The sequence below is a fragment of the Streptomyces sp. ME19-01-6 genome (assembly GCF_033793745.1).
In the GTDB taxonomy this organism is placed as follows: domain Bacteria; phylum Actinomycetota; class Actinomycetes; order Streptomycetales; family Streptomycetaceae; genus Streptomyces.
This window is the reverse complement of the sequence record NZ_JARAXF010000021.1, coordinates 114749-171796: the sequence shown is the minus strand read 5'-3', so window position 1 is coordinate 171796 and position 57048 is coordinate 114749. Positions and strand designations below refer to the sequence as shown.

Sequence of the window (57048 nt, the reverse complement as noted above, 5' to 3'; positions counted from 1 at the left end):
TCGCCGGGAAGAGCAGCGTCCCGTCCCGGTGCATCTCGTACAGGCGGTGGACGCCCGTGGTGGTCTCCTCGGTCACGCCGCGGATCTCCGAGGCGAGCTGCGTCCACTTCTGCGGGCTCTCCGCGAGGGTGCGGTTCAGCAGCTCCAGGATGACCCGGTGCTCCTCGTTCTCCGCGGTGGAGACGTCCGGGGCGGCGCCGGCCTTCTCGTACTCGACGCCCTTGTGGACCAGGAGGGTGGCGTCGCCGCCGTCGTCCAGGATCATGTTCGGGCCGCCGGTGGGGGTGCCCGGCCAGGTCAGCGCCTGCTCCGTGCACCACCAGTACTCCTCCAGGGTCTCGCCCTTCCAGGCGAAGACCGGGATGCCCTGCGGGTCCTCGGGGGTGCCGTTCGGGCCGACGGCGATTGCGGCCGCCGCGTGGTCCTGGGTGGAGAAGATGTTGCAGGACGCCCAGCGGACCTGCGCGCCGAGCGCGGCCAGGGTCTCGATCAGGACCGCGGTCTGCACCGTCATGTGCAGCGAGCCGGTGATCCGGGCGCCTGCGAGCGGCTGGCTCGCGGCGTACTCCTTGCGGATCGCCATCAGGCCGGGCATCTCGTGCTCGGCGAGGGTGATCTCCTTGCGGCCGAAGGCGGCCAGGGACAGGTCTGCGACCTTGAAGTCCTGACCGGAGACGGCGTTCGTCATGTGCTGCTCCTCATCGATCGGTGTCGAGCGAGAGTGGTTTCGGCTGGGCATGCGGCAGCGATCCCCCGGCACCGTGGAAACACGGGCGCGGGCCGGACACATGGGTCCCCTGCTCGCAGTGCGCAGTCCGTCGGAGGCCCTCTCTCCCTCGGCCGGTCCGCGGAACGGACCGCCCGACCGCCATCAGCAGCGACGTCTGGCTCGGTCACGAATCTACACCGATCGGCGCAGCGAGCCCCAGTCCATGGCAGCTTTCTTCAACCTGTGGACGCTTTCTTCGGCCGGTTCTCGGTCGCGATCACGGAGGCCGGGGTTCCGATGGATTGCCGATCCGGGTTTTGATCCGGTCGCGACCTCTTGCAGGATGCGTTCGGCGCGGGGACCCTTGCACCTTCCCGCGCTCGCTCAACGCGTTGTCAAAGGAGAACCACGTGACCAGTCCAGCCGATCCCCCCAACGGCGCGGGGGCCAGCGGACCAGGGCTCAACCTGCTCGCCGTGACCGCCTGCCCGACCGGTATCGCGCACACCTATATGGCCGCCGAAAAGCTGGCCCAGGCCGCGGAGTCGCTCGGGCACGCCATGAAGGTGGAGACACAAGGCTCGATCGGGGCCGAGAACATACTCTCTGACAACGATGTCAGAGACGCGGACGGCATCATCATCGCCGCGGACAAGGACGTCGACCGCAGCCGGTTCGTCGGCAAGAAAGTGCTCGTCGTCGGCGTCGCGGAGGGCATTCACCACCCCGAGAGGCTGATCGAGCAGGTCCGCAGCGCGCCGGTGTACGACGGGGATGGCCAGGGCGGCTCCGGGGCGGGCGCGGGCTCGGGCACGGGCAGCGGTGGCGCGGGGGGCTCCGCCGGCGGCAAGGGGCGCAGCGTCACGTACAAGGCCCTGATGAACGGCGTCTCGTACATGATCCCGTTCGTCGTGGTCGGCGGGCTGCTGATCGCCGTCTCGCTCGCGCTGGGCGGCGACACGACGTCCAAGGGGATCGTCATCCCCGACGACTCCTTCTGGAAGTCCGTCAACGACATCGGCGTGATCGGCTTCCAGCTGATGATCCCGGTGCTCTCCGGCTATATCGCCTATGCGATCGCCGACCGGCCGGCGCTGGTGCCCGGCATGGTCGGCGGCTGGATCGCGGCGCACGGCGAGCTGTACGACAGCGAGGCGGGCGCCGGGTTCATCGGCGCGATCGTCACCGGCTTCCTGGCCGGGTATCTGGTGCGCTGGATCAAGATGGTCAAGGTCCCCAAGTTCGTCCAGCCGATCATGCCGATCATCGTGATTCCGATCGTGGCGACCTCGGCGCTCGGCCTGTTCTTCATCTATGTGCTCGGCGAGCCGATCTCCTGGGTCTTCGAGCACCTCACCGACTGGCTCGGCGGGCTGACCGGAACCAGCGCGGCACTGCTGGGCATCATCCTCGGCCTGATGATCGCGTTCGACATGGGCGGTCCGGTCAATAAGACCGCCTTCCTCTTCGGCGCCGGGCTGGTCTCCAAGAACCCCGAGGTCATGGGGGCGTGCGCGGCGGCCATCCCGGTCCCGCCGCTGGGGCAGGGGCTGGCCACGCTGATCCGCCGGCGGATGTTCGACGACCAGGAGCGGGAGACCGGCCTGGCCGCGCTGTTCATGGGCTTCTTCGGGATCACCGAGGGCGCCATCCCGTTCGCCGCCGCGCGCCCGGCCCGGGTCATCCCCGCGAACATGCTCGGCGGCGCGGTCGCCGGTGCGGTGGCGGGGCTGGCGTCGGTCGAGGACCACGTGCCGCACGGCGGTCCGATCGTGGCGCTGCTCGGTGCGGTCGACGGGGTGCCGATGTTCTTCGTCGCCGTCGTGATCGGTACGGCGGCCACGGCGCTCACGACCCTCGCGCTGATGTCGCTCGGCAGGGGTGCGGCCCAGGGTGGCGACGACGTTTCCCGGCCGGGCGCGGCCGGCGGCGCCGGCGCTCCGGCGTCGGCGCCCGAGCCGGCCCTGGTGGGGGCCGCGGCGGAGGCGGCGGCTGCGGGGATGGCTGCGGCTGCTCCTGCGGCTGCGGCTGCGGCTGCGTCCGAGGCTGATCAGGTGCTGTCCGGGTATCTGACCGGGCAGACCGTACGGGAGCGGCTGGCAGCGGACGGCAAGGAGGCCGCCATACGCGAGATGGCCGAGCTGCTCGCCACCTCCGGCAAGGTCGCCGACGTGGCGGAGCTGGTCCGGGCGGCGCTGGCCCGCGAGGAGCAGGGCACGACCGGCCTCGGCGAGGAGATCGCGATCCCGCATGCCAAGACGGAGGCGGTGACCGAGCCCGTCGTCGGCTTCGCGCGGTCGCCGGAGGGCATCGAGTGGGGTGCGCTGGACGGTACGAAGGCCAAGCTGGTGTTCATGATCGCGGTGCCGGAGGCGGCGGCGGGGGATGAGCACTTGCGGATCTTGGCGCTGCTCTCGCGAAAGCTGATGAGTGCGGAGTTCCGGGAGCGGTTGCTGGGGGCGGCGGACGAGGCGGCGATCCTGCGGGTGCTCGGCGAGATCGGGTAGCGGGGTGGGGGTGGAGTCCCCCCGGCCCGCCCCCTTCCCGACGGTTTCGATCTGCGGCTCCGCCCCAGGCCCCGCGGGGGCCCAGCTGCGCCGGGAGCCGCCAGGGCGCACGCCGGGCCGGGGGCCCTGGCCGCTGTTAGGCCGTGGTGGTGCGCAGGATGTCCGGCTCCAGGTAGATCACGCGGGCGATGGGGACCGCCTCGCGGATGCGGGCCTCCGCCGCGTCGATCGCGCGGGCGACCTCTGCCGCCGTGTCGTCGTGCTGGACCGCGACCTTGGCGGCGACCAGGAGCTCCTCCGGGCCCAGGTGGAGCGTGCGCATGTGGATCAGGCTGGTGACGGTCTCGCCGTCCACGAGGGCCTCGCGGATCTTGGCGACCTGGTCCGCGTCGGCGGCCTCGCCGAGCAGCAGGGACTTCGTCTCGGCCGCGAGCACGAGGGCGATCAGGACCAGCAGGGCGCCGATGCAGACCGTGCCGATGCCGTCCCATACGCCGTTGTGGGTGATCAGCGACAGGCCGACGCCGCCGAGCGCGAGGACCAGGCCGACCAGGGCGCCGAGGTCCTCGAGCAGGACGACGGGCAGCTCGGGGGCCTTGGCCCGGCGTACGAACTGCGCCCAGGTCAGCTTGCCGCGGACCTCGTTCGACTCCTTTATGGCCGTACGGAACGAGAAGCCCTCCGCGATGATCGCGAAGACCAGCACACCGACCGGCCAGTACCAGTGCTCCAGGTCGTGCGGGTGCTTGATCTTCTCGTAGCCCTCGTAGAGGGCGAAGACGCCGCCGATGCTGAACAGGACGATGGAGACCAGGAAGCCGTAGATGTAGCGCTCCCGGCCGTAGCCGAAGGGGTGCTCCGGGGTCGCCTCGCGCTTGGCCTTCTTGCCGCCGAGCAGCAGCAGGCCCTGGTTGCCGGAGTCGGCGATCGAGTGCACGCCCTCGGCGAGCATCGACGACGAGCCGCTGAACGCGAACGCCACGAACTTGGCTACGGCGATGGCCAGGTTGGCGCCCAGCGCGGCAACAATCGCCTTGGTTCCGCCCGATGCACTCATTTTGTGCCGAATGTCCCTTCCGTAGCACGGCAGCTTTGCCGTTGCTTTACTGCGTCACGGCGGGCCATTGTTGCAGCCCCGCCAAACGGCGGCGCGTCAGGCGGCGACTGTGGCCCGGAACACAGTGCCGGGCCCGGACAGCGCCACGGCCTCGCCCGCCGGCACGAAGGCCGACTCTCCCTGCTCCAGCCGCAGTTCGGCTGCCTCGCCACCGTCTCCGCCCTCCCCACGCAGCACCGCCGTGCCCGAGGCGCACAGCAGGATCTGGGGGGGACGCGAGGGCAGCGGGCGCGGGCCGGTGCCCTCGGCCAGGACGTAGCGCGAGAGCCGGAACTCGTCGATCGGGGTGGTGTACACCTCCTCGCCCGAGGAGTCGCCCGCCGCGGCAGCGGCTGATGTCACAGTGGGGCGGAGCACACCGGGGGCCTCGCTCTCGAAGCGGACGACGCGCAGCAGTTCGGGGACGTCGATGTGCTTGGGGGTCAGGCCGCACCGCAGCACATTGTCGGAGTTGGCCATGATCTCCACGCCGAGGCCGTCGAGATAGGCGTGTGGCACGCCCGCGCCGAGGTACAGCGCCTCGCCCGGCTGCAGCCGCACGTAGTTGAGCAGCATCGCGGCGATCACGCCGGGGTCGCCCGGGTAGTGCCGGGCGATGGAGGCGTACACGCGGTACGCGGGGGCGTGCGGGCCGCCCTGCGCGCCGAGCCGTTCGGCGGCGGTAGCGGCCTGGTGGACGGTGTCCGCCATCGCCTCGCGGTCGGCGGTCAGTACGGCGGTGAGCACCTCCCGCAGCGCATGCGACTCCGGGTGGGCGTGCAGGATGTCCACGTACGGCTTGAGCGAGTCCACCTCAAGGGCGGCCAGCAGCCCGGCGGCCTCGTCGGCGTCGCGGAAGCCGCACAGCCCGTCGAAGGGCGTGAGCGCGCATATGAGTTCGGGCTTGTGGTTGGCGTCCTTGTAGTTGCGGTGGGCGGCGTCGACCGGGACGCCGCGCGCCTCCTCGTCCGCGAAGCCCACCTCGGCCTGGGCCAAATCGGGGTGCACCTGCAGCGAGAGCGGCGAGGCGGCGGCGAGCAGCTTGAGCAGGAACGGCAGCCGCGGCCCGAAGCGGCCCACGGCGTCCGGGCCGAGCTCGCCCTCCGGGTCGGCGGCGATCACGTCGGAGAGGGCCACCGGGCCCTCGCCGCGGTCGACACGGGACGGCGCCCCGGGGTGCGCCCCCATCCACAGCTCGGCCTGCGGCTCGCCCGTCGGCTCCGTGCCCAGCAACTCGGCGATGGCGGTGGCGGAGCCCCAGGCGTAGGGGCGGACGGTGTTGACGAGGCGGTCCATGCGGTGCGGTTCCTGACTGTACGTGCGGGGGACGGCGCGGGCTGGGAGGTCATGACCACGGAGGACACTGAGGACTTCCGAGGCGGGGCCCTACGGGGACGGCGGGGCCCTCCGGGGACTACGGGCGGGATTGCTCCGTCATGATCTCTCCGTCGAGGCGAGCGCCAGGTAAACGGCGGTGAAATCCGTGATGGCGAGGAGCTCCGCCGCGTTCTCCAGCACACCGCCCCCACCCGGTTCGAGCTCGCTGAGCGCCGTGTCGTGGGCGAGCGCGAGCTCCCTCGCGGTCGGCACGGCCGAGAGCGCGCCCCCCTGTTCGTCGTACAAGAGCACAACCCGGGCCCGCAGCGCCTCGGCCTCCTCCACCCGGTCGCGGAAGAAGTCGTCGGGGTCGGCGCCGCCCGCGAGCGACCCGGCCAGCAGCGTGCCGTGGGCGGCGAGCGCCCCGGGCAGCTCGGCGACGAGCGCGGGACGCCCGGCGAGCAGCGCGAGCAGGCTCGCGAAGCGCCGCCCGGCGGCCCCCGCGACCGGCCCCTCGGTCCACAGCAGCGGCAGCGAGCCGGCGAGCTCGGCGGCGAGGGCCTTGGCGGGGTTGGTGTACGTGGCGATGGCCGGGCCGCAGCGCTCGGCGACCTGGTCCAGCCGGTCGGCCACCTGCTGCAGCACGCTGGGCGGGGCGGCCACCAGGCCGATGCGGTCGACGAGGACCAGCAGCGGGGTGAGCAGCCCCCACAGGGTGCCCGGCAGGGCGGGCCCCGTCACCTCGTCCGGCGCCGTGCCCGTCGGTTCGGTGTGCTGCCCTTCGGCCGGCGGGGACCCGGCGGGAGCGGGCGGCGCCGTGTCGTACGGCGCCGTGTCGTTGTGCGGGGTGGTGGCCAGCGGGACCGTCAGCCCCCGCGCCTGCTCCACGGCGGCGGCCAGCGGGGAGTGCGCGGGCGCGACCGCCACGATCGAGCAGCCCCGCCGGTACGCCTGCTCGACCAGCGGCGGCAGCCCCGGCTCCGCGCCGTCCGGCGTGACGAGCAGCAGCAGGTCGAGCGGGCCCGCCCAGCCGGGCAGCATCCAGCGCAGCGCGCCCGGGGCGGGCGCCACGCCCGTCGGCGCGATCAGCCTGACCGGGCAGTTGTTCTCGCTGAGGGCGCCGAGGAGATCGGCGGTGCAGCTCCCCGCCGCGCCCGGGCCCGCGACCAGGACGGCGCGCGGCCGACCGTCCGGCTTGAGGTCGATGACCCCCGCCTCGGCGGCGTGCCGGGCCGCGGTGCGCACCCGGGCGCCGGATTCCGCGGCCCCACGCAGCAGCCCGCGGGTGTCCGCGCGGGCGAGGGCTTCGGGGGCGTCGAGGAGGGATTCGTCGAGCATGGTGCTTCGGTCTCCGATCGCCGTGGGCGGGGCGGTGCGGGAACTGCGCGGACGCCGTCAGACCGGGCGGCGCGCCTCGTCGACGAGTAGCACCGGGATGTCGTCCCGGACCGGGTAGGCGAGGCCACACCCCTCGCCCGTGCACACCAGCTCGGGCGTCTCCGGCCCCTGTTCCTCGCGCAGCGGTGCGTGGCACGCCGGGCAGGCGAGGATGTCCAGCAGACCGGCTTCGAGCGGCATGGGGCGTCGTCCCTTCGGTTTGAGTCAGCGCAGTCAGCGTACCGCCGGGGAGGGGGCAGGGCTCCCCCTCCCCTATTTCCAAGGGCTCGGCTCGCCCCCAGGCGAACGAGCCTCAAAAAGAACCCCTCAGGCGCGGACGATCGCCAGGACCTCGTCGCGGACGCGGGCGACGGTTTCCTGGTCGCGCGCCTCCACGTTGAGGCGCAGCAGCGGCTCGGTGTTGGAGGGGCGGAGGTTGAACCACCAGTCGGCGGCCGTCACCGTCAGCCCGTCCAGCTCGTCCAGCTCGACGTCGTCGCGCGGCTCGTAGGCGGCCTTGACCGCGGCCATGCGCCCGGCCTGGTCGTCCACGACGCTGTTGATCTCGCCGGAGGCGGCGTACCGGTCGTACGCGGCGACCAGCTGCGACAGCGGGCGGTCCTGCTCGCCGAGCGCGGCCAGGACGTGCAGGGCGGCCAGCATGCCGGTGTCGGCGTTCCAGAAGTCGCGGAAGTAGTAGTGCGCGGAGTGCTCGCCGCCGAAGATCGCGCCGGTGCGGGCCATCTCGGCCTTGATGAAGGAGTGCCCGACGCGGGTGCGGACCGGGGCGCCGCCGTGCTCCTTGACGACCTCGGGCACCGACCACGAGGTGATGAGGTTGTGGATGACCGTCCCGCCCGGGTGCTTGGCCAGCTCGCGGCCGGCGACCAGGGCGGTGATCGCGGACGGGGAGACCGGCTCGCCGCGCTCGTCGACGACGAAGCAGCGGTCGGCGTCGCCGTCGAAGGCCAGGCCGAGGTCGGCGCCGGTCTCGCGGACGCGCGCCTGCAGGTCGACGATGTTCTTGGGGTCGAGCGGGTTGGCCTCGTGGTTGGGGAAGGTGCCGTCCAGCTCGAAGTACATCGGGTCCAGCTCGACGGGGAGCCCGTCGAAGACGGTGGGGACGGTGTGGCCGCCCATGCCGTTGCCCGCGTCGACGACGACCTTGAGGGGGCGGATGCCGGTGAGGTCGACGAGCGTGCGCAGGTGGGCTGCGTAGTCGTCGAGTACGTCCCGCTGGGTGATCGTGCCGCGGGCGGCGACCGGGTCGGGCGCGCCGTGCGCGGACCACTCCTCGACCAGGGCGCGGATCTCGGCGAGCCCGCTGTCCTGGCCGATGGGGGCGGCGCCCGCGCGGCACATCTTGATGCCGTTGTACTGGGCGGGGTTGTGGCTGGCCGTGAACATCGCGCCGGGCAGGTCGAGGTGGCCGCTGGCGAAGTAGAGCTGATCGGTCGAACACAGTCCGATCTCGGTCACATCCGCGCCGAGCGCGGCGGCCCCGGTCGCGAACGCCCGCGACAGGCCGGGCGAGGAGGGGCGCATGTCATGGCCGACGACGATCGCACGCGCGCCGGTCACCCGGGCGAAGGCGGCGCCGAACAGCTCGGCGAGCGGCTCGTTCAACTGGTCCGGGACCACACCGCGCACGTCGTACGCCTTCACGATCTGCGACAAGTCGGTCACAGCAGTCCCTTCTGGAGGTGTCTACTTCTGGGTCTCTACGTTCTGGGGGCTCAGGGCCTCTTGGAGGCTTCTGGGGTTCAAAACCTACCCGTACGACCTGGAGGGCAACTGTGAAGCCCGTCGCGCGGCGCGCTCAGGGCTTCCGGCCGGCCGGAAGCGCACCGGACGTGCGGGGGAAAGACCTGTGCGGGGCAAAGACCTGCGGGGGAAAGCAGAAGCCGGACGGAGGCGGGAGGCTCAGGAGTCGGGCGAGCGCAGGACCCTCAGGTGGCCACGGCGGGAGACCTCTCTCGGGTCGCCTTCCCGGCCGCTCGACCCAGGGCCCGACGACCCGCCGGGCGCGCGCTCATGGGGGCGGGCCGCCTCGCGCACGGCGTTGGCGAGGGCCTCCAGGTCGTCGCCGCTGGGGCGGGGCGGGCCGGTGTCGACGGCGAGCCTGACGACCTCCCAGCCGCGCGGGGCGGTCAGCCGCTCGGAGTGTTCGGAGCACAGGTCGTAGCAGTGCGGCTCGGCATAGGTGGCGAGCGGTCCCAGGACCGCGGTCGAGTCCGCATAGACGTACGTCAGCGTCGCCACGGCTGGGCGGCCGCACGCGGTGCGCGAACAGCGACGTACAGGGCTCACGACGTTGGACGGTACCGCACTCTTGAGCGGGCCGCGACGACTCTCCACCAGCTCACTCCGCCGTGTCGTCACGGTTCGCCCCGTGCGTCCCGATCCGTGAACATCGGCGCTGACCAGCGTGGACTCCGACGGGGGAGGACGACCGGCAAAGACGAATCCGGTCACCGCTCGATCCGATATAGATCATCTTGCGTGAGAAAGCCGACCCAGGAGACGACTGTTTTTGGGCGGAAGCACGACCGGAATGTTCATTCGGCGACATGGGGGCGCCATGAGCGGCGGCATGAAAACGACCCCGGCGCGACGACGGCGCGATGGCGGCGTGGGCGACGGAGGCACTGTCCGGTAAGGGCGTACCCCAGGGCCGGTGAGGGCTACCCTCATGAGTGATGACCAGGTCCGTACCGCCTCACCAGTCCGAGCCGCGCCCGCGCCGCCGCGATCGGCACGGGCGTGGAATGCGCGGTCCGATCGCGCCGCCGCAGGTGCCGCTCTCGGTCAGCCGCGCGGACTCCTTCCTGGACCTCGTCCAGGAGTCCGCGGAGCGGCTGGAGAGACGCTGGCCGCAGCTCTCCGCCGTCGACTTCGCCGTGCTCGAGGTGCCGACCATGAGCGGGCACGGCGGCCCGGACGGCTGGGACGGCGAATCCGTGCCGCTCGGCCGGTTCATCGCCGCGCGCGGCGACAGCCCGGACCGCATCGTGATCTATCGCCGCCCCGTCGAGATCCGCGCCAAGACCCGGGACGAGCGCGCGCTGCTCGTCCACGAGGTCGTCGTCGAACAGGTCGCCGAGCTGCTCGGGCTCGCCCCGGAGCTGGTGGACCCGCGCTACGGGCAGGAGTAGCGGGGCCGGCGGGTCCGGCAGGGCTGGACGGCGCTCACTGCTTCCCGTCGTTGAGCAGGGACAGGTCCTGGCGCGCCGCCGGGACAGTGACCATGCCCCGGTCGTCGGGCAGCGACTGGATCGTGAACATCGGAATGCCGCCCTGGGGCAACGCCAGCATCCGGGACGCGTACACCGGCCCGCCCGAGATCCGCTCGACCGTCAGGGCGTACCCGCCCTTGCCCGAGGCCGGGTGCGGCGGCTCCACGGCCTGGGTCGTGCCGCCCTTGACGTCGTAGGTCTTGGTGACGGGGCTGCCGCCCCCGCTCCCGGCCGACGCGGTGACCCGCACCTTCGCCGACCCGCTCGGCGCCACCAGGGACAGCGTCGAGCCCTTGGCGCGGTTGTCGGCGGCGGTGGCGCTCCGCTCGATGCTCGTGGTGGCGGGGATGAAGGCCGTCTCCTGGCTGCTCCCCTTGCCGCGGGTCACCCGCAGCGCGGCCACGACCGGGGCGGCCCGGCCCTCCCCGGCGTCGGGGGTGAGCACGAGGGAGCCCGGCTCGCCCTTGGTGACGTCCCCGAAGTCGGCCCACGCCGTCATCCCGCTCTTGACGTGCAGCGACTCATGCCCGGCTGGGGTGATCGAACTGCTGCTCCCGGCCAGCCGCACCTTCAGGTCCGCGTCGTCCGAGCCGGGTGCGAAGACGACGAGGCGCGCCGAGGTCGCGTCCTTCGGGATGCCGGGCAGCACCAGGCTGGTCGACGGCTCGGCCGAGGCCGGGAGCCAGTCGCTGCCGAACGACTGGTCCACCGCCTGTACGGTCGCCCCGACCCGGCCGGAGCGCGCCGACACCCTGAGGGTCGCGTCGGCCGCCTGCACATCCGTCAGGGTGGAGAGCAGCACCGGGACGGTGGACCGCCCCGGGACCGTGATCGCGTCGTCGGTCGAGGGCTTGAGCCGGCCGTTCTCGCCGTAGAGCTTGAGGTCCACCTCGGCCGCGGTGTCGTCCGGGTTGGTCAGGTGCACATAGTCCTGCCGGTCCTTCGCGGTGCTGGCGCCGGGGAACCAGAAGTCCGTGTCGGGCGCGGTGCACGCCGTGCCAAGCATGCCGCGCCCGGTGCCCGCGTCCACGGTGGTGGTCTGCTGCACGGTCCAGCCGGGGGCGAGGGGGCCGTTGGCGGTGCCGATGAGCGCGGGGGCGTCCGAGCGGTCCGTCTCGGCGGTGACCGGCTTCCCCGGCTCCTTCAGGGGCACGACGGGCTTGCTCGCCGTGTCTTTCTGAGGTCCTTTCTGGTCTTTCTGATCCTTCTGGGTGTCCTCCTGGCCGGAGTCGTCCTGCGGATCCTGGGCGGGCAGCAGCCCGGCGGTCCCCTTCTTGGTGCCCTGCGTCCCCGCCCCCTTGGGGGTGAACGCGGTGTAGGTGGTGGTGCTCACGTCCGAGGAGGTGGGCGTCGGGCACAGGAGTGTGGAGCGCTCGACGGGCAGCCTCGTGGCCGCCTTGGCCGCCGGTGCCGTGTCGTCGGACGACCCCGCGGTCAGCGAGGCGACGCCGGTGATGGCGGCGAGCGCCGTGGCGGCGCCGATCAGGGACAGGGTGGTGCGGTTCATCGCTGCTGCTCGCTCCCGTCGCGGCGGTCCTCGGGTTCGGCGCCGCCGTACGTCGTGTCGCCCTGCGGGGGGTACGTGCCGCCGTCGGCGTGGGGCTGCTGCTGGTCGTAGGCGTACGGATCGGCGTACTGGCCGCTCGCGTACGGTTCCGCCGGGTACTGGCCCTGGCCCTGGGCGTACTGCCCCTGCGCGTACTGGTCCTGCTGCCCCTGCGCGTACTGGTCCTGGCCGTACTGGTCGCCCTGGTAGCCGGCGCCCGCGCCCTGGTACTCGCCGCCCTGGTACTCGCCGCCCTGATAGCCGGAGCCCTGGTAGCCGGCGCCGGCGTAGTCACCGCCGGGGTACTGGTCGCCCTGGTACTGGTCGCCCGCGTACTGGCCGTAGCCCGCGCCCGCGTACGGCTGGGCGTCCCACTCGCCGTACTGCTGCTGCGGCACCGCCGCGTACGGGTCGGCGGCGGCCTCCTGGTCCGCCTGCCCCGCGTACGGCCGCTCCCCCGCGTTCGCGCCCGGCGGCGGTAGCGGCGGCGGTGGCGGGACAGCGCCCGGGGCGTCGGCCGTCTGTTCGTCGGCCGGCTGCTGCGCGGCCTGGGCCGCCGCCTCCGCCTCCGCGGCGGCCCGCAGCCGCCGCGCCCGGCGCCCGTCGCCCGCCAGGTCCTCGGCCGCGACCGCCGCGGCCTCCGCCTCCGGCAGGTCGTCGTCGACCGTACGGCGGCGACCCGGCAGCGCGAGCACCACCAGGACCAGGGCGAGCAGCCCCTGGGCCCACACCCAGGCGGTGTGGGTGACGGGGGTGTCGTAGCTCAGGTCCAGCCGTCCGCCGTTCGCCGGGAGCTCGAAGCCCTGCGCCCAGCCGTCCACGGTCGTCGCCTTCAGCGGCTTGCCGTCGAGCGTGGCCTGCCAGCCGGGCGTCGCCTTGTCGGCGATCCTCAGCACCCGCCCCGCCTGACCGGCCGGGACGGTGGTGTGCGCCTCGACGGCGCCGGAGGGGACATGCACCGGGGCCGCCTGGGACCCGGCCGCCGAGCCGCCCTGACCTCCCGCTTCGTCCGACTCGCCCGCCCGGGCGCCGGGGACGATGGTGATCCGCGAGATCCGCTGGTCGACCCGCCACAGGGCGCTGCCGTCCTCCTGGCTGAGCCTGGTGAGCCCCGGCGTGGCGTCCAGCACCCGGCTCATCTGGCGCGGCGCGCTGTCGCGCACCAGTACGTACCGAATGGCGAAGCCGCCGAGCTGGCTGGTCTGGTCGGCGCCGGAGCCCGCGATCAGGTTGGCCACGACCTGGTCGAGCCGGCTGTCGCCGCCGGCCGCGCCGGCGAGCTCGGCGTCGCCGAGCCGGGCGCCGGAGCCGCGCACCAGGACGTAGTCGGCACGGGCGGTGTCGCCGTCGAGGACGAGGGTGCGCGCCTTGTCGCGGCTGTCACTCTCGACCGCCACGAAGGCCGGGACCTGGTCGGGGTCGCGCCGCCCGACCGGGCCGTCCGCGCCGCTCAGCATCCAGCCCGCGGCGGCCCACAAGGGGGCGGCGGCCGCGGCCGCCACGATCAGCAGCGCGAGCGGCTGGCGCCAGCCGAAGCTCTGCGCCGCGACACGCTCCCGTGCGCCCTCGGCGCCCACCACGCCGGCGCTCAGCAGCGCCAGCCCGTAGACGAGGGTCGCGGGCCCGGCCCAGCCGGAGCCGTTCGCGAGCGCCGCGAAGAGGAAGCCGGTGAGGGCCACGGCCCACGCCGTACGGGCCGCCAGCTGCCGCTCGCCGCGCATCAGGGCGCCGAGCGCCGCCAGCACGAAGCCGAGCAGCAGAAGCGTTCCGCCGGCCTTGGGGCCGCCGGGGCTCAGCGCGAGCAGGTTCAGGGCGGACGCGGAGCCGGTGGTGTAGTCGAGACCGGCCTCGTCCAGGAACCGGCCCGGGTCGGTCAGCAGATCGGCCGACCAGGGCGCGAGCACGGCGAGCGGGGTCAGAACGACGGCGAGGAAGCGCAGCCCGTACGCCGTCAGCTGCTCGGTGCGGCTCTCCGCGAACCGCACCGCCAGCACCCCGAGGCCCAGGATCACAGCGATCGGCCAGACGATCGGCGTGAACGCCATGGTGAAGCTCAGCAGCAGCGCGTACGCCCAGGTGGCGCGCCAGCTCGGCCGCTCGCCGCGGCGCGCCCGCTCGCCGAGCCCGAACCCGCTCGCCGCGACCGCGGCGCGGGCCATCAGCGGCAGCAGGACGGCGAGCACGGCGGTGCCGAGCCGCCCGCTCGCCAGCGCCCCGGTCGCGGCCGGCAGGAAGGCGTACGCGACGCTCCCCCAGGCGCGCAGCAGCCGGGACTCGACGAGCGGCCGGGAGGCGAAGTACGCGGTGAAGCCGGCCAGCGGCACCGAGCAGACCAGCAGCAGCGTGAGCGTGAAGCCGGTGCTGCCCAGGAAGAGCGTGGCGACCGAGGCGAGCACGGCCAGATACGGCGGCGCGCTCTGTGTCCCGCCGGTCCCCACCGGATGCCAGCCGTCGAGGTAGCGCGCCCACAGCTCGGAGACGCTGTCGGGCGCGGGCAGCAGTGCGCCGCCCGTCAGCGCCCCGCCGCCGAGCAGATCGCGGCAGGCGACGAGCGAGACGAGCAGCAGGACGACGAAGAGCATCGGCCCGGGCTTGCGCGCGATCCGCTTCAGCCGGGCGAACTGCTCGACCTCCAGGAAGTCGGCGTCGTCGTCGCCCGGCCCGGACTCCACGGCCCCGTGCCGCCCGCCGGAGGACAGCTCAGGCTCCGACCGGCCGCCGAGGTTGCTCGCGATCTGCTCGGCGGTGGCCCGCACCGTGGCGCCGGGCGGCGGGAACAGCGGCCGCAGCTCGGCCTTCTCGACCACGGGCCGCCCGCGCCGCTTGCGCGCGGCGAGGATCTTCTCGGGGCGCAGCAGCGTGCCGAAGAGCCCGGCGACCTCGTCCAGCGCCTGCCCGGGCACCTTGCCCACCAGATACGCCAGGGTGCGCAGCAGCGTGCCGAGCACCAGCCGCAGCATGACGTACGGAAGCGCCGCCCCGCGGCTGTTGACCAGCAGGGTGTAGGCCGCGCCGGCCTTGTCGACGCGGTGCGGGCCGGCGACGGAGCGGCCCACGCAGTCGATGGGGCGCCGCTCGCGGGCGGCGGCCTCGGCGTGACGCAGCGCGGCGTCCGGCGCGACCAGCACCTGGTGGCCGGCGGCCTGGGCGCGCCAGCACAGGTCCACGTCGTCGCGCATGAGGGGCAGCCGGGGGTCGAAGCCGCCGAGCTCCTCCCACACGTCGCGGCGCACCAGCATGCCGGCGCTGGAGACCGACAGCACCGGCCGCACCTGGTCGTGCTGGCCCTGGTCCTGCTCGCGCCGCTCCAGGCCGGTCCAGCGGCGGCCGCTGCGGGCGATGCTGACGCCGACTTCGAGCAGCTGCCTGCTGTCGTACCAGCTGCGCAGCTTGGGGCCGACGATCGCGGCGCGCGGGTGGTCGTCGGCGACCCGCAGCAGCTCGGCGAGGGCGTCCGGGGCGGGGGCGCAGTCGTCATGCAGCAGCCACAGCCACTGGACGGGCTCGCCGTGGGGCAGCTCCGGCATGTCGTACGCGTCGTCGCGCCAGGTGCGGTTGACGGGGTCCCAGCCGCTGGGGCGCTTGAGGTACGGCAGCTCGTCGGGGCCGAGCACTTCGGCGCCGCGGACCGCCTCGGCGACGGCGGTGCCGAAGCCGCTGCGGCGGGCGAGGTGGAGCACCCGGTCGGGGCCGAGGGCGTCGGCCAGCAGCTGCGCGGAGTCGTCGGCGCTGCCGGTGTCGGCGGCGACGACGCTCTGGACGGGCCGCTCCTGGCCGAGCAGCCCGGCCAGCGCGTCAGGCAGCCAGCGGGCGCCGTCGTGGGCGACGAGCACGGCGGTGACGACATGGCGGGGGAACGCCGGTGGCTCCGTGGGAGCAGGCGCGACCAGGTGGGCGGGGTCAAACGCGGCGTTGGCGGCCGGATATCGGGCCGCCTGGTGGCTGTGCACGGACATCGAGGTACGGGCCCCGGTTCGCTGGACTGCGGTGGACGCGCGCGCCCTTGGCGGCGCCCGCGCGTCTCGGACGGGGCCCCACACTAACGGCTGTGTACACAGCGGTCCGCCTCCCGGCGCCAAGGGGCGGGAGGCGGACCGTCGGTTCCAGGTCTGGTACGGCGTAAGGTCGGCCGGCGCCTCCAGACGGCGGCCTTCAGACCGCGGCCTTTTTCAGACGGCGGCGCTCCCGCTCGGACAGACCGCCCCAGATGCCGAAGCGTTCGTCGTTGGCGAGGGCGTACTCGAGGCATTCGGAGCGGACCTCGCAGGCGAGGCAGACCTTCTTCGCCTCACGGGTGGATCCGCCCTTTTCCGGGAAGAACGACTCGGGATCGGTCTGGGCGCACAGCGCGCGCTCCTGCCAACCGAGCTCCTCGTCCGCCTCTTCGACCAGCAGTTGCTGGAACAACTCGGTCATGTGCGCCCCTCGTCTGTCATTGCGTCCCCGTGCCTGCTGCCGGTGGTCCCGCGGCAAAACGACACGAGTGAAATTACAAGTGCGCCGATCCGGGCCAGTCAAGCCGAGATCTGCTATTGAGCCCCTTATTCACTCTGCGGAACCAAGGCGACGCAGAAAGTGTTCAAATCAGCCTAAAGCCGACACCTTCCCCGACCGTCACCTCTGTCCCTCCTCTTACTCACACAGGAGGACGTCATGAAGGCCGATCCCGTTGCACCCCATGGGCGTTCCGGGTGCTGCGCCATCTGACCGCTTCCCGGCCGGCGCAAACCTTTCTGCCGCCCACGCAACCGGATGGAGTGAAAGCCCGCTCACCATCCGGACGGTCAAGTTGACACAGGGGTCGGCGACCAGGTCTTCTTGTCCGCATGTCAGTGACCCCCGCGCCCCGGCCGACCCGTGACCACGGGTTCCGCTGCGCTGTGCAGGCTCGCTGTCGCTGTTCCAGCTGTTGATGCCTGTCGATAGCCCCTGAGCTCCAGCCATCTCGACAGCCGCCCTCGTGGCCGCCGCCCCTCGTGGCCGCCTCACGCAGCCGTCTTACGCAGCCGCGTAGCCGTCTTACGCAGCCGCCCCCGCGCCCGCCGAGCACCTTCCGCCGAGGAACCCCCCATATGAACAGCGACGTCCAGATCGCCGGTGATCCGCTCGCCATCCCGCATCTGCTGCCGCCCGCACCCGCACACCCCTCCACCGTCGCCGCCTTCGCCGGGCTGGCCCGCTCCATCGCGGCCGACCGCGACAGCTGGGCGCCCCTGCTCCAGTACGACGCCACCAGCCGCTGGTACCACCGGCTGCGCACCGGCCCCGGCTACGAGGTGTGGCTGCTCAGCTGGGTCCCCGGCCAGGGCAGCGGGGCCCATGACCACGGCACGTCCTCGGGCGTGCTGACCGTCCTCGAAGGCGAGCTGACCGAGCGGGTGGGACACGGCGGGCGGCACACCCTGACGGCGGGCGCGCAGCGCGTCTTCGCGCCGGGCTATGTCCACGACGTCGTCAATGACGCGCTCGAACCGGCCGTCAGCCTGCACATCTACTTCCCCGGGTTGACCGATATGCCGATGCACTCCTCGCAGGACGCGGTACGAGAGCTGTCGGAAGGCCGCGTTCCGGACGCCCCGGACACATTGGATGTCCTAGGCGGCTGACACTATGTCTGCATGCGCATTGTGGTATTGGCAGGCGGCATCGGCGGCGCCCGTTTTCTCCGCGGTCTGAAGTCGGCGGCGCCGGACGCCGACATCACCGTCATCGGAAACACCGGCGACGACATCCACCTCTTCGGCCTCAAGGTCTGCCCCGACCTCGACACGGTGATGTACACCCTCGGCGGGGGCATCCACGAGGACCAGGGCTGGGGCCGGGCGGAGGAGACCTTCGCCGTCAAGGAAGAACTGGCGGCGTACGGCGTCGGGCCCGAGTGGTTCGGCCTCGGCGACCGGGACTTCGCCACGCACATCGTCCGGACGCAGATGATCGGCGCGGGCTATCCGCTGAGCGCCGTCACCGAGGCCCTGTGCGCGCGCTGGCAGCCCGGCGTGCGGCTGCTGCCGATGACCGACGACCGCGTCGAGACTCACGTCCTGATCGACGACCCCGCCGCCCAGGCCGCCGAGGGCCGCCCCGGCCGCAAGGCCGTGCACTTCCAGGAGTACTGGGTGCGGCTGCGCGCCTCCGTACCCGCCCACGCCGTCATCCCCGTCGGCGCCGACCAGGCCAAGCCCGCGCCCGGGGTGCTGGAGGCCATCGCCGGGGCCGACGTCATCCTCTTCCCGCCCTCCAACCCCGTCGTCAGCGTCGGAGCCATCCTGGCCGTGCCCGGCGTCCGGGAGGCCATCGCCGACGCCGGGGTGCCCGTGGTGGGGCTGTCCCCCATCGTCGGCGACGCGCCCGTGCGCGGCATGGCCGACAAGGTGCTGGCCGCCGTGGGCGTGGAGTCCACCGCCGCGGCGGTCGCCCGCCACTACGGCTCCGGGCTGCTCGACGGCTGGCTCGTGGACACCGTGGACGCCGCCGCCGTGGACGAGGTCGAGGCGGCCGGGATCCGCTGCCGCGCCCTCCCGCTGATGATGACCGACGTCGAAGCCACGGCCCGGATGGCCGCGGAGGCCCTGGCGCTGGCCGAGGAGGTACGGGCATGACGCAGCCCCCCGCGTACCGGGTGTGGGCGCTCCCCGGCATCCCCGAGGTGCGCCCCGGCGACGACCTCGCCAAGCTCATCGCCGACGCCGCGACCGCCGAGGGCCTGCCGGGGCTCGCGGACGGCGATGTCCTGCTCGTCACCTCCAAGATCGTCAGCAAGGCGGAGGGGCGGGTCGTCCAGGCCGCGGACCGCGAGGCCGCCATAGACGCCGAGGCGGTCCGGGTCGTCGCCCGGCGCGGGCGCACCCGCATCGTGGAGACCCGGCACGGCCTGGTGATGGCCGCGGCCGGGGTCGACGCCTCCAACACCCCCGCCGGCACCGTGCTGTTGCTCCCCGAGGACCCCGACGCCTCCGCGCGGCGGATCCGGGCCGGGCTGCGGGACGCGCTCGGGGCCGAGGTGGGAGTGGTGGTCACCGACACCTTCGGGCGGCCGTGGCGCAGCGGGGTGACCGACGTCGCCATCGGGGCGGCGGGGGTGCGGGTGCTGGAGGACCTGCGCGGCGGCACCGACGCCCATGGCAACGCGCTGAGCGCCACCGTGGTCGCCACGGCCGACGAGCTGGCCGCGGCGGGCGACCTGGTCAAGGGGAAGGCGGGCGGGCTGCCGGTGGCGGTGGTGCGGGGCCTGCCGCATGCCGACCCCGCCGGCCCCGACCTGGGCGCCCGGCCGCTGATCCGCGGGGCCGCCGACGACATGTTCCGGCTCGGGACCTCCGAGGCGGTCCGGGAGGCCGTCACCCTGCGCCGTACGGTGCGGGAGTTCACCGCCGAGCCGGTGGACGGCGCCGCGGTGCGCCGGGCGGTGGCCGCCGCGATCACCGCACCGGCCCCGCACCACACCACGCCCTGGCGGTTCGTCCTCCTGGAGTCGGAGGAGTCGCGACTTGGGCTGCTCGACGCGATGCGCGACGCGTGGATCGCGGATCTGCGCGGCGACGGCTTCTCCGAGGAGAGCATCGCCAAGCGGGTGCGGCGCGGGGACGTGCTGCGCAAGGCGCCCTATCTGGTCGTGCCCTGCCTGGTCGCGGACGGCGCGCACACCTACCCGGACGCCCGGCGGAGCACGGCCGAGCGCGAGATGTTCGTGGTGGCGGCGGGCGCCGGGGTGCAGAACCTGCTGGTCGCGCTGGCGGGTGAGGGCCTGGGGTCGGCGTGGGTGTCGTCGACGATGTTCTGCCGTCCGGTGGTGCGTCAGGTGCTGGGGCTGCCCGAGGAGTGGGACCCGATGGGGGCGGTCGCGGTGGGCCGCGCGGCGGCGCCGCCCTCGGCCCGGCCGCCACGGGACGCCGACGCGTTCCTGGTGGTCCGCTAGAAAGCCCCATCCCTTAGGGGCCGTCCCCCCACGGTCGTACGGGGCCCTGGGAGTTCCGTCCGCGGGCGGACGGATTCGCCCAGCTCGCTGCCTAGGTTCAAAGCCGTAGGAGAAACCCAGCGGCGAGAGGCGGCAGACGTGATCGAGGCACGAGGACTCACCAAGCGGTACGGGGACAGAACGGCGGTTGCGGATCTGAGCTTCACGGTCCGGCCGGGCAAGGTCACCGGCTTCCTGGGGCCCAACGGCGCGGGCAAGTCCACCACCATGCGCATGATCCTCGGCCTGGACGCCCCCACCCGCGGCCGGGTCACCGTGGCCGGCCGACCGTACGCCGAGCACCCCGCCCCGCTCACCGTGGCCAGCGCCCTCCTGGAGGCCAAGTCCGTCCACAAGGGGCGGTCGGCGCTCGGCCATCTGATGGCGCTCGCGCACACCCACGGCATCCCCCGCCGCCGCGTCGAGCAGGTCGTCGACCAGGTCGGGCTGCGCGAGGCGGCGGGCCGGCGGGTAGGGGGCTTCTCGCTCGGGATGGGCCAGCGGCTGGGCATCGCCGCCGCGCTGCTCGGCGACCCCGGCACGGTCGTCCTCGACGAGCCGGTCAACGGCCTCGACCCGGAGGGCGTGCGGTGGATCCGTACGCTCCTCCAAGGGCTCGCGGCCGAGGGCCGCACCGTCTTCGTCTCGTCCCATCTGATGAGCGAAATGGCGGTCACCGCCGAGCAGTTGATCATCATCGGGCGCGGCCGGCTGCTGGCCGACACCACCGTGGACCAGTTCGTCCGGAGCGCGGGGGTGGGCGAGGTCAAGGTGGTCAGCCCCGAGGCGGGGCGGCTGCGCGACCTGCTGGCCGCGCCCGGCGTCGAGATCGCCTCGGACGCGCCCGGCACGCTCCGCGTCACCGGCACGGACGGTGAGCACATCGGGCGCACCGCCGCGCACCACGGCATCCCCGTCTACGAACTCACCCCGCACACCGTCTCTTTGGAAGAGGCCTTCATGGAACTCACCCACGACGCCGTCGAGTACCGCGAGGGGGTCGCCGCATGAGCGCCGCGACCGCGTCCCGGGCGACGCCCGCATACCGTGTCACCCCCGTACGCGTGCTGCGCTCGGAGTGGTCCAAGCTGTGGTCGGTGCGCTCCACGGGGATCGCGCTCGGCGCCACCGCACTGCTGACGATCGCCCTCGGTGCGTTCATCGGGGCGAACTACAGCTCGGGAAACGGGGACGGGACCACCGGTCCGGTGCAATTCACCCTCCTCGGCATCCAGTTCAGCCAGCTGATCGTCGCCGTCCTCGGGGTCATGGTCGCGGCCGGCGAGTACTCGACCGGCATGATCCGCGCCACCATGGCGGCCGTTCCCCGTCGGCTGCCGGTGCTGTGGGCCAAGGCTGCCGTCTTCGGCGCCACCGCCTTCGCCACCCTGCTGGTGACCGTCTTCGCCACCTTCCTGCTCTCCCAGAGCTTCCTGGACGGCACCGACCAGGAGGCCGCGCTGACCGACCCCGGGATCGCCCGTGCCCTGGTCGGCGCGGCGGCCGGAATCGCCCTCATCGGAGTGATCTCGCTGGCGCTGGGCGCCGCGCTGCGCGGCGTCCCGGCCGGGATCGGCGCGTACATCGGCGGGGTGCTGATCCTCCCGGAGGTGGTGGGCATGCTGCCGTTCGGGGCGGCGGAGGACGCCGTCGCGTACTTCCCCTCCCGGACGCTGGAGGCCCTCATGGGGACGGGCTCCGAGGCGGGGCTGCTCACCCCCGGGGCGGCGTCGGTGGCGCTGTGCGCCTGGGTGGCGGTCGCGCTCGGCGCGGCGGGGCTGTTGCTGCGGCGCCGCGACGTGTGACCGAGGGACGACCGATGCCCTCCGAGTGGTCCCCCGGCACCCTGTCGCTGACCCGCCGCTTCCACCTGGCCGTCCGGCACGTACGGGACGTCGACGCCCGGCGGCCGCTGGTGTGGGACCTGCTCCTGACGGGCGTACTGGCCCTGGCCGCGCTGGCCGACCTCCTCGGCGAGCGGTGGAAGCTGACGGCGCACGGGACGGATGTGCCGGGCTGGCTGCCGTGGCTGGTGAGCGCCGGATTCGTGCTGCCCGTGGCGTGGCGGCGGCGCGGACCGCTGGCCGTGATGTGCGTGCTGGCGGTGCCGGGGTTCGTCGACAGCTGGACCGGAATCGCCCTGGAGGTGGGGGTGGCCCGGCTGGTCCTGCTGTATGGGATCGCGGTGCGGCGGCCCTGGCGCGAGCTGGTCTGGGCGGGCGCGCTCGCCGTAGCCCAGATCACCGTGGGCGCCCTGCGGTGGCCGGAGGGCGACTTCGACCGGCAGCTCGTACCGAACCTGATGACCTGTGCGGTCGTGGTGCTCGGCGGCTTCGCGGTCCGCACCCGCCGCGACTACACGGCCTCCTTGCTGGAGCGGGCCCGGCAGCTGGAGGTGGAGCGGGACCAGCAGGCCCAGCTGGCCACCGCGGCCGAACGGGCCCGGATCGCACGGGAGATGCACGACATCATCGGCCACCACCTGTCCGTCATCACCGGCCTGGCGGACGGCGGCTCGTACGCCTCCCGCAAGAACCCCGAGCGCGCGACACAGGCCCTGGAAGCCATCGGCGACACCAGCCGCGAGGCCCTCGGCGAACTGCGCAAGCTGCTGGGGATGTTGCGGGACGCGACGGTCGACCTGGCCCCGCAGCCCGCCCTCGCGGACCTCGACCAGCTGCTGGGCCGGGTCCGCGAGGCGGGGCTGCCGGTGCGGGTGACCACCTCTGGCCGGGGCGGCGAGCTCTCCCCCGGACTGCAGCTCGCCGTCTACCGCATCGTCCAAGAAGCCCTGACCAACACCCTCAAACACGCCGGGCCCGGCGCGAGCGCCGAGGTGACCCTCGGATACGCCCCGCACGGCGTCGACCTCGGCATCACCGACACCGGCGTCGGCGCCGCCTCGGGCGGCCCGGACGACGGGGGCCAGGGCCTCCCCGGCATGCGGCAGCGCGCGGCACTGTACGGCGGCACCCTCGCGGCGGGCCCGCTACCCTCGGGCGGCTGGCGCGTACATGTACATCTACCGGCCGAGCGGAGCGGGCAGCAGTGACCACGGTGGCGATCGCGGACGACCAGGCCATGCAGCGCTTCGGCTTCCGGATGCTGTTGGAGAGCCAGGACGACATGGCGCTGGTCGGCGAGGCCGAGACCGGCTCCGCGGCCGTACGGCTGTGCGCCGAGCTGCAGCCCGACGTGGTGCTGATGGACGTCCGTATGCCCGGCCTCGACGGCATCGAGGCGACCCGCCGGATCATCGCCTCCGGCGGCCGCACCCGCGTGCTGATCCTCACCACCTTCGACCTCGACGAGTACGCCCACGCCGGTCTGCGCGCCGGCGCGAGCGGCTTCCTCGTCAAGGACGCCCGCCCCGAGGAACTGCTCGCGGGCATCCGGGCCGTGGCAAGCGGCGACGCGGTCGTCGCCCCCACCCTGACCCGCCGCCTCCTCGACCGCTACGCCCACCACCTCCCGGCGACGGGAGCAGGCGCGGCCGACGGCACCGACCCCCGCCTGGCGGCCCTCACCGGCCGCGAGCGGGAGGTACTCACGGCGATCGGCCAGGGCTGGACGAACGGCGAGATCGCGGAGCGGCTGGTCGTCGCGGAGTCCACCGTCAAGACGCACGTGGGCCGCATCCTGGCGAAGATCGGCGCCCGGGACCGCGTCCAGGCGGTGATCTTCGCGTACGACACCCGGCTGGTCCGGCCGGAGTAGACGATCCATTGCCATGAGTGTCATGCACACATGCAGTCAGTAGCCGTTGTCTTCCGTGGCCGACGGCTGCCCCGACATCTGGCAGTTGGACAACGGAGACATCGCGGTGATCAGCCGGGACCTGACGGAGACGTACGCGGCCCGGCTGCCCGACGACGTCAAAATCGCCGCGGACGAGCGGCTGGTGATCCTGCCGGGTGCGATGCCGAGCTCGGCGAAACCGGATATTCCCGACACTCAACCCTGACGGTCTCCGCCTCCAGACGTCGCGCGGCGAGCCGCTCGATCTGGACAGCTACACGTCACCCACAAGACACCGGCGATCAAGCAGAGTACGGTTTGATCACTTGGTATCCACCGCGGCCCAGGATGCGACGGGTGGCGGGCGGATCCGCCTGTGAAAATGAGCGACAGGGTCCCCCTGGTACGCGGTACGGTGCGCCGATGTCAGCGATCAAGAAGTTCCAAGTCACCTTTGACTGCGCAGACCCTGAGCGCCTCGCTCGCTTCTGGTGCGAAGTGTTGGGATACGTCATACCGCTGCCACCGGAGGGGTTCGCCACCTGGGACGAATTCAACCGCACCCTGCCTCCTGAGAAGCAGGGATCATGGTTCGCCTGCAGTGATCCCTCAGGCGTGGGCCCGCGCCTGTACTTCCAGCGCGTCCCCGAAGGCAAGATCGTCAAGAATCGCGTGCATCTCGACGTCCGGGTCGGCACCGGGCTCGTGGGGGACGAGCGCCTCGCCACGCTCGAAGCCGAGTGTGCACGACTGGTCGCGCTCGGCGCCACCCACGTGCAAACGCTGTATGCCGATGAGGAAAACGAGTCGTGCATCCCAATGCTGGACATCGAGGGCAACGAATTCTGTATCGACTGAGCACTCTCCGAGCCGGGGAGGCGGGGAGCCGCCTCCCCTGAGCCTCTCTGGTCTCGTATGGGGCGGGAGTTACCCCGTGAGGGCGAGGTTGTGCAGCCCGGGCGATGCCGAGCATGGCGGCGTGCCGACGTCGCCTTTCAGACGGCAGTCACGAAGGACCTTCCATGCCTCATCCGCGCGAAGACGTTCTCGACGCGGGCCCGGACCTTGCGGTGGGAGGCGTTGTGCTCCTCTTTCCAAGCTGGCAGTCGGTCTGGCCGCGTTCATGGCGGTGTGGGATGAGCAGGCCGGTGCCCCAATAGCCGCCGTCCGCGATGACCGTGGCCCGGCCGACGGCGGCCTTCGCACCGGAAAGTTCCCACGCCTTGCAATCGTTGCGGTTGCCCGTGACCGGTCGGCCGACGGCGACAACGAGTCGGGAGTCGGCGTCGATGACGACCTGGTGGTTGGTCGAGTACCAATGGTTCTTCGCCTGCTCGGCGACGGTGTGATCGCGGATGGGCACCAGGGTGCCGTCCACGATCAGCACGGTGTCCTTCGCGAACCGCTTGCGGGGCTGGAGGGCGAGCATGGGCCCGAGGTGATCGGTGATCCGGTCCGCCGCCGACTTGGACACCCCGAACAGCTGGGCCAGTTGGCGCATGGTCAGGCTCGTGCGCCAGTAGGCCGCGACCAGCAGTGCCCGGTCCTCCAGCGACAGGCTCCACGGACGGCCCTTGCGGACCGCGTCCGCACCCTCACGCCGCATAACCGTCACCAGCTTCCCGAACAGGTGGGGTCTCAGTCCGGCGAACGGGGCTGTCCAGGACGGCTCCGACGCCGCGATCACACCAGCCACAACAAGATCATTCCACTGTGGCCGGTCTGCTCAGGCACCTCAGAGTCATCCTTCGCTGAGCCATCTCGCGATCACGCCGTACCATCCCCGCCATGACAATCGATGTCCTCGCCGAGAACCTCCAGCCCGGCGACCTCCTGGAGCTCTCGACCGAGTTGGGCACCCAAATCCTCCGGTTGACTCATGTGGAGCGGCGTACCCAAGGCATCAAGTTCATGGGTCGCAATCACCAGGGGGTCCTCTACTCCAGCGGCATGAAGTACGGCGAGCTGGCGCGGTGCGTCCGGCCGTAGACCGTCGCGCGGACTGCCGATGGCAGTTGGGCGAGGCCCTCGAACTGCTGTGGGGCAGCTCAGCAGTCAACACCTGGAACGCCCGCCGGGCCTCCGTGCTGTCCTGGCTCGGCCGGTGCAGAGAGCGCGGCTACGACGGCCCGAAGGTGCCGATATGGGTGAAGCGGCTCACCCCGCCGGACTCCGAAACCCCGGCCCGCTCGAAGATGGTGATCGACCGGCTGATCGCACGCCGCGACGCCCACCTCCGGGAGAAGACCCTGTGGCGGATGCTCTACGAGACGTGCGCGCGGGCGGACGAGATCCTCGGCATCAACATCGAGGAGCTGGACCTGGCCGGCCGCCGGGCCCCAGTGAAAGCCAAGGGCGCCCGGCCGCGCACCCGCCGCCGCAGGCGCGTCGCATGTGTGTTGATAACGTCCCGGTCATGACCGGGAGTTCGGGTATGGAGACTGACGTCGAGGCGTTGCTCGGCGAGGAGATCGTCGCTCTCGCCGCCAGTACGTTCACGGTGGTGTTCACGGGCGTCGGGCTGGGACGTGAGCAGGCCCGGAACCGGGTGGACAAGGAGCTGTACCGCCGGTACGGGAAGCCTCGCGGAAGCGACGCCCACCATGCCTACCAGGCGGTCATCCTGCAGATCGTTTTGGTCTGGGAGCGGGCGGGGGTCGCGGCACGGGCTGTTGCTTCGGGCCAGCTGGTCCTGCTCCCGAACGGCGCCCGCCTGCTCGACGCCACCGACGCAGCCCGCGAACTGCGTGCTTTGCTCTGAGCCGGTCGGGGACATGACACCACGTGCCGTCTTGCCACCGACAACCTTCCTCCACGCTGACCGGCCGGACGAACACACTCGGTCGACGCCCCACGACCACCTCCAGGATCAGATCCTGGAGGTGGTCTGCTGACCGCCCAGCAGCCACTGGCGCGTTGGCCACGAACGTTCGCCGGGTTTTCGACGCAAGCGACAAGGGCTCAAGACACCGCAGAGAAGCTTCAGCACCACCAGAAGGACTGACTCCGGACGTGGCCGAGGACCGATAGTGTCGATTCGACACACTGCAACGGACTCGGGGGGTTCTCATGTCGGCCAACTGGTTCTTGCTGATACCCGTCGCCGCTCTCGTGGTCATCGTGCTCGGTGCGGTGGCTGTACTGAAGCTGCAAAAGGCCTCGCTCGGGCGAAACGAGCCCAGGCCAGCGACGGCGCCACACGCCTCGGCTCCGACCGGAATCCACCAGTCGGAGCAGGAGAGCCGAGAGGATTTTGTGCGGAGGCACTGGCAGCGCCCCGGCGTGGTTGCCAACGGCGTGACTCTGGTCGATCTCTACGACCGCATCCGGGCCCTTGAGGAACGAGTCGCCAGGGCCGAGCAGCGTTCCGCGTCACCACCACCGTCTGGCTGAGCCAGTGCTGTGACCGCGCAGGTTTGCCGGGTTGGGTCGGGCTGCAGCTTTGAGGGCGCGTCCGCCCCGGCGGACACCTCTCTCGCTCCTGATCCGGGCGCGTTCCTTGCGTTCGGCGGCCAGGACATCACGGTGGCGTGCGTTGGCTTTGCGCCACCGAAGGTAAGCGTGCAGGGACCGGGTCTGCACCGGGTGGTTGAGGTGGTTGGAGTTGGCGATGGTGAACTGCCTCAGCGGTCCGAAGCGCGCCTCGATCGGGTTGGCCCAGGACGCGTAGGTCGGGGTGCAGCACAGCTCGACCTTGTTCTTCTTCGCACAGCGGCGGATGCCGGCGCCTTGATGGGCGGACAGGATGTCCAGGATCAGTAGATCGGCGCGCCGTCGGGTCGGGCGGTACGGATGGACTCCAGCGCGGCCAACGCCGTTCGCCGAGGGGCCAGGCAGGCCGATCTCGTTGAACCGGTGGATCACGTCGCGGACGGTGTCCTCGTCGGCCTGCACCAGCTGGGCGATCCCCGGAACCCGGTTCCCGCCGGCCGAGCCCAAAAGCAGCATGCGCGCCGATAGCGCACCGACTCGTGCTGCCCCGGCGCACGATCTGCTGCAGCTTCTGCCCTTCCTGGTCGGTCAGTCTGCGCACACGGACAGGCTCGGCCACCGTGCCTCCAGCGGTCGGATCGGACGTCACCGCCCATTCAGCCGCCACGATCACTAAACCGGCGAACCTATACGGTCAGAGCACTAGCGATCCCCGTACGACAAGATTGTGGGCCCGGTGCAACCGCCACGAAGGAGTCCCATCCACATGTACGTGGGAGACGCCGCCGACTGCCCCGAACCAGGCCCCACTCGGCCGACGCAAGTGCCGCCCACCGCGACCAGGGTGATGTGGAGGGAGATGGGGAATCCCCCCGGCGTTGCCAATCGATACGGGGTTATCGGCGCGCTGTTGGCGGCGGGTATCGACGCAGCCCGGATACAGGTGTTTCATGACCCGGAGGACGGCGGCGTCTACTGGGTCGTCGCCCTGGATGGCGGACGCACGGCCGTACTGACCGACGACACAGAGGAACATGTGGTTCACATGGAGGGGCCATGGCCGTTCAAGGCCATGCTCCTCAACCCGGACCGCGTCCGGACGAAGATCGATTACTCGATCGATGAGCTCACAGCTCACGTCGTCACGTGGTATGCCGAGGCCGCAGGATCCCAAGTGGGCCCCATGGGAGAGTTGTCGGTTCACGGTGCCCGGAGTGATGTCACCGAGGTGGCGGGCGAGGTGCCACATGATGAGGCGGTGAACAGCGACCACGTCGTCCTCGACTGCGGACTGCCGCTTGAGGCGCGGATCAGGGAGCTCGTCCGGCTGTGGATCCGCGACGGTCGTGGGCGCGACCACCTCCTGACCGGCAAGGCGTTCTTCGCGGTGTACTCCTGGCACCTCAAACACTGGACCGACCATGACATCGCGTGGGCGGAGTTCGTCGCCGCCTCCTACGACTCCATCGGGGGCGGCGACGGCTGGAAGGCCATGCTGCGGGAGCGGGCCGCGTGCGACGGCTGCGGGGACCGCTACCGGCTGGAGAACATCGGACTGTGCACGGGATGCATGCGGTACACCTGCTATGCCTGCGGCACCCACGGGTCCTGCACCGGCGAGACCCTCTGACCGGCGGCGGACAGGGCGGCGCACGCCCCGTTGTACGCCGCGTACGGGCGGCTTGCGCATCCATCAGAAACTCGACCGGCACCCCGGACCTCCACACAACCAATGATCAACACGATTGTCGAGGGTTCCGCCTCCACAGAAGTCCAGGTCAAAGCGCTCTCAGGCGTGCGAAGGGCTTAGCGCCGGTTTCGTCCGATGTTCCTCAACCCCAATCACCGTCCTCCTGTTCACAGGGCCGCCCTTGCCGAACCGGAGCGCGCACACAAAGCCCACGATCACGGGAAGCATCGTCATCGGATGGGGTGGATATCCCGCCCCGGCCTCGGGGCTGTACGGGAGAGAGGACTGGTAGGCACCGGGTTGCTGCGGGCCGTAGCCCGCGGGGGGACCGTATCCGGCTGGTGGAACCTGGCCAGGGCCCTGGCCCGCGCCCCAACGGGGAGTCTACGGAGCGGACATGACAGGGACCTCTACCAGTGACGCAGTGCGACGAAATCACTGCGCTGCGGTCACCCGGTGAGACGGGACCCATGGCTCATCCGAAGCCCTGACTCAGGACATTACGCACCTTTTGCCGGCACCGAGAACAGGGGCCGGAAGTAGGAAGGGTCCGCCTTCTCCTCGACCATGCGTCCCTCGGCCTCCACCCACGCGTGGGCGCCGAACGGCAGCCGAGCCCGTACGCCCACCGTCCAGGTGGGCCAGGTGCCGCGTGCCCGGCACAGCAGGACGGTCGCCAGTGAACGGGGCAGGCACCCCTCGTCCCCGGCGCAGCGGAGGCTGACGGCCACCACGGCCTCCTGGGCGGCGCGGGCCTCCGCGTACGTGGCCGGGCGGGCGCCCCTGCGCAGGCGGGTGAGTATGGCGCGGGTCCGGGCCGGTGGCTTGGCGGCCAGGCGACGGGCGACGGCCACGGCGAGCAACACCAGCAGGCGGCGGCCCGGGGAGAGCCGGACCTTCGTCCGGTGCGGTACGACCGAACTCACCGCTGCTGCACCACCTTCGCCTGCTGGAGACTGGCCATCAGCTGCTCCACGTCCGCGCGGGCGCGTGGCTCGTCGACGTCGTAGGTGGCCATCAGCCGCTCGGTGGTCTCCTGCACCGTGCTGCCGTCGACCAGGGCTCGGAAGGCGAGGGAGGCGGTCGGGTTGAGCTGCCAGTAGCGGCCGTCCCTGCCGTCCAGCAGAACCGTTCCGTAGTCGGTGTCCACGGTTGAGACGTCGGGGTGCAGTCTCCATGTCATGGGTGTCTCCTGCCTCGGGTCCTGTGGCGGGCTCAGGGGTGGGTGGCGGCTGCCGGCTGGGTGGCCGTGGCCCGGGCCCACAGTTCACAGCTGAGCGTGGACTGCATCGCACCCTGGTGGAGGCGGTTGGTGTAGGACAGGTCGAAGAGCTCGCGCAGCGGCCCGGGGTCGATCAGGCCCAGCGCGGCCAGGCGGGAACCGTCCCACAGTTCCGCGAGTTCCCGCCGGTGCTTTTCGAAGCCCTCGGCGACGAGCGTGGTGCCGTCGCCCTTGGTCCGCCGGGTCAGTACCCCTGGCGGCATGACGTCTGCCATCGCCGTCTTGATGAGCGGCTTGAACTCCCAGGGGGTGACGCGTTGTTCGGGCCGTACGGCCAGGCATGCCTGGATGACCTGATCGTCGAGGAAGGGGGAGGTATGGCTGAAGTCCTGGGTTTCGGTCAGTTGGTGGCACTGGCGGACGAGCCGTCCGGCGTCCTGGATGCCCAGGAGGTCGTTGTGCCGCCCCCGCGTCGGCGCGAGCGGCTCAGCCGTTGCGGCTGTGTCGTGCAGGGTGCGGGTGATCAGGTCCCTGGCGTCCGGGGTGAGCCATACGGGCAGGCCCGGGAAGTGGCCCCAGTCGGACAGGGGGCTCGGGGCGCGACGGACGCGGCCGTGGGCCCGGTCCGCGAACCAGCGGCGGTAGGAGCGGCCGTCCAGCAGACCTCGGGCCGTGGCGCCCCAGCTGCTTCGGCGCAGCTGGTTCAGCACCCTCAGACGCTGGGCGGCCAACAGCGGCCTGCGGCGCAACAGGTCGTGCTGATAGGCCGGGTGGCCGCACAGCAGTTGGTCGCCACCGAGTCCGTCGAGGTGCAGCCGCGAGCCGTGCGCGAGGGCCCGCTGTCGCACGGCGCGCAGTCGGGGCGCGCTCAGCACGGCGATGGACGGCTCGTCGGGAACGCCGTCCACCTCCATGAGGCCGCTCCAGAAGTGGGGCAGTTCGCGGTTGGAGTAGATGATGTGGTTGAGGTCCGGCAGGCCGGCAGCGGCCTGCCTGGCCCACTCGACGTCCTCGTCGGCCTGGTCGTCGTTCTCCATGGTGAGCGTGGTGAGTGCGGGCCGGTACCGGGCGGCCAACAGGGCGATGCTGGTGGAGTCCATGCCGCCGGAGAGGTCCGCGCTGACGGGCTGGGCGCCGCGGGTACGCACCCGCACGGCGTCGTCCAGTGCCTGGCGCAGCAGCCGGCCGCCCTCGGTCAGTGAACGCACCGGTTCGGGGGCCTGCCACCAGGGTGTGACCAGGGGCCGCCGCCCGTCCGGGGGCAGCGCCAGGTACGAGCCCGGAGGCACTGCGGAGACGTTGCGCCACGGCGGTAGGTCACCCAGGGGGTGCGGCAGCGCGTCCAGGGTGCGCAGGGCGAGCAGGGCCGGGTCGAGCGGGGCGTCCAGCACGGTTGCCAGGACGTCCGCGCGGTCCGCGGCGACAGTGAGGGCGCCGAGCTCACCGTGGAAGATACGGCGCAGTCCGGAGGCGGTGCCCTGTACGCGCAGGCGGCCCCGTACGGAGGCGACGAGGTGGTAGCTGCCGGCCCAGGCCAGGCCCAGTCGGTCGAGGTCGGTCACATCGTCGATTCGGGCGGCCGCCGCGGCGAGTTCGTCCTGGGTCGCCGAGCAGTGGCCGATCACGGCGAGCCGGGTGTCGCCCCGTTCGGCCACCAGGGCCCGGCCTTCGGCCAGCCGGCCGGCCGCACAGGGCCGGCCGGACCGGTGCCTCAGCAGGATGTGCACGCCGTCCGTCGGGAGCCGGCCGATGGCGGCTGCCGCGCCCTCGTTATCCGGCAGCGCGACGAAGTACTGCCAACCGGCATCGGCCATGTCAATGTCCTTAGGGGGTGTGCCGCATCAGCGTCGGCCTAGAGCCTGTCGTAGAAGTGGATAACGTTCTCGTAGCCGGTCAGACCGAAGTAGCCGGTGTCCTCCTGGAAGGAACCACACTCGACCATCTTGGGGGTCTCATAGGTCTGGAGCTCGTTGGTCTCCTGGATTTCGTCGCCCTGCATCACAGTTCACCTCCCCGTTGACTGGTGTGACCGCTCAGGGCGGAACGCGTTCGGGTGCGGAAGGTTTCGCGGACGCCGGGATGACTCCCAACCGGCCGCTTGCCAAGGGGACTTGCGTCCCGATCGCCGCCCTGGGCCTGATCGACAGGGAATCACGCGACTCAGCGCGATTCAAGATTCACGATCAACCGTCCTGCCATGAATAATCCGGAATGCTCCCTCTTACTTTCACCCTGACCACCTCTGACTTCACCGCCGCGCAGATGGTCCGATCCGTACGCCCCCTTCGTCCGTGTCGGTACGCGTCGTTTCACGATTCGGCGTTACCGACACAGACGAGTCAGGGGAGGAGGCGTGAGGACTGCACAACGGATATGTTTTCCCGGCGCGCCGCTTCGAGGACCGGCTGGTAAAACGGGTCCTCGCCGTTCTTGAAAGAGACTGCCCTCACCTTGAGTATCTTCTTACTGCCGCGAAACCGGCGGGGACGGCGGGTGACGAAGTAGTAATTCTCATTGCCCGGCATGATTTGGCCGGACTTTCGGCGCTTGGGCTGTGTCTCCACACGCTCGATGTCTTGCCAGGTGTAGACCTGAAGGAAGCTGTTGTTGCTATGGACCAGCCCTCCGGTGAACAAGTACGTGCGGTGAAACCCTCTCGGTATGAGCAGCAGCGCGGCGAAGAGCAAGGAAGATATCGAAGGCAACGACGACAACGACAAGGACAATGGCGTAGACGACAGCGAAGTAGATGATGGGGTTCACACCCTTGCGGGTCCACAAGTGCTCGCCCATATGCCGTGACTGGGCGAGCTTCCGCACGCGGCGCCCACGCCGACCGCTATGACCAGGAGTGCGGTGCCTGCTGAGTCTCCGAAGAGAAGCATCACCAGCCCGACCAGCACGGCAACAACTCCGCAGATCGCCACCGCCGAAAGCGTGTTGAGCAGGAAGCCCCACCGGTTTACCTCGATGTCGCCCCACGCCTCGCCGTCTGCTCCATCAGTCATGTGACGCAGTTCCCTCTGACTCAGTGGCGGCCCCTGCTGACGCGACCCGGCATCGCCACCGCACTCGAAACGGACTCACCTCCTCAGCCTGTCAGGGGGAGCTGCCGCCCGACAAGATCATCCTGGTCGTCTACCACATGCCTGTGCTGGTCCGGCCGGGGCCGGATCAGAGCCTGCGGATGATGATGCGGCCGGTGTCGCCGCCGGCGGCGACGAGGGTGCCGTCCGCGGAGATCCTGACCGTATAGGTGCGCCCCGTTCCCCGGTCTCCTGGGCGGCGGGTGAAGGCGGGGTCAGGGTGGCGAGTGACGGCGTCGACGACATCGGTGTCGCCCCGTCGGCCAATGGCCAGGGTGGAGCCGTCGGGCGAGTACGCCCAGCCGTAGCAGGTGGCCCAGCGGTCGGTGAGGAACGGGTGCGGGAAGTGCCAGACGAGTTCGCCGCTCTCCAGGGAGAACGCGCACGGGCCCTCGACGGATGCGGGGTTGGCGACCAGCAATGTGTCGGCGGGGTCGAAGCCGAGCGTATGCGGCTTCCGGTCCATCGGGATACGGCGCAGGACCTTGCGCTGGTCGATGTCCCAGATCTCGACCTCGGTGACCTCGGGATCGTCCTCCTTGTACCGGGAACCCTTGGAGAAGCACAGCGCCATGAGCTTCCCGGACGGTGAAAGCGCGCCCGCCCAGCAGCCCATCGAGGACCTCTCCGTGGACGTTGCGAACACCTCGTTCCCGTCGTGGTCGAATACGTCGAGTACGCGGACACGGTTGCCGGAGTCGAAGAGCAGCAGGCGCCGCCGGGCCGCGTCCCATGAGGGACGTACGCGGAAGGGGTTGAAGTTGGCGTCCTGGAACTCTCGGTATCGGGCGAGGGTCCTGGTGTGCCCGGTTGCCGGGTTGAAGAGCCGCGTTTCCCCGTTGAGCGCGTAGACGATGTGCTCACCGCCGGCGTCGAAGTGCACGGCGTGTACGAAGGTCTGTCCCCTGCCCAGTGGCTCGGGACGGATCTCCGGCGGCTCGGCGTGGATCAGCCGGCGGTGTCCGGTGCCGACGTCGATCAGGTGGATCTCGGCGCCGTACGCGTCCTTGAGCATGGTGCCGACGACAATGGTCCCGCCGTCCGGAGACAGGTCGAACGCTTCGGCGGAGCACTGGTTGGGGACCTTGACATCGAGCACGACAGCGCCGCGCGCGGACTGGGCGGCGTCGGCGACGCAGGCGAAGCCCTCCCGTAGCTTCTTCCAGCGCAGTTCCTCGAACTCCCGCTCTGCCTCGTACTCGCTCGCGCACTCGGTCACGGTTTCCCGGGGCCGCCTTCCCTCGGTCCACGCCGAGCGGATCAGCCGGGGGCCCTCGACAGCGATCCGGTAGAACTTCACCTTGGCAGGGTCGGCCGACGACCTCATTGTTGTATCCAGCCTGGTCATGGCAGCTGAAGCTATACCGAGGGGCTGACAGCGCGGGATGCGGCGGTCCACCGGAGTCTGACCGTGCGCCGGCTTCGGGGCCGAGCGGACCGAGTTCAACGGCGCCTCCAACCACGTGCACTTGCTGGTGAACTTCCCGCCCGCGGTCGCCTAACGCACGGTTGCCGTGCGCAAGCCCTCGATGGTCTCCCGCAGCGCCTCGTCGGTCGGTGTCGGGTCGATCCCGAAAGCGGCCATGGCGGCGGACGAGTCGAGTATGAACGGCCGTCGCAGCTGGTACTGCACTTCGAGCAGCTCCCGTGCGGCCGGATTGAAGAGCCCGGCGAGCCGGAGTGCGAAGCCGGGCATCGTGGCCACGCGGGCGGCGGGCGCTTCCGCCAGTTCGGCGGCGCGGGTGGCGAGGGCGCGGATGGACAGCGGCGGCGCGGTGGGCACGTGCCACGGCCGGCCCCATGCGTTCTCGTCGGCGGCGACCGCGACAAGGGTGCGGGCCACGTCGCCGACATAGGTCCAGCTGTGTGGCGCGTCCAAGTCGGCGGGTATGGAACCGCTCCGGCCGGCGAGCACCTTGGGCAGCACCATGACGCTGAACGGGGAGCCGGCGCCCGCACCCAGGTAGTCCGACCCTCGGACCTCCGCCGTGCGGATTCGCCCGGCTTCGTGCGCGGCCAGTGCGTCGGCCCACAGTTTGGCCCGGACCTCGCCCTTCACCGAGTTGGGACGCAGCGGCAGTTGCTCGGTCATCGGGACATCGACCTGGCCGTAGCCGTACAGGTTGCCGGTGGTGACGAGCACCGCGCCGGTGGCCTCCGCGGCACGCATCAGCGCCGCGCCGAGCGGCGGCCAATCGGCGGACCAGCGGTGATAGGCCGGGCCCGCGCAGCTGTACAGCGCGACGGCGCCTTCGGTGTGCCGAGCGAGGGTGTCCGAGTCGGTGGCGTCTGCCGCGATGCGGTCGATCCCGGCGAGTTCCGGACCGCCGCCGCGGCGAGTGAGCAGGCGGACTCGCTCGCCTCTGGCGACGAGCAACCGAGCGGTGGCCGAGCCGACCGGGCCGGCTCCGACGATGACATGAAGGGACATGAGCGAACACTCTCCCAGCTCGAGCGAGAACGATGTTCTCGAATAAGAGCACCGTACTCGGCGTGGGATCGCGAAGTCAAGAACACTGTTCTCGTTCAGTTCCTGTGTTCTCGGATCTGTGCGACACTGCTGGTATGTCCGCATCGTCGCTGCGCGCCCGCATCCGCTCGGAGATGAACCACGAGATCAAGGAAGTCGCGCGGCGGCACCTCGCCACGGACGGCGCGAACCTGTCCCTACGGGGCGTGGCCAGAGACATGGGCATCGTCGCCTCGGCCTTGTACCGGTACTTCCCGAGCCGTGACGCCCTGCTCACCGCATTGATCACCGACGCCTACGAGGCACTGGGCGCGGCGGCGACCGACGCCGAATCGGCCGTGCCACGTGACGACCTGCGCGGCCGATGGCTGGCCGTCTGCCACGCCACGCGTACGTGGGCGCTGGCACATCCCGCCGAGTACGGGCTGCTGTACGGGAACCCAGTGCCCGGTTACGCCGCGCCGAGCGAAACCACTGTGCCGGCCGCGAAAGTGGTGCTCCTGCTCGTCGATATCGTCATCGACGGCGCGGAGCACCTGGAGCCGGTGCCGTCACCGCTCCCCGAACCCGTCCGTGCCGACCTGCGCCGCCTGATCGACCAGCACCCCGGCGACCTGCCGGAGGAACGGCTCGACCGCGTGTTCGCCGGCTGGACCCATCTGTTCGGCCTGATCAGCTTCGAGGTGTTCGGCCGCCTGAACGACACGATCGAAGCACGCGCGGAGTACTTCGACCACCACATGGGTCTGATGGCCGACCTGGCCGGTATCCCACGGTAAGCCTCGCCTATGACACCCGCCCGGGTTCGCCTTGGGGTTGAGGGTTGTCCGCTCATCGGCCCCGAGTCGTGGACCGCGAGCGTGGAAAAGTCTCCGGAGTCAGTTCAACGAAACACTCGAAGACATGAACTCCCAAGACATCAAACCGCCCGGGGCGGAGCCTGCCGTCGAGGCCCACAACGGCGGGGGACACACCCCCACACAGCGGCGGTGGTGGACTCTGCCGGCGGTCAGCGCGGCCCAGCTGCTCGTGGTCCTGGACGGGACCATCGTGAACATCGCGCTGCCCTCCGCGCAGAGCGCGCTCGGCATGTCCGACGCGAGTCGGCAATGGGCGATCACCGCGTACGCTCTGGCCTTCGGCGGACTGCTGCTGATCGGTGGCAGGGTCAGCAGTGCACTCGGCCACCGGCGTACGTTCATCATCGGCCTGGTCGGCTTCGCCGCCTCGTCCGCGCTGGGCGGGGCCGCCGTGAACCCCGGGATGCTTTTCGGGGCGCGGGCCCTGCAGGGTGTCTTCGCCGCCGCCCTCGCGCCCGCCGGGTTGTCGTTGCTGACCACGACGTTCACCGAGCCCCGCGAACGCGGCCGGGCCTTCGGGGTGTTCGCCGCGGTCGGTGCCGCCGGGTCGGCCCTCGGCCTGGTCGCCGGGGGGCTGCTGACCGAGTACGCGAGCTGGCGGTGGTGCCTGTACATCAACGTCCCCATCGCCCTGTTCGCCGTGCTCGGCACGGCGCTTGTGCCGGCGGACCGGCCGATCCACGGCGGCGGACGGCTCGATGTCGCGGGCGCGCTGCTCAGCGCAGCGGGCTTCGCCGCCGTGGTGTATGCCTTCAACGAGGCCGAACCGCTCGGCTGGGGGTCACCGAAGGTGCTGGCGCTGCTGGCCGGCGGTGTCGTGCTGCTGGCCGCGTTCGCCGCTGTCGAGGTACGTGCCCCGCGCCCGCTGCTGCCGATGCGCGTGCTCGCGCACCGCGCCCGCGCCGGTGCGCTCGTCTCGATCACCCTGATGTTCGTCGCGATGTTCGGCTTCTACCTGTTCATGAGCTACTACACGCAGACCGTCCTGGGTTACTCGCCGGTCCAGGCGGGCCTGACGCTCATCATCAACGCGCTGGCCGCCCTGCTCGGCTCCACACTCATCGCCGGCAGGCTGCACGGACGCGTCCCGCCCGCGATGCTGATCCTGCCCGGGCTGATCGCCGCGGCCGCCGGGATGCTGATCCTGACCCGCTTGACGCCGCAGAGCACGGACGTCCTGCCGCTGTATCTCGTCCCCGCCCTGGTGCTCACCGGCCTCGGCCTCGGCTGCGTCCTGCCCCCGACCGCCGGCCTGGCCACCTCAAACGTGCACCCGTACGACATCGGCGCCGCGTCGGCCGCTTACAACGCCTCCCAGCAACTCGGAGCCGCGCTCGGCACCGCGCTGCTCAACACCATCGCGACCAGCGCCGCCGCCTCACACCTGGCGTCCGCGCGCCACGCCACGCCGGCCGAGGCGTCCGTACACGGCTACACCACCGCCCTGACGGTCGGCTTCGGCATCCTCCTCGCCGCGGTGTGCCTCAGGGCACCGCTGATCCGGACCCGCGCCGCGCGAGAGCCCGGCACGCGGCAGCAGTGATCAGCGGATCAGCCCTGGATCGAGAAGACAGCAACTTCAGCTGCTGCGAACGCTATGTATCCGCGCTGCCAGGGTGTTCGGGTGCCGGCGCGTGGTCTGGAACGACGCGCTGGTGATGCAGAAGCCGAGGAGCGGGCCTTCCTCTCAGATTGTCCGGTCGGTGTCATGCAGCAGACCCTCCGCGACCTGGATGCCGCGTGGAAGGCGCACGAGGACTCCAAGACGGGCAAGCGCAAGGGGTCGAAGGTCGCCCCGCCGAGGTTCAAGAGCCGCAAGGACAATCGGCAGACCGCACGGTTCACCCGTTCCGACCGCTGGTCGATCCTCGAAAACGGCAAGCTTCGTCTGCCGAAGATTGGTGATGTGCGGGTCAAGCGGACCCGTGACCTGCCCTCCGAGCCCAGCTCGGTGACGCTGGTCAAGGACCGCTGCGGTCGGTACTGGGGATCCTTCGTCGTCGAAACCGACCCGGCTGGTGACATCCTCCCCCCCGGCCGACGGAGACCAGGGCATCGACCTGGGCCTTACCCGCTTCGCTGTGCTCGCGGACGGCTCGCACATCGCCTCCCCGAAGTATCTGCGCCGGGCGGAGAAGAAGCTCAAGAAGCGGCAGCGGGAACTGTCGCGCAAGAAGAAGGGCAGCAACAACCGGGACAAGGCTTGGATCAAGGTCGCTCGTGCTCACGCCGCCGTGGCGGACGCACGCCGGAACTTCCACCATCAGTGGTCTCACAAGCTCACGCGCGAGAACCAAGCCGTCTTCACCGAGACCCTGAACGTGCGAGCACTGGCACGCGGACGGCTGGCCAAGGGTGTGCACGACGCTGGCTGGTCACAGTTCGTGATGTTCTGCGAATACAAGGCAACCCGACGCGGCCGAGCCTTCGTCAAAGTCGCCCGCCACTTCCCCAACTCCCGGAAATGCTCCGCCTGCGGACACCGGGACGGACCCAAGCCCCTGCATGTCCGTACTTGGATATGCCCGAACTGCCGGACGCGGCATGACCGGGACTGGAATGCCGGGCGGAACGTCCGCGACGAAGGCCGCCGTATCCTCGCGGTCGGCAAGACAGCACCACCCACCCCAGGACCTGGGGCCCCGCGCCGGTAACGGCACGGGTAAACGCCTGCGGAGCGCCGGTAAGACCTGGGGATGCCCTGGCGGCGCGCACAACCCCCACCCCGGTGGGGAGGAACCAGGAACCCGCCCGAAGCCGGCGGTCTCTCATCTCGAGAGCCACCGTCAGACGGAGAATCCACGGCCCTCAGGCCGACGGAGGAGGTCAATCCTCGTGCTCCACATCTCGAGTTTGCCGACAAGGAGTTTGGCATCGTAGGTGAAGTTGTGGTTCAAGCGGGCGAGTACGGCCGTGTAGGCGTCGGCGACGCTCTTGGCCCTAGCTGTATTGCCCTGTGAGGTTGGGCCCCTTCCTGTTCACCGTCAATGCAGAAGGGGGCTTCAGCGACGACGTGGGGAGGTGGCCGCGCTGGCCCGAGAGCTGTACGACGCGGGCGCCGCGGGGATCAACCTGCGAATCCGCCCTCCCCGGCGGATGGTTACCGTGCTGGCATGTCCGAGACCTCTGGCCAACTCTCGTTCGACACCGACACCGACACCGACACCGACACCGACACCGATTCCGTACCGTCCGTCGCGGTGCCCGGGCTGCTCTACGTCGCCGACACAGCCATCGCCGGGCGGCGAACGGTTCGAGCGGCGCCGAACTCTTCCGGCCTTAGCGTCGGGCCATGACGCACAGGACGTACACGTACACGCACACGACGCATGAGTTCGACCGCTATGCCGACGTGCGGGCGGCGCTCGCCGACCCGGCGCTCGTCCCGGAACTCCCGGCTTCTGACGGGGGTCCCGCCGGGGCGAGTGTCGCCTGGCTGCGTGCCACCGTGGCCCGGTTCAGCTCCGGTGAGCCGCATCGGCGGCGGCGGGCTCTGGTGGAGGCCGAACTGGCCCGGCTGGAGCCCGCCGCACTGTGGCGGGCGGCGGCGGCCGGGTTTCAAGGGGCGGTCCGGGTGCGGGTGGTGCGTGCCCTTGCCGAAACCCTGGGGATGCCGGAGCCCGGGGCGGTCGCGGAGGCGGTGACCGTGGTGGCCGGGGCCTACTTCGGGAGTACGGACGCGGCCGCGGACGAGGCGGTGGCCCGGCTGGTGGCGCTGCTCGCGCCAGGGCATCCCGATGAGGCCGCCCTGGAGGCCGCCGCCAACCGCATCGGGCTTCTGGTGCAGGCCTGCGCGGCGACGGCCGCGCTGGTGGAGGCCTGCGCGGGGGCCGCGCTGGTGGAGTCAGCGGCGGGCGGCGACGTACCGCCGGCCCGGGTGCTCCGGGAGGATCCGCCGGTACGGACCATGCGCCGGATCGCCGCCCGCGCCACCCGGGTCGCCGGTCGGGAGATCACCGAGGGCGATGTGGTGGTCCTGGACCTCGCGACCGCCCAGCGCGCGCACCCCGTACCCCTCACCTTCGGCGGACCGCCCCGGGTCTGCCCCGGCCGGGCCCATGCCCTCGCCCTGGCCGACGGTCTGCTCCAGCGCCCGCTGACCGCCTTCGCCCGCCTGCACCATCAGGCAGCCACCGCGCCGCTGCTGCTGCCCAACGCCTGGGACTACGCCTCCGCGGCCGCCCTGGCGGCCCAGGGCTTCCCGGCGATCGGCACCACGAGCCTGGGCGTGGCCGCGGCCGCCGGTCTGCCGGACGGGGCGGCCGCGACGGCCGAAGCGACCTTGGCTCTGGCCCGCCGTCTCGGGCAGGGCTCCTTCCTGTTCACCGTCGACGCCGAAGGGGGCTTCAGCGATGACGTGGAGGAAGTGGCCGAACTGGCCCGAAGGCTGTACGACGCCGGCGCCGCCGGGATCAACCTGGAAGACGGCCGCCCGGACGGCACCCTCGCCCCCGTGGAGCTGCACGCCGCGAAGATCGCCGCCATCAAGGCCGCCGTGCCCGCGCTGTTCGTGAACGCCCGCACCGACACCCATTGGCTGGGCCGCCAGGAGGACGAGACCGCGGCGCGCCTCGCGGTCTATGAACAGGCCGGGGCAGACGGGGTGTTCGTGCCGGGGCTGTCGGATCCGGACCAGATCGCCGCCCTGACGGCAACCGTCGTCGTCCCGCTGAACATCCTGTACACGCCCACCGGCCCCTCCCTCGCCGACCTGGCCGCGCTGGGCGTGCGCAGGGTCAGCCTCGGCTCGCTGCTCTACCGCAGGGCCCTGGCGGCGGCCGTGACCGCCGCGACCGCCATCCGCGACGGCCGGCCGGCAGACCTCCGGGCCCCCTCCTACGCCGAGGTACAGGCACTGGGGCGTGCCTGACGGGACGGCGCGGAGATCCGTGTGAGCGGGGTGGAACAGGTTGGCGGCTTGGTCAGTCTTCTCCGGGGTGCCTTCCTGACACGACATCGGGCGCTCGTGGCTCAGCCGCCGCCTTGTCCGGATGGTCTGCCCGGGCGGGGGCCGCGGTACTCGTCGGCGAGCAGCGAATCCATGGTGCTGCGCAGATGGTTGATGAAGTCCTCGAACTCTTTGAGCTGTTCACCGGTGTATTGCGACATTTCCGTGGCCATGCGCGCGGCGTAAGGGCCGAAGAACTCCACCGCCCGCGGCCTGATGTCGGGACTGCTGCGCAATGTCACGATCCGGCGATCGGTGTGCTCGCGGCTGCGCATGATGTGCCCGGCCGCTTCGAGACGGTTCAGCAGGGCGGTTGTGGCTCCGGACGAGAGCGAGACGCGTTCGCTCAGCCGGGCAGGTGACAGGGGGCTCCCCTGGTCTTCCGCGTACAGGATCTCGGCCAGCGCCGCCGCGTCGGTGGAGTGCAGCCCCAGCCAGGTCGCGAAACGCTGCGTGAACTCGATGTAGTTGGCGCCGAAAGCCCGCAGTCCCTCCATGAGGCGGTCGCGCTGCGCCTCCACGGTTCCGAACTCCTCATCCCTCATCGCCCTTGCCTCACTGTGCGTTCTGCGCTGATGGCGCGGCCCGTCCCCGCGCTTGACAACCTACCCCTCTCAATTTACCTTCACCATAAAGATACTTCACAGTGGAGGAACCTTGAGCGAGACCGCACGACCTCCCACCAAGCGGCAGTGGTTCGGGCTCATCGCCGTATCCCTGGGCGTGGCCCTGATCGTGGTGGACATCACCATCGTCAATGTGATCCTCGCCCCGGTCATCGAAGACCTGAAGATCGACTCGGCCGAGGCCCAGTGGATCCAGGAGTCCTACGCGATCGCGTTCGCCGCACTCCTTCTGCTCGCCGGGCGCCTCTCCGACTTGTACGGCGCCCGAAAGATCTTCACTATCGGCCTCGCCCTGTTCGGTGCCACGAGCCTGATGGCCGCAGTCGCGCCGAACGGAGGGCTGCTCATCCTGGCCCGCGTCCTCCAGGGCGTCGGCGGAGCCGTGATCCTTCCGACGTCGCTGGCCCTGGTGAACGCGAGCTTCTCGGGGAAGGCCCGGGGCCAGGCGTTCGCCGTCTGGGGGTCGACCATCGGGGCTGCCGCCGCCGTCGGTCCGCTGCTGGGTGGCTGGCTCGCGGACTTCTCCTGGCGCTGGGCCTTTGGCATAAATCTTCCCCTGGTAGCTCTGATCATGGCGGGCGTCATGGTCCACCTGCCGGCGTCGCCCCGCACGCGGGGACGGGTGGACGGCGTCGGCGCCGTCCTGTCGGCGGTCGGACTCGGCCTTCTGGCGTTCGCGCTGGTCGAGGGGCGCACATACGGCTGGTTGATGACCACTGAGTCGCTGGACATCGGCGGACTCTCATGGAGCGGCGGGCCGTCCCCCGTCCTGGTCTCGATCATCGTGTCGGCCACCGCGCTCTTCGTGTTCTGGCGTCGGCAGGCAGCGCTCGACCGCAAGAACGAAGAGCCCCTGATGGACGTGGAATTGTTCTCCATCGCCTCATTCCGCAACGGCAACTTCGTCACGCTGATGGTCGGTCTCGGCGAGTTCGGCATCATCGCGGTGCTGCCGCTCTGGCTGCAGTTCACCCTGCGCTACAGCTCGTTCGAGGCGGGCCTCGCGCTCGCCGCTCTCGCGGTCGGCAGCTTCGTGGCGAGCGGTGCGAGCTTCCCGATGGCCGCGGCTGTTCCGGCTCTGGCTCAGGTGCGCATCGGCCTGGCTTTGGAAGCTGTCGGCCTGGTCATGCTGGGGCTGATCGCGACGACCAGCAGCGCCTGGTGGCTGATCGCGAGCGCGCTGTTCGTCTACGGCGTCGGTGTCGGGTTCGCTACCGCCCAGGTCACCAACATCGTTCTGGCGGAGGTGCCCTTCCCACGGGCCGGGCAAGGTTCGGGGATCCAGAGCGCGGCACGCGAACTTGGGTCCGCACTCGGTATCGCGCTCCTCACCACGCTGTTCTTCAGCACGCTCACCTCCGACCTGCGGGACCGCCTCACCGGCGACGGGGTCCCGGCCAAGGCCGCCGAGCGGATCAGCGAGACCATGACGGAGAGTGCCGGCTCGGCGATCCCCTCGCTCGCGGACAACCCGAAGACCGCGCAGGTCGCGGAAGCCGCCCGTGAGGCAATGACCAACGGACTCGAGATCTGTAGCTACGTCTGCGCAGCGCTGCTGGCTCTCGCGCTGCTGGCAACGCTGGGCCTGGCCCCCAAGAACACCGACGACATCGGCGTGCGGCACGAGCCGTCGAAGGAGCAGCAGCCGAGCTGTGATCCATGCTGACGCGGGTGACCACCCGGCTTCGACACCGAGGCTCCGCCTCGATCAGTACCGTCCGCTGCGGTAGCCAGGGCTGCGCTACGCCGTGGCGCTGCAGCAGCAGCCGGCCCCGGTACGCCTCGTCGCTGGTGACCTTCTGCTCCAGGGCCGGGGGATCAGCGACTCCAGGACAGGGCCCGTGCGGATCAACCTGGAAGACGGCCGCCCGGACGGCACCCTCGCCCGCGTGGAGCTGCACGCCGCGAAGATCGCCGCCATCAAGGCCGCCGCGACCGCCATCCGCGACGGCCGGCCGGCAGACCTCCGGGCCCCCTCCTACGCCGAGGTACAGGCACTGGGGCGTGCCTGACGCTCTCGGGTCGGGCTCCCGCCTCATTCGCCCTTCGAGACCATGGCTGCCAGCCCGCACCCGGTGTGCAGGAAGAACGTGTGATACCCGACCATGTAGCTGACGTCCTGCATGTCGATCTGGGCGATGCAGGTCATGAGCTTCCCGCACACCGAGCACTCGGGGTATTCGGCGTCTCCCATCCACACAGGCCGGCCGCCGATCGCCGAGCCGACGGGATGGCGGCCCGATCGGTGTTCGAGGACCATCCGCACGTCAGGGCCTTCGAACTCCGGGTCCGGGATGCTCGTGCCGGGCTCGGGCGGATCCGTCGGGCGAGCGGTCCCGTCCGGTGCGACCTCGATGAACACCGTGGTGGCATCGACGTTGCACTCGTAGCAGATGGCCAGCCGCAGCCGTCCCGACCAGCCGACGTGTTCCAGCGCCTCGGCGACGCGCTCATCGGCGGTGTCCAGGTCCAGCGCGGTCCACATCGGACCGCCGCATCCCTGACAGCGCTCGTGCGCGGGATCGGCGCCGGCGCCGTCTTCGCCCGCCTCCTCTTCTTCGGCCCGCAGCCGGTAGGAAATGGGACCGCACAACTCCCGGACGCGGTCTCCTTCCAGCGTCCAGCCCCCTTCCGGCATGTACTCGGCGGGGCTGAGGAACAGCTTGTCGGCGCCGGGGGGCGGCTGGTCCCGCCAGCGCCGGAAGGCCGCCTCGGCGACCGGGCCCCGGGTCTGCGCCAAGGCCATCAGCAGGTGGTTCAGGCGCAGGCTGTCGCTCCCGCCCGCGTCGACCTTCGCGACGAGGCCGCGCTGCGTCTCGCTGTCGGCTGCCCGGTACAGCTTGGCCGGGTACACCACGTCCACGGCGAGCAGCCGGGGCAGATGAGGCGTCAGTTCTTCCGGCGCGCCGTCCGCCAGTTCACTGAGTTCGTCGATGTCCCCATCGCGCTCGGCGACGGCCCGGACGATGACGTCTTCCAGGTTGTGGATCATCCGGGGAACGTAGCAGCGGTCTCCGACACGTCCGGATCCGGTGCCCCCGCCGACCTGGCAGCGCTGGACGTGCGCAGAGTCCGCTATTCGTCCGTCTCGGTGTGAAGTCGCCTGATCTCCCTCATGAAGTTCTTCTCGAAGGACCTGTCATCGATGAAACGCCCGACCCAGTTCGCAAACCGAGCCGCCAGCTCCTTCTCGGCGGCCACCACCAGAGCGTTGGGGTCCTCCGCCGGGGCCAGGCCGAAGTGCTGCTCCAGCCAGGCCAGATACTCCGGGTGGCGGTCGTACGCGCTCTGTTCCTCGGCGTCCCGGTCGTCCCGGTCGTCCCGGTCGTCCTCGTCGTCCTCGTCGTCGAACCCGGCGTCGTAGTCCCCCACGTACAGCGCCTTGTCGCACGCGAGCTGCTGGAACAGCTCCCGGAGGTTGCGTGCGACAACGGCGATCCCGCCCTCGTCCCCGAACACCACGACGGGCAGGTCCGCCAGGTTCGCGCGGTCGTCGACACGCCAGATGGCATAGATCGAGCCGGTGGCGTTGGCCGCCGCGAAGGAGAGAAAGCTGTCGAGGAACTCCGGGTCGTCCGACCATGTGTGGATCCCGGTGGTGGCCCCGAATTCCGTAAGATCGAAACCGGTCGAGATGTTCTCCCCTCCGATACGGTCTTCCAGCTCCTTGAGCAGGCTCAGTTCCGGGACGGGCGAGTAGGCATCACTCATCCGGACATCATCGCGCAGAGCCGGTCATGACTACTGTGCTGGCATGTCCGAGACCTCTGGCCGACTCTCGTTCGACGCCGACGTTCAGCCTCGTTCGGTGCCCTCGGCACCGTCCGCCGCGGTGCCCGGGCTGCGCTACATCGCCGGCTGGCTCACCCCCGATGCCGGTGCGGCCCTGCTCGCGGGGATCGATGCGGCGCCGTGGTCGGCGCAGCTGAAGCGGCGCGTGCAGCATTACGGCCATCGGTACGACTACGGCCGCCGCAGCGTGGCCGCCGACTCGCGGGAAACCGCGCCGCCACTTCCGGAGTGGGCCCGGGAGATGGCCGGCCGGCTGGTGGCTGAGGGGTTGATGAACGAAAAGGCGGAGCAGGTAATTGTCAACGAGTACCAGCCGGGGCAGGGGATCAGCGCCCATGTCGACTGCGTGCCGTGCTTCGGCCCGGTCGTCGCCGCGATATCCCTGGGGTCCAGCGCTCTGATGGACTTCACCAACCCCGACGACGGCACGAAGCTGGCGGTGCCCTTGGCGCCGGGCAGCCTGCTGGTCATGACCGGCCCGGCCCGCTACGCCTGGCGGCATGCCATCGCCGCACGGAAGAGCGACCCCGGTGCGGGAGGGGGTCGTGTCCCCCGTGGGCGTCGGGTGTCGGTGACGTTCCGCACGGTCCTGCACGCGAGTCAGTAACGCGGCAGCCCGCTCAGATCGCCCGGAAGTCCCGGACCGAGAAGCGCGGGGCCCGGCGCGGCGGGATGCGGCCGGACAGGAGGATCAGGCGGGCGGCGCGGTGGCGCTGGCCGGCGTAGGGGGCCAGCAGCTCCAGCATGGCCGTGTCGTCGGTGCCGCGCTCGCCGGTGAGCGCGTAGCCGATGATCTTCGGAAGGTGCAGATCGCCGACCGTGATCGCGTCCGGGGTGCCGTTGCTGCGCTGGAGGGTCTCCGCCGCCGTCCACGGCCCGATGCCCGGGATGAGCTGCAGCCGGGCCGAGGCGGCGGCCAGGTCCATGGTCGCGGCCTCCTCCAGGCGCCGGGCGGCCCGTACGGCCCGCAGGATGGTCGACGAGCGCTTGGCGTCGACCCCGGCCCGGTGCCACTCCCATGACGGGATCAGCGCCCAGGCGCGCGGCTCGGGCATGATCCGCAGCCGCTCGGCGGGGCCGGGCGCGGGTTCGCCGTGGCGCTGCAGCAGCAGTCGCCAGCCCCGGTACGCCTCGTCGCTGGTGACCTTCTGCTCCAGGATCGAAGGGATCAGCGACTCCAGGACAAGACCGGTGCGGATCAGCCTGAGGCCCGGGTGGCGGCGGTGTGCCTCGTGCACCACGCGGTGGCGGGGGGTGAAGGCGGAGAGGTCGTCCTCGGCGCCGAGCAGCGCGGGCAGGCGGTCCAGCAGCCAGTCCGCGCCCGGCCCCCATGCCTGCGCCTCGACCGCCTCGCCCCGGCGCACGAGGCGTATCGTCCCCGCGCCCTGAGGGGTGCGGCTGGCCCGCCAGATGGCGCCGTCGGCGGTCACCTGGAACGCCGGGTCCCCCGGGCCCCGCCGCAGCACGCTCAGGCTGCGCGCGAGGTCGTACGGACCGGAGGGGGTCCAGCTGCGGTGGGCGGGCACACCATCACCCTACGGCGCGCCCCCGACACGCCCGCACAAGCCCTCACTGGTCCGACGAGAAGCGCACCGCCCCCGCGGGGATGTCCGCCCCGCACCACACCCGCACCCCGTCCCGCAGCTCGTTGTCCGGCCCCACCAGCGCGCCGTCCCCGACCACCGCGCCCTGCAGCACCGTACGGGCCCCGATCCGGGCCCGCGCGCCGATGAGGGAGTCGCGGACCTGCGCGCCCTCCTCCACCACCGCGCCGGCCAGCACCGTGGAGCCGTCGATGCGGGCGCCCGCGCCCACCCGGGCCGCGGGGCCGATGACCGTACCGCCGGTGAGCTTGGCGTCGCGCGCCACCTGCGCGCTGTCCAGGATCAGCCGGTCGCCGCAGCGGCCGGGCACCGCCGGGGAGGGGGCGCGGCCCAGTACGAGGTCGGCGGAGCCGCGGACGAAGGCCTGGGGGGTACCGAGGTCGAGCCAGTACGTGGAGTCGACCATGCCCTGGAGGTGGGCGCCGGCGGCCAGCAGGCCGGGGAAGGTCTCGCGTTCGACGGAGACGGGGCGGCCGGCCGGGATGGCGTCGATGACGGAGCGGTTGAAGACGTAGGCGCCCGCGTTTATCTGGTCGGTGACGATCTCCTCGGCGGCCTGCGGCTTTTCGAGGAAGGCGGTGACGCGCCCGGTGGCGTCGGTCGGCACCAGCCCGTACGCGCGCGGATCGGTGACGCGCGTGAGGTGCAGGGAGACATCGGCGCCGGTGGTGCGGTGGGTGTCGACGAGGGCGGGGATGTCGAGTCCGGTGAGGATGTCGCCGTTGAAGACGAGCACCGGGTCGTTCGGGCCCGAGCGCAGCCGGGAGGCGACGTTGCGGATGGCGCCGCCGGTGCCCAGCGGCTCCCGCTCCGTCACGTATTCCAGGTGCAGGCCGAGTGATGAGCCGTCACCGAAGTACGGCTCGAACACCTCGGCCAGGTACGACGTGGCAAGGACGATGTGCTCGACTCCGGCCGCGCGGGCGCGTGCCAGCTGGTGGGTGAGGAACGGGACGCCGGCCGCCGGGACCATGGGCTTGGGGGTGTTCACCGTCATCGGCCGCAGCCGGGTGCCCTTGCCGCCGACCAGGAGGATCGCTTCTGGCGTCGCTGGCGCTGTGGTCACGAATCGTCTCTGCTTCCTGCTGGGGCTCGCCGGGTCGGCGGCCAGTGTATGCAGACCCCGGGTACCCGGCCCGCGCCTGGTCAGCGGCCTTGCGGTCAGCGGCCTTGCAACCGGGCGGCCTTGCTGCGTACGGTGCCGAGCTTGGTGTAGAGGGCGTCGCCGGGGCACTCGGTGTTGTAGCCGTCGCGGTGTCCGGAGATGACGCGCAGCTTGGCCTTCTTGCCCTTCTTGTATCTGTTGCCGCCGGCGGACGTGAGATGCGTGGTGCCGCGCGGGTTCCGGCCGAACAGGCCGAGCTTCCAGGCGGTGAGCTTGGCCACGGCCTTGACCGCCTTGCCGGCGGGCTTCTTGGAGGAGTAGGTGCCCAGCACCGCGATGCCCATGCTGTTCTTGTTGAATCCGAGCGTGTGGGCGCCCTGAACGGCCTTGGTCACGCCCCCGGATCGGCCCTCGTAGATGTTTCCGCACTTGTCGACGGCGAAGTTGTAGCCGAAGTCGCGCCACCCCATGCTCTTGACGTGATAGCGGTAGATACTCCGCATAACGGAGGGCACCTGCGAGCAGCTGTACGCGTTGCCCGTCACGGTGTGGTGGACGAAGGCGACCTTGACGGTCTTGGTGTAGCGGTGGCCCTTCTCCCGCAGCTTCTCGTCGGCGCCCCAGCCGGCGCGGGTGACGATGCGGGGCCGCGGCGCGGTGTGCGCCTGGGCCGCGCTGGTCTTCGGCTGCTCCTCCGGGAGCTCCAGCGGGGGCGGGGTGGAGGGTTCGGGGGTGAGCTCGGAGGGCTCCGGCTCGGGGGGCGCCGAGGGGTCTTCAGGGTCGGCCTGCGGGGCCTCGGGCGACGCGGAGAGGTCCGCCGGGGGATCCTCCATCGCGGGCTCGGAGCTGGGGTCGGTGCTGGGGTCGGAGCCCGGTTCGGTGCTGGGGTCGGCGCTGGGGTCGGTGGTCAGCGGCCGGGCGAGGGTCGCGGGGCCCCGGCCGGGGTCGACGAGCTCCAGGCGGAGCCCGGAGGGCAGGCCGGCCGGCTGGGCGGAGAGCACACCGGAGCCGCCGCGGGGGCTGACCCGGGCCTGGACGCCGTTGGAGTCGCCGACCCACAGGGGCGTGGTGCCGCCGTGCCGGCGGCCGCCGGCGCTCTCGGGCGAGTCGGGGTCGGGGGCGTCGTCGTCGAGCGCCTCCAGGTCGCGCCAGGCCGACCAGGCGCCGGTGGCCGCCTCGCGGGTGCGCACCTGCACCTGGCCGCGCAGCCGCGCGGAGGCGTCGTCCCAGACCACGCCGACGAGGGAGAAGGGCCGCACGCTCCGCGGCGCGACCCCGAGCACGGCGCCGGCCGACATCGCCGCGCCGCGGTCGAGACCGCTGCCGCCGAGTGGGAGCAGCGGCAGCGACTGGGTGCCGCCGGCTGATTCCGCACGGCCGTCGCGGTCCCCGCGGGCGGGGGCCGGGTTGAGGGCGAGGGGGAGAGCGAGGGCGGCGGTGCACGCGACGCCGATCGAAGATGCCAGAAATGCACGCATGAGAAAAACCTTGGACATAACACAACAAATCTGTCCATTCGAGAAGGTGGCGGACGGGACCGCGATCCGGCGTCCACGGCCCCGCACACCGCGCCCGGCGCGCCTCGGCGCCGCGTACCCTGGCGCCGATGAACGCTACCGATCACACCCCCGCCGACCTGCTGCGATCCGCGCTCGCCGCGGATCCGGCGCGTCCGCTTGTGACCTTCTACGACGACGCGACCGGCGAGCGCGTCGAACTGTCCGTGGCCACCTTCGCCAATTGGGTGGCGAAAACCGCGAATCTCCTCCAGGACGACCTCGCCGCGGCGCCCGGCGACCGGCTGGCGCTGCTGCTGCCCGCCCATTGGCAGACCGCGGTGTGGCTGCTGGCCTGCTCCTCCGTGGGCGTGGTGGCCGAGGTGGGCGGCGACCCGGCCGCCGCGGACCTCGTGGTCAGCGGCCCGGACACGCTGGAGGGGGCACGCGCCTGCTCCGGGGAGCGGGTGGCGCTGGCGCTGCGCCCCCTGGGCGGGCGGTTCCCGCAGCCGCCGGAGGGCTTCACCGACTACGCCGTGGAGGTGCCCGGCCAGGGCGACCGCTTCGCGCCGTACGCGCCGGTGGACCCGCACGCGCCCGCACTCACCGTCGCGGGCCTCGAGCTGACGGCCGCGGAGCTGGTGGAGCGGGCGCGCGCCGACGCGGCCGGGCGGGGGCTAGGCCCCGGTTCCCGGGTGCTGTCCGGGCTGCCGTACGACACCTGGGAGGGATTGTCGTACGGGCTGTACGCGCCGCTGGCCTCGGGCGGCTCGGTGGTGCTGTGCCGCCACCTGGACCGGCTGGAGGAAGACCGCCTCGCCGAGCGCCGGGCCGCCGAACGGGTCACCGCGACCGCGCCGTAGCAACCGCCCGCAGCGGCCGTCTCCCGGGGAAACCCCACCGGCCCCTGACCCGTCCGGCGGACCCGTGGGCCGAGCCCACGGGCCCCGCCGCCCGCACCGCGCGATGATCGACGCGATGTACAACCATGTGCGGGGTTCGCATGTCTGCTCCAGTAATCACGGCCCCGGCACGGGTCGATGCCGCTCCTCCCGGCCGAGGAGGTGGACGGGTGGGAGGACGCAGACGTGACGACGGAGAGCCCGGACGGGACACCGGACCGAAGACCACGCGGCCGCCGCTGGCTGCGTCTGCTCGCGCTCGCGGTGGCCCTGCTGGTGCTGTCCGGGGCCGGGGCGGGGTGGTGGCTCTACGAGCACCTCGACGGCAACATCAAGACCGACACCCGCACCGAGAACGAGCTGCGGAAGTTCGAGGCCGAGCGGCCGGCGGCGGTGGTCCACGACGCACAGAACATCCTGCTCATCGGCTCCGACAACCGGGGCGGCAAGGGCAACGGCAAGTACGGCAAGGACACCGGTACCCAGCGTTCGGACACCACGATCCTGCTGCATCTGCAGGCCGGCGCGAAGAGCGCGACCGCCGTCTCCATCCCGCGCGACCTGATGGTGGACGTCCCCAGCTGCACCGGGGCGGACGGGACGCGCGGCAAGGCCAGGTTCGCCCAGTTCAACTGGGCGTTCGAATTCGGCGGGCCGGCCTGCACGATCCGCACCGTCGAAAAGCTCACCGGCATCCGCGTCGACCACCACATGATCGTGGACTTCAGCGGCTTCAAGAAGATGGTCAACGCCGTCGGCGGCGTCGAGGTCTGCCTGAAGGAGCCCATCGACGACGACGAGGCGCATCTGCGGCTGCCCGCGGGCCGCCAGGTCCTGCACGGCGAGCAGGCCCTCGGCTACGTCCGGGCGCGCTACAGCATCGGCGACGGCAGCGACACCGAGCGCATCGGGCGGCAGCAGGAGTTCCTCGGCGCGCTTGTGAAGAAGTTGCAGAGCAATGGTGTGCTGCTCAATCCGGCCCGGCTGTACCCGGTGCTCGACGCGGCGACGTCCTCACTGACCACGGATCCGGGCCTGAGCTCGCTCAAGGACCTGTACGACCTGGCGCGCGGAATGCGGCACATCCCGCGCGAGAAGATCCAGTTCCTCACGATTCCGCGGCAGCCCTACACCTACAACCGGAACCGCGATGAGCTGGTCCAGCCCGACGCCGACCGGCTGTTTCGGCAACTTCGACTGGATCGCCCGGTGTCGGTGGCCAAGACGGTCACCCACGCCTCCGGCGACGACCCGAAGAGCGGGACGTCCACACCGTACGAAGGAACCACCGCGGCACATGACATGTGCTGACAAAAGCTCCAAAAGGTATGCTCAACGCTTCCTCAAAGATGTCGAAAGGATTGGGCAGATTGCCCAGTTGTAGGGAAGTGGAATTTGTCACCGGCGTCGCTTGACGCTGAACTGGGCGGATAGTGTGAGCGATCCAGTGCGCTTACCAGGTGGCCGCGCACTACCTTTTGACGATCGACCGGTGCGCCTTGAGGGGGAGGCGCCGCGTGGCACCAACGGAGGATTCAGGGGACCGTGGACGCGCAAGGCCATGGGCAGGCGGACGACTTTGATCCCGCCGATCAGTGGGTGTTCGACCCGAACACCGGCAGCTATGAGCTGCGGCTGAATCCTGCCGGGGAACCGGCGGATGTCACCCCTCAGGACCGGCCGGCTCCCAGACCGAGGAGCCGCCGCCGCGCCCCGGACCCCGAGCCGCCGCCGTCGCCGTCGCACGGGCGGCGCCGGGCGACGGGCAAGCCGGAGAAGCCGGCAGGGCCCATCAGCCGCCGCAAGCCGAAGCCGAAGAAGTCCAAGGCGAAGAAGGCGCTGTACTGGACCAGCGGCACCCTCGCCTTCATCCTGGTCGGCGGGTCCGTCGCGGCGTACCTCGTCTACCAGCACCTCAACAACAACATCAAAAAGGTCGACGTCGGCGAGAACAACGCCGCGGTCAGCGACGGCCCGATGAACATCCTGGTCATCGGCACCGACAAGCGCGACGGCAAGGGCAACGAGGGATACGGCGACGCGGGGAGCGTCGGCCACGCGGACACCACGATCCTCTTCCATGTCTCCGCGGACCGGACGAACGCCACCGCCCTGAGCATCCCGCGCGACATGATCACCGACATCCCGAACTGCACCACCAGGAAAGACGGCACCAAAGAGGCCATCGACGGTGAGCAGGGGGTCCGCTTCAACACCAGCCTCGGACAGGAGGGGCGCGACCCCAGCTGCACCTGGGCGACCGTCGAGAAGCTCACCGGGCTGGAGATCAACCACTTCCTGATGGCGGACTTCAACGCCGTCAAGACGCTCTCCAGCGCCGTCGGCGGGGTCGAGGTCTGCCTGGCCAAGGACGTCAACGACCCGAAGTCGCATCTGAAGCTGAGCAAGGGCCGGCACACCATCGAGGGCGAGGACGCCCTGGCGTTCGTGCGGACCCGGCACAGCGTCGGCTTCGAGAGCGACCTGGACCGGATCAAGCTGCAGCAGCAGTTCCTCAGCTCGATGATGCGCAAGATGAAGTCGAGCGGCACGCTCACCAGCCCCTCGAAGATGTGGGACCTGGCCAACTCCGCCACCAAGGCGCTCACGGTGGACACCGGCATCGGCACCGTGAACAAGCTCAAGGACCTGGCGCTGAACCTCAGCAAGGTCGATCTGAAGAACGTCACCTTCGTCACCGTCCCGGTGGTCGACAACACCGACGGCGCGACGGTGCTGCTCGACAAGGCCAAGGCCGAGCCGCTGTTCGCCATGGTCAGGCAGGACGTGTCGCTGACCGAGGTGAAGAAGAAGGAGAAGGCCGACAAGGCGAAGCAGGCCGCCAAGCTCAAGGGCCCCAAGGCCGACCCGGCGAACGTCCGGGTGAAGGTCCTCAACGGCAGCGGAAAGATGGGGGCCGCTCAGGAGACGGTCGACTGGATGCAGAACAGCGAAGGGATGCTCCGTTCCAGCAACGGCGGAAACGCTTCGGCGGATCTGAAGAAGACGACGCTGGAGTACGCCCCGAACCAGGCCGACCAGGCGCGCCGCCTGGCCGACAGCATGGGACTGCCCGGCTCCGCCCTCAAGGAGGGCACCAAGGACGCCGCCCCCATGGCGGAGATGACCCTCACGCTCGGCGCGGACTTCAAGGGCGCCGGCACACCGATTACCGCTCCGGCAAAGGCGCCGAAGGACATCCAGAGAGTCGAAGCGGACGACAAGAGCGTCTGCGCGAAATAACCATCGCCGGCCATCGGAACACCCTCACCCATCGGGCCGGAACCACCATTGATCAACAGGGGAGGCCCGGTGCGGCAGAGCAGTGTGCGGGGGGAGGGCTCCCGTCGGCGGGCGCCCGGGCCCCGCGACGGAGGCGGGAAGCGCAACCCGCATGAGGACGCCGGCGCCGGCGAGCCGCGTGACGCCGAGGGCAGCGGCGGCGAGGGCGCCGGAGCCAAGGACACCGCGAGTGCCGCCGGGGCGGGGGCCGGCGGCCGCGCGGCGTCCCGGCGCGCCGCCCGCGCCGAGTCCGCGGGCGGCGGACGACGCCGCAAGGGCAAGGGCCCGCGCCGCACGAGGAGCAAGGGTGTGCGAATACTTCGCTGGACCGCGCTGACTTTGGCCGTGCTGATAGTCGGCGCGGCCGGCGCGGGCTACCTCTACTACGAGCACCTGAACAGCAACATCAAGAAGGAAGAGCTGGACCTCGGCGACAGCAAGCTCACCAAACCCGAGCCGAACGCCGCGGGCCAGACCCCTCTCAACATCCTCCTGATCGGCCAGGACAGCCGTAACGACAAGGAGAACCAGAAGCTCGGCGGCGCCAAGCAGGACTTCGGCCGCAAGGGGCTCGCCGATGTGCAGATGCTGGTGCACGTCTCGGCCGACCGCAGCAACATGACGGTGATCAGCATCCCGCGCGACACCCGGGTCACCATCCCCAAATGCACCGACCCGAAGAGCGACCACGTCTACCCGAAGACGTTCGGAGCGATCAACGAGTCGCTCACGCACGGCGGCCCCGGCTGCACGGTGGCCACCTGGAAGGAGCTCACCGGCATCTACATCGACCACTTCATGATGGTCGACTTCAAGGGCGTGGTGGACATGGCGGACGCCATCGGCGGCGTCCCGGTGTGCGTGGACAAGAACATCTACTCTCACGACAGGAAGGGCCACGGCTCCGGTCTGCGGCTGACCAAGGGCACCCACCCGGTCAAGGGCGTCCAGGCGCTCCAGTGGCTGCGTACGCGCTACGGCTTCGAGGACAACACCGACATCGGCCGGGCCAAGGCCCAGCACATGTACATGAGCTCCATGATCCGGCAGCTCAAGTCCGGCACCAAACTCTCCGACCCGGGCCAGCTGATGGACCTGGCGGAGGCCGCGACCAACGCGCTGACCGTCGACCACGGCCTGGGCACCGTCAAGAAGCTCTACGACCTGGGCAACGACCTCAAGCGGGTGCCGACCAAGCGGACCACGATGGTCACCATGCCCTGGGAGTACCGCAACGACGGCGAATACGTGGTGCCCACCCCCGGCGACGCCGAGAAGACCTTCTCGCTCATCCGCAACGACATCGCGCTGGACGGCAAGGACAAGAAAAAGAAGAAGGACAAGGTCCCGGCCCCCAGCATGGACAAGGGCGAGCTCCCCGTCGTCGTGCAGAACGGCACCGGCTCCACCGTCCTGGGGCCGGTCTCCGGGCGGGCCAGCGACATCACCGGCGAGCTGACCCGGCTCGGCTACGCCAAGGCGGAGGCCAACACCGTGCTGACCTCGCAGGCCGACACGACCATCAGCTACCCGGGCGAGGCCAAGCAGGGCGACGCACTGGCCGTGGCCAAGGCGCTGGGGCTGCCGAAGAGCGCGGTGAAGGAGTCCCAGTCGGTCGACGAGGTGACGCTGGTCGTCGGCAACGACTGGCGCGAGGGCGCGGCCTTCCCGAAGTCCGAGGCCGACGACGAGGACACGGCGCCCAAGATCGCCGACAAGACCAACGGCGAGGAGAAGAAGTGCATGGAGGTCAACCCGGACTACACGTTCTGAGCACGCGCCGCTGAGCAAGCCGAAGGGGCCGGATCCAAATGAACCTGGATCCGGCCCCTTCGGCGTACGCGTAACCGGGGGCGGAGAGGGTGGCTAGCTCGCCATGACCGCCGGGCGGCGGCTGGCGATGACCTTCTTGGCCAGCGAGCGCGGGCTGGTGAGGAAGCCCCAGCCCCACGACATGTGCATGGTCGCCAGCGCCACCGGGATCCGCAGCCGGGCCTTCAGCGGGAGCCCCTTGCCGGCCGGGACGGAGCCCGCCGCGATGGCCGCCAGATAGCCGCCCGGCACCAGCAGCCCCCACGGGGTCAGCGCGGCGCCCACCACGATGCCCGCCGCGATGGCGACGACGGCGGTCGGCGGCGCCAGATAGCGCAGATTGATCGAGCCCTGGTGGTAGCGGGCCACCACATGCCGCCAGCGGCCGTAGTCCTTGTACTGCTTGGCCAGCGCCCGCACGTTCGGGCGCGGCCGGTAGGAGACCCTGAGCTCGGGCGAGAACCAGATCAGCCCGCCCGCCTCGCGGATCCGGAAGTTCAGCTCCCAGTCCTGGGCCCGGATGAACTCCTCGTTGTAGCCGCCCTGCTGTTCCAGCACCTCACGACGGAAGACCCCGAGATACACGGTCTCGGCCGGGGCCGCCTCGCCGCCGGTGTGGAAGGCGGCGTTGCCCACGCCGATCTTGGCGGTCATGGCGGCGGCGACGGCGTGCTCCCAGTCGTTCTCGCCCTCGGCGTGCATGATGCCGCCGACGTTCTGCGCGCCGGTCTCCTCCATGAGCCGCACGGCGGTCGCGATGTAGTTCGGCGACAGCATGCCGTGGCCGTCGACCCGCACCACCACCGGATGGCGGGACGCCTTGATCGCGGCGTTCAGGGCGGCCGGGGTGCGGCCCGTGGGGTTGGGGACCGTGTGCACCCGCGGGTGCTCGCGCACCAGCTCGGCGGCGATCTCGTCGGTGCGGTCCGTGGACGGGCCGAGGGCGATCACCACCTCCAGCTCCCCGGCGTACTCCTGCTCCAGGATGTGCTGGACGGAGTTGCGCAGATGACGTTCCTCATTGAGCACCGGCATGATCACGGAGACGGCCGGGAGCTGATGCGGGGGCATGGCACCTCGGGGGTCGGGGGGTGGGCCCCCAGAAGACTGCGGTTGTCGATTTCCGAGAGGCCACGTTACCGCGAATGGGGGACACCGGAGCGCGCCGCCCGGGTGGCAGCGGGCGGGGCGGGCGGCGTGGGGCCGCCGCGCTGCTCATCGTATGGCCCTACGGTGTCGGC

General features: G+C 71.1%; 51 protein-coding genes and 4 pseudogenes (1 of these 55 running past the window's edge). 28 read left to right on the top strand and 27 right to left on the bottom strand.

Annotated features, from left to right (window positions below; all coding sequences use genetic code 11):
• A protein-coding gene (gene ahcY, locus PV419_RS35925; protein ID WP_319696143.1) for an adenosylhomocysteinase crosses the window boundary here: on the bottom strand, positions 1-688 show its beginning. It extends 770 nt beyond the left edge of the window; only the first 688 of its 1458 coding nucleotides appear in the window; the start codon lies at positions 686-688; its stop codon lies off the left edge, out of view.
• A gap of 431 nt (positions 689-1119) precedes the next feature.
• Between ahcY and PV419_RS35920 the strand changes: the two genes are divergently transcribed.
• On the top strand, positions 1120-3216 hold the full coding sequence (locus tag PV419_RS35920) for a fructose-specific PTS transporter subunit EIIC (protein ID WP_319696141.1): 2097 nt from the start codon (positions 1120-1122) through the stop codon (positions 3214-3216).
• 136 nt (positions 3217-3352) lie between these two features.
• On the opposite strand, the gene PV419_RS35915 is transcribed toward PV419_RS35920, so the two are convergent.
• The 6 genes from PV419_RS35915 to PV419_RS35890 all read right to left on the bottom strand — a co-directional run bounded on the left by PV419_RS35915 (position 3353) and on the right by PV419_RS35890 (position 9364).
• Positions 3353-4273 carry a cation diffusion facilitator family transporter gene (locus tag PV419_RS35915; RefSeq protein ID WP_319696139.1) on the bottom strand — a complete coding sequence of 307 codons (921 nt, stop codon included), beginning with the start codon at positions 4271-4273 and terminating at the stop codon, positions 3353-3355.
• Positions 4274-4369: 96 nt separating this feature from the next.
• Positions 4370-5608, bottom strand: a complete 1239-nt coding sequence (gene manA, locus PV419_RS35910) for a mannose-6-phosphate isomerase, class I (RefSeq protein ID WP_319696138.1) — start codon at positions 5606-5608, stop codon at positions 4370-4372.
• 138 nt (positions 5609-5746) lie between these two features.
• The gene (locus PV419_RS35905; protein WP_319696136.1) at positions 5747-6967 is read right to left on the bottom strand and encodes an SIS domain-containing protein; all 1221 of its coding nucleotides are present in this window, start codon (positions 6965-6967) and stop codon (positions 5747-5749) included.
• Positions 6968-7024: 57 nt separating this feature from the next.
• Positions 7025-7207: a Trm112 family protein gene (locus tag PV419_RS35900; RefSeq protein WP_319696134.1), complete on the bottom strand. Its 183-nt coding sequence runs from the start codon at positions 7205-7207 to the stop codon at positions 7025-7027.
• Positions 7208-7333: 126 nt separating this feature from the next.
• Positions 7334-8692 carry a phosphomannomutase/phosphoglucomutase gene (locus tag PV419_RS35895; protein ID WP_319696133.1) on the bottom strand — a complete coding sequence of 453 codons (1359 nt, stop codon included), beginning with the start codon at positions 8690-8692 and terminating at the stop codon, positions 7334-7336.
• Positions 8693-8929: 237 nt separating this feature from the next.
• Positions 8930-9364, bottom strand: coding sequence for a DUF3499 domain-containing protein (locus tag PV419_RS35890; protein WP_319696132.1), 435 nt, complete (start codon positions 9362-9364; stop codon positions 8930-8932).
• Positions 9365-9705: 341 nt separating this feature from the next.
• Here PV419_RS35890 and PV419_RS35885 point away from each other — a divergent pair, with 341 nt between their 5' ends.
• Positions 9706-10161 carry a metallopeptidase family protein gene (locus PV419_RS35885; RefSeq protein WP_319696130.1) on the top strand — a complete coding sequence of 152 codons (456 nt, stop codon included), beginning with the start codon at positions 9706-9708 and terminating at the stop codon, positions 10159-10161.
• Positions 10162-10195: 34 nt separating this feature from the next.
• On the opposite strand, the gene PV419_RS35880 is transcribed toward PV419_RS35885, so the two are convergent.
• The 3 genes from PV419_RS35880 to PV419_RS35870 all read right to left on the bottom strand — a co-directional run bounded on the left by PV419_RS35880 (position 10196) and on the right by PV419_RS35870 (position 16204).
• Positions 10196-11749 (bottom strand): DUF5719 family protein, encoded by a 1554-nt coding sequence (locus tag PV419_RS35880; protein ID WP_319696128.1) that lies wholly within the window; start codon positions 11747-11749, stop codon positions 10196-10198.
• A complete protein-coding gene (locus PV419_RS35875) occupies positions 11746-15744 on the bottom strand; it encodes a glycosyltransferase (RefSeq protein ID WP_319696127.1) in 3999 nt (1332 codons plus the stop codon). Before PV419_RS35875 ends, PV419_RS35880 begins: the two co-directional genes overlap by 4 nt.
• A 196-nt stretch (positions 15745-15940) precedes the next feature.
• Positions 15941-16204, bottom strand: a complete 264-nt coding sequence (locus tag PV419_RS35870; RefSeq protein ID WP_004952403.1) for a WhiB family transcriptional regulator — start codon at positions 16202-16204, stop codon at positions 15941-15943.
• Positions 16205-16860: 656 nt separating this feature from the next.
• On the opposite strand from PV419_RS35870, the gene PV419_RS35865 reads away from it, so the two are divergent.
• The 9 genes from PV419_RS35865 (at position 16861) to PV419_RS35825 (ending at position 24338) form a co-directional block, all read left to right on the top strand.
• Entirely contained in the window at positions 16861-17394 is a 534-nt protein-coding gene (locus PV419_RS35865; RefSeq protein ID WP_319696125.1) for a cysteine dioxygenase family protein, read from the top strand.
• 12 nt (positions 17395-17406) lie between these two features.
• A complete protein-coding gene (gene cofD, locus PV419_RS35860) occupies positions 17407-18387 on the top strand; it encodes a 2-phospho-L-lactate transferase (protein WP_319696124.1) in 981 nt (326 codons plus the stop codon).
• Positions 18384-19703: a coenzyme F420-0:L-glutamate ligase gene (locus PV419_RS35855; RefSeq protein ID WP_319696122.1), complete on the top strand. Its 1320-nt coding sequence runs from the start codon at positions 18384-18386 to the stop codon at positions 19701-19703. Before cofD ends, PV419_RS35855 begins: the two co-directional genes overlap by 4 nt.
• A gap of 138 nt (positions 19704-19841) precedes the next feature.
• A complete protein-coding gene (locus PV419_RS35850) occupies positions 19842-20753 on the top strand; it encodes an ABC transporter ATP-binding protein (RefSeq protein WP_319696120.1) in 912 nt (303 codons plus the stop codon).
• A complete protein-coding gene (locus PV419_RS35845; protein ID WP_319696118.1) occupies positions 20750-21547 on the top strand; it encodes an ABC transporter permease in 798 nt (265 codons plus the stop codon). The genes PV419_RS35850 and PV419_RS35845 overlap by 4 nt, the downstream gene beginning before the upstream one ends.
• A gap of 14 nt (positions 21548-21561) precedes the next feature.
• Positions 21562-22794, top strand: coding sequence for a sensor histidine kinase (locus PV419_RS35840; protein ID WP_319696115.1), 1233 nt, complete (start codon positions 21562-21564; stop codon positions 22792-22794).
• Entirely contained in the window at positions 22791-23459 is a 669-nt protein-coding gene (locus PV419_RS35835; RefSeq protein ID WP_319696113.1) for a response regulator transcription factor, read from the top strand. The genes PV419_RS35840 and PV419_RS35835 overlap by 4 nt, the downstream gene beginning before the upstream one ends.
• A gap of 46 nt (positions 23460-23505) precedes the next feature.
• Complete coding sequence (locus PV419_RS35830; protein WP_319696111.1) at positions 23506-23706, top strand: hypothetical protein; 201 nt, start codon at positions 23506-23508, stop codon at positions 23704-23706.
• Positions 23707-23903: 197 nt separating this feature from the next.
• Positions 23904-24338 (top strand): VOC family protein, encoded by a 435-nt coding sequence (locus PV419_RS35825; RefSeq protein WP_319696110.1) that lies wholly within the window; start codon positions 23904-23906, stop codon positions 24336-24338.
• A gap of 69 nt (positions 24339-24407) precedes the next feature.
• On the opposite strand, the pseudogene PV419_RS35820 reads toward PV419_RS35825, so the two are convergent.
• Positions 24408-25176 (bottom strand): annotated as a pseudogene (locus PV419_RS35820) (transposase).
• Between the two features lie 92 nt (positions 25177-25268).
• Here PV419_RS35820 and PV419_RS35815 point away from each other — a divergent pair.
• From PV419_RS35815 to PV419_RS35805, 3 genes and pseudogenes are all read left to right on the top strand, one after another.
• Complete coding sequence (locus PV419_RS35815; protein WP_319696109.1) at positions 25269-25469, top strand: hypothetical protein; 201 nt, start codon at positions 25269-25271, stop codon at positions 25467-25469.
• Between the two features lie 26 nt (positions 25470-25495).
• Positions 25496-25861: pseudogene (locus PV419_RS35810) on the top strand (site-specific integrase); the annotation flags it as partial.
• A gap of 53 nt (positions 25862-25914) precedes the next feature.
• The gene (locus tag PV419_RS35805; RefSeq protein ID WP_319696108.1) at positions 25915-26241 is read left to right on the top strand and encodes a hypothetical protein; all 327 of its coding nucleotides are present in this window, start codon (positions 25915-25917) and stop codon (positions 26239-26241) included.
• A gap of 671 nt (positions 26242-26912) precedes the next feature.
• Here the strand turns inward: PV419_RS35805 and PV419_RS35800 are convergent.
• A pseudogene (locus tag PV419_RS35800) lies at positions 26913-27531 on the bottom strand (transposase); the annotation flags it as partial.
• Positions 27532-27684: 153 nt separating this feature from the next.
• Here PV419_RS35800 and PV419_RS35795 point away from each other — a divergent pair.
• Complete coding sequence (locus PV419_RS35795) at positions 27685-28542, top strand: hypothetical protein (protein ID WP_319696107.1); 858 nt, start codon at positions 27685-27687, stop codon at positions 28540-28542.
• Positions 28543-29102: 560 nt separating this feature from the next.
• Here PV419_RS35795 and PV419_RS35790 read toward each other — a convergent pair.
• The 8 genes from PV419_RS35790 to PV419_RS35755 all read right to left on the bottom strand — a co-directional run bounded on the left by PV419_RS35790 (position 29103) and on the right by PV419_RS35755 (position 35341).
• Positions 29103-29528, bottom strand: a complete 426-nt coding sequence (locus PV419_RS35790; protein WP_319696105.1) for a lasso peptide biosynthesis B2 protein — start codon at positions 29526-29528, stop codon at positions 29103-29105.
• Complete coding sequence (locus tag PV419_RS35785; RefSeq protein ID WP_319696104.1) at positions 29525-29785, bottom strand: lasso peptide biosynthesis PqqD family chaperone; 261 nt, start codon at positions 29783-29785, stop codon at positions 29525-29527. Before PV419_RS35785 ends, PV419_RS35790 begins: the two co-directional genes overlap by 4 nt.
• A gap of 32 nt (positions 29786-29817) precedes the next feature.
• Positions 29818-31638 carry an asparagine synthase-related protein gene (locus PV419_RS35780; protein WP_319696103.1) on the bottom strand — a complete coding sequence of 607 codons (1821 nt, stop codon included), beginning with the start codon at positions 31636-31638 and terminating at the stop codon, positions 29818-29820.
• 38 nt (positions 31639-31676) lie between these two features.
• Positions 31677-31823, bottom strand: coding sequence for a keywimysin-related RiPP (locus PV419_RS35775; RefSeq protein WP_319696101.1), 147 nt, complete (start codon positions 31821-31823; stop codon positions 31677-31679).
• Positions 31824-32163: 340 nt separating this feature from the next.
• Positions 32164-32511 (bottom strand): hypothetical protein, encoded by a 348-nt coding sequence (locus tag PV419_RS35770; RefSeq protein WP_319696099.1) that lies wholly within the window; start codon positions 32509-32511, stop codon positions 32164-32166.
• Positions 32512-32583: 72 nt separating this feature from the next.
• Positions 32584-32832: a hypothetical protein gene (locus PV419_RS35765; protein WP_319696097.1), complete on the bottom strand. Its 249-nt coding sequence runs from the start codon at positions 32830-32832 to the stop codon at positions 32584-32586.
• Positions 32833-32998: 166 nt separating this feature from the next.
• A complete protein-coding gene (locus PV419_RS35760; RefSeq protein ID WP_319696096.1) occupies positions 32999-34258 on the bottom strand; it encodes a WD40 repeat domain-containing protein in 1260 nt (419 codons plus the stop codon).
• Positions 34259-34408: 150 nt separating this feature from the next.
• Positions 34409-35341 carry an NAD-dependent epimerase/dehydratase family protein gene (locus PV419_RS35755; protein WP_319696094.1) on the bottom strand — a complete coding sequence of 311 codons (933 nt, stop codon included), beginning with the start codon at positions 35339-35341 and terminating at the stop codon, positions 34409-34411.
• A gap of 134 nt (positions 35342-35475) precedes the next feature.
• On the opposite strand from PV419_RS35755, the gene PV419_RS35750 reads away from it, so the two are divergent.
• The 6 genes from PV419_RS35750 to PV419_RS35730 all read left to right on the top strand — a co-directional run bounded on the left by PV419_RS35750 (position 35476) and on the right by PV419_RS35730 (position 41110).
• Positions 35476-36159 carry a TetR/AcrR family transcriptional regulator gene (locus PV419_RS35750; protein ID WP_319696093.1) on the top strand — a complete coding sequence of 228 codons (684 nt, stop codon included), beginning with the start codon at positions 35476-35478 and terminating at the stop codon, positions 36157-36159.
• A gap of 124 nt (positions 36160-36283) precedes the next feature.
• On the top strand, positions 36284-37783 hold the full coding sequence (locus PV419_RS35745; RefSeq protein WP_319696091.1) for an MFS transporter: 1500 nt from the start codon (positions 36284-36286) through the stop codon (positions 37781-37783).
• Between the two features lie 73 nt (positions 37784-37856).
• Positions 37857-38195 carry a hypothetical protein gene (locus PV419_RS53500; protein ID WP_415925448.1) on the top strand — a complete coding sequence of 113 codons (339 nt, stop codon included), beginning with the start codon at positions 37857-37859 and terminating at the stop codon, positions 38193-38195.
• 63 nt (positions 38196-38258) lie between these two features.
• Positions 38259-38894, top strand: coding sequence for an RNA-guided endonuclease TnpB family protein (locus PV419_RS35740; protein ID WP_319696090.1), 636 nt, complete (start codon positions 38259-38261; stop codon positions 38892-38894).
• Positions 38895-39353: 459 nt separating this feature from the next.
• Positions 39354-39536 (top strand): hypothetical protein, encoded by a 183-nt coding sequence (locus PV419_RS35735; RefSeq protein ID WP_319696088.1) that lies wholly within the window; start codon positions 39354-39356, stop codon positions 39534-39536.
• The gene (locus PV419_RS35730) at positions 39533-41110 is read left to right on the top strand and encodes an isocitrate lyase/phosphoenolpyruvate mutase family protein (protein WP_319696086.1); all 1578 of its coding nucleotides are present in this window, start codon (positions 39533-39535) and stop codon (positions 41108-41110) included. The genes PV419_RS35735 and PV419_RS35730 overlap by 4 nt, the downstream gene beginning before the upstream one ends.
• 101 nt (positions 41111-41211) lie before the next feature.
• Here PV419_RS35730 and PV419_RS35725 read toward each other — a convergent pair whose 3' ends face one another.
• On the bottom strand, positions 41212-41733 hold the full coding sequence (locus PV419_RS35725) for a MarR family winged helix-turn-helix transcriptional regulator (RefSeq protein WP_319696085.1): 522 nt from the start codon (positions 41731-41733) through the stop codon (positions 41212-41214).
• A gap of 112 nt (positions 41734-41845) precedes the next feature.
• Between PV419_RS35725 and PV419_RS35720 the strand changes: the two genes are divergently transcribed.
• Together PV419_RS35720 and PV419_RS53495 are read left to right on the top strand one after the other, a co-directional pair.
• Entirely contained in the window at positions 41846-43480 is a 1635-nt protein-coding gene (locus PV419_RS35720) for a DHA2 family efflux MFS transporter permease subunit (RefSeq protein WP_319696083.1), read from the top strand.
• A 169-nt stretch (positions 43481-43649) separates the two neighbouring features.
• Positions 43650-43757 (top strand): annotated as a pseudogene (locus tag PV419_RS53495) (isocitrate lyase/phosphoenolpyruvate mutase family protein); the annotation flags it as partial.
• A gap of 92 nt (positions 43758-43849) precedes the next feature.
• On the opposite strand, the gene PV419_RS35705 reads toward PV419_RS53495, so the two are convergent.
• Together PV419_RS35705 and PV419_RS35700 are read right to left on the bottom strand one after the other, a co-directional pair.
• A complete protein-coding gene (locus PV419_RS35705; protein WP_319696080.1) occupies positions 43850-44806 on the bottom strand; it encodes a hypothetical protein in 957 nt (318 codons plus the stop codon).
• A gap of 83 nt (positions 44807-44889) precedes the next feature.
• A complete protein-coding gene (locus PV419_RS35700) occupies positions 44890-45525 on the bottom strand; it encodes a hypothetical protein (protein ID WP_319696078.1) in 636 nt (211 codons plus the stop codon).
• Positions 45526-45568: 43 nt separating this feature from the next.
• Between PV419_RS35700 and PV419_RS35695 the strand changes: the two genes are divergently transcribed.
• Positions 45569-46213, top strand: coding sequence for an alpha-ketoglutarate-dependent dioxygenase AlkB (locus tag PV419_RS35695; protein ID WP_319696076.1), 645 nt, complete (start codon positions 45569-45571; stop codon positions 46211-46213).
• Between the two features lie 13 nt (positions 46214-46226).
• On the opposite strand, the gene PV419_RS35690 is transcribed toward PV419_RS35695, so the two are convergent.
• The 3 genes from PV419_RS35690 to PV419_RS35680 form a co-directional block, all read right to left on the bottom strand.
• Positions 46227-47132 (bottom strand): DNA-3-methyladenine glycosylase 2 family protein, encoded by a 906-nt coding sequence (locus tag PV419_RS35690; RefSeq protein ID WP_319696074.1) that lies wholly within the window; start codon positions 47130-47132, stop codon positions 46227-46229.
• 43 nt (positions 47133-47175) lie between these two features.
• Positions 47176-48276, bottom strand: coding sequence for an NDP-sugar synthase (locus PV419_RS35685; protein ID WP_319696072.1), 1101 nt, complete (start codon positions 48274-48276; stop codon positions 47176-47178).
• Positions 48277-48371: 95 nt separating this feature from the next.
• The gene (locus tag PV419_RS35680; protein WP_319696071.1) at positions 48372-49793 is read right to left on the bottom strand and encodes a peptidoglycan recognition protein; all 1422 of its coding nucleotides are present in this window, start codon (positions 49791-49793) and stop codon (positions 48372-48374) included.
• Between the two features lie 128 nt (positions 49794-49921).
• Between PV419_RS35680 and PV419_RS35675 the strand changes: the two genes are divergently transcribed.
• The 4 genes from PV419_RS35675 (at position 49922) to PV419_RS35660 (ending at position 55768) form a co-directional block, all read left to right on the top strand.
• The gene (locus PV419_RS35675) at positions 49922-50674 is read left to right on the top strand and encodes a TIGR03089 family protein (RefSeq protein WP_319696069.1); all 753 of its coding nucleotides are present in this window, start codon (positions 49922-49924) and stop codon (positions 50672-50674) included.
• A gap of 177 nt (positions 50675-50851) precedes the next feature.
• Positions 50852-52024: an LCP family protein gene (locus PV419_RS35670; RefSeq protein WP_415925447.1), complete on the top strand. Its 1173-nt coding sequence runs from the start codon at positions 50852-50854 to the stop codon at positions 52022-52024.
• 234 nt (positions 52025-52258) lie between these two features.
• Positions 52259-53956, top strand: a complete 1698-nt coding sequence (locus PV419_RS35665) for an LCP family protein (protein ID WP_319696066.1) — start codon at positions 52259-52261, stop codon at positions 53954-53956.
• Between the two features lie 69 nt (positions 53957-54025).
• Positions 54026-55768, top strand: a complete 1743-nt coding sequence (locus PV419_RS35660) for an LCP family protein (protein WP_319696064.1) — start codon at positions 54026-54028, stop codon at positions 55766-55768.
• Between the two features lie 93 nt (positions 55769-55861).
• Here the strand turns inward: PV419_RS35660 and PV419_RS35655 are convergent, their stop codons facing one another.
• Positions 55862-56878 carry a glycosyltransferase family 2 protein gene (locus PV419_RS35655; RefSeq protein WP_319696062.1) on the bottom strand — a complete coding sequence of 339 codons (1017 nt, stop codon included), beginning with the start codon at positions 56876-56878 and terminating at the stop codon, positions 55862-55864.
• Positions 56879-57048 lie beyond the last annotated feature (170 nt).

Bases quoted from the DNA above. Each gene is read 5' to 3' on its own strand.
- PV419_RS35705 (WP_319696080.1), bottom strand. From the start codon at position 44,806: ATGATCCACAACCTGGAAGACGTCATCGTCCGGGCCGTCGCCGAGCGC.
- PV419_RS35880 (WP_319696128.1), bottom strand. From the start codon at position 11,749: ATGAACCGCACCACCCTGTCCCTGATCGGCGCCGCCACGGCGCTCGCC.
- PV419_RS35700 (WP_319696078.1), bottom strand. From the start codon at position 45,525: ATGAGTGATGCCTACTCGCCCGTCCCGGAACTGAGCCTGCTCAAGGAG.
- PV419_RS35765 (WP_319696097.1), bottom strand. From the start codon at position 32,832: ATGACTGATGGAGCAGACGGCGAGGCGTGGGGCGACATCGAGGTAAAC.
- PV419_RS35870 (WP_004952403.1), bottom strand. From the start codon at position 16,204: ATGACCGAGTTGTTCCAGCAACTGCTGGTCGAAGAGGCGGACGAGGAG.
- PV419_RS35775 (WP_319696101.1), bottom strand. From the start codon at position 31,823: ATGCAGGGCGACGAAATCCAGGAGACCAACGAGCTCCAGACCTATGAG.
- PV419_RS35845 (WP_319696118.1), top strand. From the start codon at position 20,750: ATGAGCGCCGCGACCGCGTCCCGGGCGACGCCCGCATACCGTGTCACC.
- manA (WP_319696138.1), bottom strand. From the start codon at position 5,608: ATGGACCGCCTCGTCAACACCGTCCGCCCCTACGCCTGGGGCTCCGCC.
- PV419_RS35780 (WP_319696103.1), bottom strand. From the start codon at position 31,638: ATGGCCGATGCCGGTTGGCAGTACTTCGTCGCGCTGCCGGATAACGAG.
- PV419_RS35905 (WP_319696136.1), bottom strand. From the start codon at position 6,967: ATGCTCGACGAATCCCTCCTCGACGCCCCCGAAGCCCTCGCCCGCGCG.
- PV419_RS35670 (WP_415925447.1), top strand. From the start codon at position 50,852: ATGCCGCTCCTCCCGGCCGAGGAGGTGGACGGGTGGGAGGACGCAGAC.
- PV419_RS35885 (WP_319696130.1), top strand. From the start codon at position 9,706: ATGACCAGGTCCGTACCGCCTCACCAGTCCGAGCCGCGCCCGCGCCGC.
- cofD (WP_319696124.1), top strand. From the start codon at position 17,407: ATGCGCATTGTGGTATTGGCAGGCGGCATCGGCGGCGCCCGTTTTCTC.
- PV419_RS35785 (WP_319696104.1), bottom strand. From the start codon at position 29,785: ATGACATGGAGACTGCACCCCGACGTCTCAACCGTGGACACCGACTAC.
- PV419_RS35730 (WP_319696086.1), top strand. From the start codon at position 39,533: ATGACGCACAGGACGTACACGTACACGCACACGACGCATGAGTTCGAC.
- PV419_RS35735 (WP_319696088.1), top strand. From the start codon at position 39,354: ATGTCCGAGACCTCTGGCCAACTCTCGTTCGACACCGACACCGACACC.
- PV419_RS35815 (WP_319696109.1), top strand. From the start codon at position 25,269: ATGACAATCGATGTCCTCGCCGAGAACCTCCAGCCCGGCGACCTCCTG.
- PV419_RS35655 (WP_319696062.1), bottom strand. From the start codon at position 56,878: ATGCCCCCGCATCAGCTCCCGGCCGTCTCCGTGATCATGCCGGTGCTC.
- PV419_RS35805 (WP_319696108.1), top strand. From the start codon at position 25,915: ATGGAGACTGACGTCGAGGCGTTGCTCGGCGAGGAGATCGTCGCTCTC.
- PV419_RS35915 (WP_319696139.1), bottom strand. From the start codon at position 4,273: ATGAGTGCATCGGGCGGAACCAAGGCGATTGTTGCCGCGCTGGGCGCC.
- PV419_RS35695 (WP_319696076.1), top strand. From the start codon at position 45,569: ATGTCCGAGACCTCTGGCCGACTCTCGTTCGACGCCGACGTTCAGCCT.
- PV419_RS35725 (WP_319696085.1), bottom strand. From the start codon at position 41,733: ATGAGGGATGAGGAGTTCGGAACCGTGGAGGCGCAGCGCGACCGCCTC.
- PV419_RS35875 (WP_319696127.1), bottom strand. From the start codon at position 15,744: ATGTCCGTGCACAGCCACCAGGCGGCCCGATATCCGGCCGCCAACGCC.
- PV419_RS35675 (WP_319696069.1), top strand. From the start codon at position 49,922: ATGAACGCTACCGATCACACCCCCGCCGACCTGCTGCGATCCGCGCTC.
- PV419_RS35855 (WP_319696122.1), top strand. From the start codon at position 18,384: ATGACGCAGCCCCCCGCGTACCGGGTGTGGGCGCTCCCCGGCATCCCC.
- PV419_RS35750 (WP_319696093.1), top strand. From the start codon at position 35,476: ATGTCCGCATCGTCGCTGCGCGCCCGCATCCGCTCGGAGATGAACCAC.
- PV419_RS35745 (WP_319696091.1), top strand. From the start codon at position 36,284: ATGAACTCCCAAGACATCAAACCGCCCGGGGCGGAGCCTGCCGTCGAG.
- PV419_RS35900 (WP_319696134.1), bottom strand. From the start codon at position 7,207: ATGCCGCTCGAAGCCGGTCTGCTGGACATCCTCGCCTGCCCGGCGTGC.
- PV419_RS35760 (WP_319696096.1), bottom strand. From the start codon at position 34,258: ATGACCAGGCTGGATACAACAATGAGGTCGTCGGCCGACCCTGCCAAG.
- PV419_RS35865 (WP_319696125.1), top strand. From the start codon at position 16,861: ATGAACAGCGACGTCCAGATCGCCGGTGATCCGCTCGCCATCCCGCAT.
- PV419_RS35840 (WP_319696115.1), top strand. From the start codon at position 21,562: ATGCCCTCCGAGTGGTCCCCCGGCACCCTGTCGCTGACCCGCCGCTTC.
- PV419_RS35755 (WP_319696094.1), bottom strand. From the start codon at position 35,341: ATGTCCCTTCATGTCATCGTCGGAGCCGGCCCGGTCGGCTCGGCCACC.
- PV419_RS35825 (WP_319696110.1), top strand. From the start codon at position 23,904: ATGTCAGCGATCAAGAAGTTCCAAGTCACCTTTGACTGCGCAGACCCT.
- PV419_RS35680 (WP_319696071.1), bottom strand. From the start codon at position 49,793: ATGCGTGCATTTCTGGCATCTTCGATCGGCGTCGCGTGCACCGCCGCC.